At 70.4% G+C, this 56,416-nt stretch carries 49 protein-coding genes and 2 tRNA genes (1 of these 51 cut by a window edge); 14 read left to right on the forward strand and 37 right to left on the reverse strand.

The annotated features are described in order from the left end of the window. Positions 1-103: 103 nt before the first annotated feature. Positions 104-361, reverse strand: a complete 258-nt coding sequence (locus tag B351_RS0103710; RefSeq protein ID WP_019397708.1) for a hypothetical protein — start codon at positions 359-361, stop codon at positions 104-106. Between the two features lie 179 nt (positions 362-540). Between B351_RS0103710 and parE the strand changes: the two genes are divergently transcribed. After that, positions 541-2,430, forward strand: coding sequence for a DNA topoisomerase IV subunit B (gene parE / locus B351_RS0103715; RefSeq protein WP_019397709.1), 1,890 nt, complete (start codon positions 541-543; stop codon positions 2,428-2,430). A 168-nt stretch (positions 2,431-2,598) separates the two neighbouring features. Here the strand turns inward: parE and B351_RS0103720 are convergent, their stop codons facing one another. The 8 genes from B351_RS0103720 to araD1 all read right to left on the reverse strand — a co-directional run bounded on the left by B351_RS0103720 (position 2,599) and on the right by araD1 (position 13,917). After that, entirely contained in the window at positions 2,599-4,713 is a 2,115-nt protein-coding gene (locus tag B351_RS0103720; protein WP_083852387.1) for a glycoside hydrolase 43 family protein, read from the reverse strand. Positions 4,714-4,753: 40 nt separating this feature from the next. After that, positions 4,754-6,724, reverse strand: coding sequence for a glycoside hydrolase family 97 protein (locus tag B351_RS0103725; protein ID WP_026010322.1), 1,971 nt, complete (start codon positions 6,722-6,724; stop codon positions 4,754-4,756). Continuing rightward, positions 6,717-7,739 carry a galactofuranose ABC transporter, permease protein YjfF gene (yjfF, locus tag B351_RS0103730; protein WP_019397712.1) on the reverse strand — a complete coding sequence of 341 codons (1,023 nt, stop codon included), beginning with the start codon at positions 7,737-7,739 and terminating at the stop codon, positions 6,717-6,719. The genes B351_RS0103725 and yjfF overlap by 8 nt, the downstream gene beginning before the upstream one ends. Next, positions 7,736-8,824 (reverse strand): ABC transporter permease subunit, encoded by a 1,089-nt coding sequence (locus tag B351_RS0103735; RefSeq protein WP_019397713.1) that lies wholly within the window; start codon positions 8,822-8,824, stop codon positions 7,736-7,738. Before B351_RS0103735 ends, yjfF begins: the two co-directional genes overlap by 4 nt. Further along, the gene (locus B351_RS0103740) at positions 8,821-10,374 is read right to left on the reverse strand and encodes a sugar ABC transporter ATP-binding protein (RefSeq protein WP_019397714.1); all 1,554 of its coding nucleotides are present in this window, start codon (positions 10,372-10,374) and stop codon (positions 8,821-8,823) included. The genes B351_RS0103735 and B351_RS0103740 overlap by 4 nt, the downstream gene beginning before the upstream one ends. After that, positions 10,374-11,354 (reverse strand): ABC transporter substrate-binding protein, encoded by a 981-nt coding sequence (locus B351_RS0103745; RefSeq protein ID WP_019397715.1) that lies wholly within the window; start codon positions 11,352-11,354, stop codon positions 10,374-10,376. Before B351_RS0103745 ends, B351_RS0103740 begins: the two co-directional genes overlap by 1 nt. A gap of 96 nt (positions 11,355-11,450) precedes the next feature. After that, complete coding sequence (locus tag B351_RS0103750) at positions 11,451-12,890, reverse strand: aldehyde dehydrogenase family protein (protein WP_019397716.1); 1,440 nt, start codon at positions 12,888-12,890, stop codon at positions 11,451-11,453. A 25-nt stretch (positions 12,891-12,915) separates the two neighbouring features. Then, complete coding sequence (gene araD1 / locus B351_RS0103755) at positions 12,916-13,917, reverse strand: AraD1 family protein (RefSeq protein ID WP_019397717.1); 1,002 nt, start codon at positions 13,915-13,917, stop codon at positions 12,916-12,918. A gap of 163 nt (positions 13,918-14,080) precedes the next feature. Between araD1 and B351_RS0103760 the strand changes: the two genes are divergently transcribed. Further along, positions 14,081-15,031 (forward strand): LysR family transcriptional regulator, encoded by a 951-nt coding sequence (locus B351_RS0103760; protein ID WP_019397718.1) that lies wholly within the window; start codon positions 14,081-14,083, stop codon positions 15,029-15,031. Positions 15,032-15,072: 41 nt separating this feature from the next. Here the strand turns inward: B351_RS0103760 and B351_RS0103765 are convergent, their stop codons facing one another. Beyond that, entirely contained in the window at positions 15,073-16,014 is a 942-nt protein-coding gene (locus B351_RS0103765; protein ID WP_019397719.1) for a Gfo/Idh/MocA family protein, read from the reverse strand. A gap of 50 nt (positions 16,015-16,064) precedes the next feature. Then, a complete protein-coding gene (locus B351_RS0103770; RefSeq protein WP_019397720.1) occupies positions 16,065-17,123 on the reverse strand; it encodes an aldose epimerase family protein in 1,059 nt (352 codons plus the stop codon). Between the two features lie 340 nt (positions 17,124-17,463). On the opposite strand from B351_RS0103770, the gene B351_RS0103775 reads away from it, so the two are divergent. Continuing rightward, on the forward strand, positions 17,464-19,020 hold the full coding sequence (locus B351_RS0103775; protein ID WP_019397721.1) for an alpha-N-arabinofuranosidase: 1,557 nt from the start codon (positions 17,464-17,466) through the stop codon (positions 19,018-19,020). A 402-nt stretch (positions 19,021-19,422) separates the two neighbouring features. On the opposite strand, the gene B351_RS0103780 is transcribed toward B351_RS0103775, so the two are convergent. From B351_RS0103780 to B351_RS0103800, 5 genes are all read right to left on the reverse strand, one after another. Then, the gene (locus B351_RS0103780) at positions 19,423-19,800 is read right to left on the reverse strand and encodes an iron chaperone (RefSeq protein WP_019397722.1); all 378 of its coding nucleotides are present in this window, start codon (positions 19,798-19,800) and stop codon (positions 19,423-19,425) included. A 78-nt stretch (positions 19,801-19,878) separates the two neighbouring features. Beyond that, positions 19,879-20,157, reverse strand: coding sequence for a hypothetical protein (locus tag B351_RS0103785; protein WP_019397723.1), 279 nt, complete (start codon positions 20,155-20,157; stop codon positions 19,879-19,881). Between the two features lie 22 nt (positions 20,158-20,179). Then, on the reverse strand, positions 20,180-20,500 hold the full coding sequence (locus B351_RS0103790) for a DUF1330 domain-containing protein (RefSeq protein ID WP_019397724.1): 321 nt from the start codon (positions 20,498-20,500) through the stop codon (positions 20,180-20,182). A 178-nt stretch (positions 20,501-20,678) separates the two neighbouring features. After that, on the reverse strand, positions 20,679-20,957 hold the full coding sequence (locus B351_RS0103795) for a hypothetical protein (protein ID WP_019397725.1): 279 nt from the start codon (positions 20,955-20,957) through the stop codon (positions 20,679-20,681). 92 nt (positions 20,958-21,049) lie between these two features. After that, positions 21,050-21,484, reverse strand: a complete 435-nt coding sequence (locus tag B351_RS0103800; RefSeq protein WP_158621845.1) for a DUF1801 domain-containing protein — start codon at positions 21,482-21,484, stop codon at positions 21,050-21,052. A 341-nt stretch (positions 21,485-21,825) separates the two neighbouring features. Here B351_RS0103800 and B351_RS0103805 point away from each other — a divergent pair, with 341 nt between their 5' ends. Next, a complete protein-coding gene (locus tag B351_RS0103805; protein WP_019397727.1) occupies positions 21,826-23,550 on the forward strand; it encodes an IlvD/Edd family dehydratase in 1,725 nt (574 codons plus the stop codon). A 109-nt stretch (positions 23,551-23,659) separates the two neighbouring features. Further along, on the forward strand, positions 23,660-26,101 hold the full coding sequence (locus tag B351_RS16170) for a glycoside hydrolase family 127 protein (RefSeq protein WP_019397728.1): 2,442 nt from the start codon (positions 23,660-23,662) through the stop codon (positions 26,099-26,101). A gap of 243 nt (positions 26,102-26,344) precedes the next feature. On the opposite strand, the gene B351_RS0103815 is transcribed toward B351_RS16170, so the two are convergent. Next, positions 26,345-26,419, reverse strand: a tRNA-Val gene (locus B351_RS0103815). Positions 26,420-26,504: 85 nt separating this feature from the next. After that, complete coding sequence (gene uvrB, locus B351_RS0103820; RefSeq protein WP_019397729.1) at positions 26,505-28,532, reverse strand: excinuclease ABC subunit UvrB; 2,028 nt, start codon at positions 28,530-28,532, stop codon at positions 26,505-26,507. Between the two features lie 514 nt (positions 28,533-29,046). Between uvrB and B351_RS0103825 the strand changes: the two genes are divergently transcribed. Both B351_RS0103825 and B351_RS0103830 read left to right on the forward strand, forming a co-directional pair. Beyond that, positions 29,047-29,592, forward strand: coding sequence for a GspH/FimT family pseudopilin (locus tag B351_RS0103825; protein WP_019397730.1), 546 nt, complete (start codon positions 29,047-29,049; stop codon positions 29,590-29,592). Between the two features lie 123 nt (positions 29,593-29,715). Further along, positions 29,716-29,792, forward strand: a tRNA-Asn gene (locus B351_RS0103830). A 415-nt stretch (positions 29,793-30,207) separates the two neighbouring features. Here the strand turns inward: B351_RS0103830 and B351_RS0103835 are convergent. Genes B351_RS0103835 through B351_RS0103860 form a run of 6 tightly spaced genes read right to left on the reverse strand, consistent with a single transcriptional unit; the run spans position 30,208 to position 37,257 of the window. After that, positions 30,208-30,636: a type IV pilin protein gene (locus tag B351_RS0103835; RefSeq protein ID WP_156810408.1), complete on the reverse strand. Its 429-nt coding sequence runs from the start codon at positions 30,634-30,636 to the stop codon at positions 30,208-30,210. Then, positions 30,626-34,501 carry a pilus assembly protein gene (locus tag B351_RS0103840; RefSeq protein ID WP_026010325.1) on the reverse strand — a complete coding sequence of 1,292 codons (3,876 nt, stop codon included), beginning with the start codon at positions 34,499-34,501 and terminating at the stop codon, positions 30,626-30,628. Before B351_RS0103840 ends, B351_RS0103835 begins: the two co-directional genes overlap by 11 nt. A 44-nt stretch (positions 34,502-34,545) precedes the next feature. Further along, entirely contained in the window at positions 34,546-35,175 is a 630-nt protein-coding gene (locus B351_RS0103845) for a PilX N-terminal domain-containing pilus assembly protein (RefSeq protein ID WP_026010326.1), read from the reverse strand. Next, positions 35,172-36,167, reverse strand: coding sequence for a PilW family protein (locus B351_RS0103850; RefSeq protein ID WP_019397734.1), 996 nt, complete (start codon positions 36,165-36,167; stop codon positions 35,172-35,174). Before B351_RS0103850 ends, B351_RS0103845 begins: the two co-directional genes overlap by 4 nt. After that, positions 36,164-36,730: a type IV pilus modification protein PilV gene (pilV, locus tag B351_RS0103855; RefSeq protein WP_019397735.1), complete on the reverse strand. Its 567-nt coding sequence runs from the start codon at positions 36,728-36,730 to the stop codon at positions 36,164-36,166. Before pilV ends, B351_RS0103850 begins: the two co-directional genes overlap by 4 nt. Further along, positions 36,727-37,257 carry a GspH/FimT family pseudopilin gene (locus tag B351_RS0103860; RefSeq protein ID WP_019397736.1) on the reverse strand — a complete coding sequence of 177 codons (531 nt, stop codon included), beginning with the start codon at positions 37,255-37,257 and terminating at the stop codon, positions 36,727-36,729. The genes pilV and B351_RS0103860 overlap by 4 nt, the downstream gene beginning before the upstream one ends. Before the next feature lie 182 nt (positions 37,258-37,439). Here B351_RS0103860 and B351_RS0103865 point away from each other — a divergent pair, with 182 nt between their 5' ends. Further along, positions 37,440-38,513 (forward strand): sensor histidine kinase, encoded by a 1,074-nt coding sequence (locus tag B351_RS0103865; RefSeq protein WP_019397737.1) that lies wholly within the window; start codon positions 37,440-37,442, stop codon positions 38,511-38,513. Here B351_RS0103865 and ppnN read toward each other — a convergent pair. The 5 genes from ppnN to grxD all read right to left on the reverse strand — a co-directional run bounded on the left by ppnN (position 38,495) and on the right by grxD (position 45,050). After that, on the reverse strand, positions 38,495-39,877 hold the full coding sequence (gene ppnN, locus B351_RS0103870) for a nucleotide 5'-monophosphate nucleosidase PpnN (protein ID WP_019397738.1): 1,383 nt from the start codon (positions 39,875-39,877) through the stop codon (positions 38,495-38,497). The genes B351_RS0103865 and ppnN overlap by 19 nt on opposite strands. A gap of 125 nt (positions 39,878-40,002) precedes the next feature. Beyond that, positions 40,003-43,158, reverse strand: a complete 3,156-nt coding sequence (locus B351_RS0103875; protein WP_232207886.1) for a carboxypeptidase regulatory-like domain-containing protein — start codon at positions 43,156-43,158, stop codon at positions 40,003-40,005. Positions 43,159-43,378: 220 nt separating this feature from the next. Next, positions 43,379-43,978 carry a YhgN family NAAT transporter gene (locus B351_RS0103880; protein ID WP_019397740.1) on the reverse strand — a complete coding sequence of 200 codons (600 nt, stop codon included), beginning with the start codon at positions 43,976-43,978 and terminating at the stop codon, positions 43,379-43,381. After that, complete coding sequence (locus tag B351_RS0103885; RefSeq protein WP_026010329.1) at positions 43,975-44,733, reverse strand: SDR family NAD(P)-dependent oxidoreductase; 759 nt, start codon at positions 44,731-44,733, stop codon at positions 43,975-43,977. Before B351_RS0103885 ends, B351_RS0103880 begins: the two co-directional genes overlap by 4 nt. Beyond that, on the reverse strand, positions 44,730-45,050 hold the full coding sequence (gene grxD, locus B351_RS0103890) for a Grx4 family monothiol glutaredoxin (RefSeq protein WP_019397742.1): 321 nt from the start codon (positions 45,048-45,050) through the stop codon (positions 44,730-44,732). The genes B351_RS0103885 and grxD overlap by 4 nt, the downstream gene beginning before the upstream one ends. A gap of 109 nt (positions 45,051-45,159) precedes the next feature. Between grxD and B351_RS0103895 the strand changes: the two genes are divergently transcribed. Continuing rightward, positions 45,160-45,735, forward strand: a complete 576-nt coding sequence (locus B351_RS0103895; RefSeq protein ID WP_019397743.1) for a superoxide dismutase — start codon at positions 45,160-45,162, stop codon at positions 45,733-45,735. 16 nt (positions 45,736-45,751) lie between these two features. Here the strand turns inward: B351_RS0103895 and B351_RS0103900 are convergent, their stop codons facing one another. Further along, positions 45,752-46,903, reverse strand: coding sequence for a 5-(carboxyamino)imidazole ribonucleotide synthase (locus tag B351_RS0103900; protein ID WP_039730836.1), 1,152 nt, complete (start codon positions 46,901-46,903; stop codon positions 45,752-45,754). A gap of 10 nt (positions 46,904-46,913) precedes the next feature. Beyond that, positions 46,914-47,438: a 5-(carboxyamino)imidazole ribonucleotide mutase gene (purE, locus tag B351_RS0103905; RefSeq protein WP_019397745.1), complete on the reverse strand. Its 525-nt coding sequence runs from the start codon at positions 47,436-47,438 to the stop codon at positions 46,914-46,916. A gap of 57 nt (positions 47,439-47,495) precedes the next feature. Here purE and B351_RS0103910 point away from each other — a divergent pair, with 57 nt between their 5' ends. The 4 genes from B351_RS0103910 (at position 47,496) to B351_RS0103925 (ending at position 50,156) form a co-directional block, all read left to right on the forward strand. After that, entirely contained in the window at positions 47,496-47,765 is a 270-nt protein-coding gene (locus B351_RS0103910; protein WP_019397746.1) for a Trm112 family protein, read from the forward strand. Next, positions 47,762-48,634 (forward strand): carboxylating nicotinate-nucleotide diphosphorylase, encoded by an 873-nt coding sequence (nadC, locus tag B351_RS0103915; RefSeq protein WP_019397747.1) that lies wholly within the window; start codon positions 47,762-47,764, stop codon positions 48,632-48,634. The genes B351_RS0103910 and nadC overlap by 4 nt, the downstream gene beginning before the upstream one ends. A 62-nt stretch (positions 48,635-48,696) precedes the next feature. Then, complete coding sequence (locus B351_RS0103920) at positions 48,697-49,764, forward strand: DUF2272 domain-containing protein (RefSeq protein ID WP_019397748.1); 1,068 nt, start codon at positions 48,697-48,699, stop codon at positions 49,762-49,764. A gap of 38 nt (positions 49,765-49,802) precedes the next feature. Next, a complete protein-coding gene (locus tag B351_RS0103925) occupies positions 49,803-50,156 on the forward strand; it encodes a DUF3301 domain-containing protein (RefSeq protein ID WP_019397749.1) in 354 nt (117 codons plus the stop codon). Positions 50,157-50,195: 39 nt separating this feature from the next. Here the strand turns inward: B351_RS0103925 and B351_RS0103930 are convergent, their stop codons facing one another. From B351_RS0103930 to B351_RS0103955, 6 genes are all read right to left on the reverse strand, one after another. Then, a complete protein-coding gene (locus B351_RS0103930) occupies positions 50,196-50,636 on the reverse strand; it encodes a ClpXP protease specificity-enhancing factor (protein WP_026010332.1) in 441 nt (146 codons plus the stop codon). Between the two features lie 48 nt (positions 50,637-50,684). Further along, complete coding sequence (locus B351_RS0103935; protein ID WP_026010333.1) at positions 50,685-51,320, reverse strand: glutathione S-transferase N-terminal domain-containing protein; 636 nt, start codon at positions 51,318-51,320, stop codon at positions 50,685-50,687. 153 nt (positions 51,321-51,473) lie between these two features. Continuing rightward, on the reverse strand, positions 51,474-52,217 hold the full coding sequence (locus tag B351_RS0103940) for a cytochrome c1 (protein ID WP_019397752.1): 744 nt from the start codon (positions 52,215-52,217) through the stop codon (positions 51,474-51,476). Beyond that, the gene (locus tag B351_RS0103945) at positions 52,210-53,469 is read right to left on the reverse strand and encodes a cytochrome bc complex cytochrome b subunit (RefSeq protein ID WP_019397753.1); all 1,260 of its coding nucleotides are present in this window, start codon (positions 53,467-53,469) and stop codon (positions 52,210-52,212) included. Before B351_RS0103945 ends, B351_RS0103940 begins: the two co-directional genes overlap by 8 nt. Before the next feature lie 3 nt (positions 53,470-53,472). Further along, positions 53,473-54,090, reverse strand: coding sequence for a ubiquinol-cytochrome c reductase iron-sulfur subunit (gene petA / locus B351_RS0103950; RefSeq protein WP_019397754.1), 618 nt, complete (start codon positions 54,088-54,090; stop codon positions 53,473-53,475). Positions 54,091-54,245: 155 nt separating this feature from the next. Continuing rightward, positions 54,246-55,151: a lytic transglycosylase domain-containing protein gene (locus tag B351_RS0103955; RefSeq protein ID WP_026010334.1), complete on the reverse strand. Its 906-nt coding sequence runs from the start codon at positions 55,149-55,151 to the stop codon at positions 54,246-54,248. A 124-nt stretch (positions 55,152-55,275) separates the two neighbouring features. Here B351_RS0103955 and miaB point away from each other — a divergent pair, with 124 nt between their 5' ends. Continuing rightward, positions 55,276-56,416, forward strand: the 5' portion of a protein-coding gene (miaB, locus tag B351_RS0103960; RefSeq protein ID WP_156810410.1) for a tRNA (N6-isopentenyl adenosine(37)-C2)-methylthiotransferase MiaB. 305 nt of this gene lie beyond the right edge of the window; the window shows 1,141 of its 1,446 coding nt (coding positions 1-1,141); the start codon lies at positions 55,276-55,278; the stop codon falls past the right edge of the window.

A 56,416-nucleotide genomic window follows, 5' to 3' on the forward strand; every position in this document is an offset into this window, starting at 1 on the left:
CCCGAGCCCAAGCCGGCGGCTACCCGCCGGCGCGCCCGGAGCCGACGAAAAAGCCCGCCGGACAAGGGCCGGCGGGCCTGGAACAGGTCCTGAACGGGCGCCTTCAGCGCCGTTCGCGCTGCTCTTCTTCCTCTTCGCGCTGCGGGCGCGACTTGTTGCGCGGGTCCTGGCCGGACCGGGCCGCCTCGCGGCGGCGGGCGCGTTCGTCGGCCTCGGCATTGTCCCTGGCCTCCTGGGCCTTGTGCTCGGCCAGCGCACCCTGGCGGCCCTCGGCCTTGCGCTCCTGGGCCAGCGCCGGGACGGCGATGGCCGCGACCGCCACCGCGGCGGCCACTGCGCTCCAGATCAGGCGTCGGTTCATGGCGTTCCTCCGCTTGGGGGGGCATTGCGCCGGCCACGGGGGGCGGCCGGCCGCGGCTCGTGCCGCGGCCCCGGTTATACGTCCGCGCGCCCTGCGCCGGCCTGAACGGGCTGGCGGGCGTGCAAAAACGGCAGACAGGCCGCACACTTGCGCGTCTTTACCGCGTCACCGAAGGTTCCATGAGCAGCCGTTACAACGCCGCCGACATCGAAGTCCTGTCCGGCCTGGACCCGGTCAAGCGCCGGCCCGGCATGTATACCGACACCTCGCGCCCCAACCACCTGGCGCAGGAGGTGATCGACAACGCGGTGGACGAGGCGCTGGCCGGGCATGCGCGCTCGGTCGAGGTCACCCTGTACCGCGACGGCAGCTGCGAGGTGGCCGACGACGGCCGCGGCATGCCGGTGGACATCCACCCCGAGGAGAAGATCCCGGGCGTGGAGCTGATCCTCACCCGCCTGCACGCGGGCGGCAAGTTCAGCAACAAGAACTACACCTTCTCCGGCGGCCTGCACGGCGTGGGCGTGAGCGTGGTCAACGCCCTGTCCACCCTGGTCGAGGTGCACATCAAGCGCGACGGCGCCGAGCACCGCATCACCTTCCGCGACGGCAACCGCGCCACCCCGCTGGAGGTGGTCGGCACCGTCGGCAAGAAGAACACCGGCACCCGCGTGCGCTTCTGGCCGGACCCGAAGTACTTCGACAGCCCGAAGATCAACGTCCGCGCCCTGCGCCACCTGCTGCGCGCCAAGGCCGTGCTGTGCCCCGGCCTGACCGTGACCCTGTTCGACGAGGCCTCCGGCGAGCGCGACACCTGGCACTACGAGGACGGCCTGCGCGACTACCTCAAGGGCGAACTGGCCGGCCGCGAGCTGCTGCCGCCGGAGCTGTTCACCGGCTCGCTGAAGAAGGAGACCGAGGTGGTGGACTGGGCCGTGGCCTGGGTCCCGGAGGGCGAGCTGGTCCAGGAGAGCTACGTCAACCTGATCCCCACCGCCCAGCACGGCACCCACGTCAACGGCCTGCGCTCGGGCCTGACCGACGCGCTGCGCGAGTTCTGCGACTTCCGCAACCTGCTGCCGCGCGGGGTCAAGCTGGCGCCGGAGGACGTGTGGGACCGCGTCGCCTTCGTGCTGTCGCTGAAGATGACCGACCCGCAGTTCAGCGGCCAGACCAAGGAGCGCCTGTCCTCGCGCCAGGCCGCCGGCTTCATCGAAGGCGCGGCGCACGACGCCTTCAGCCTGTGGCTGAACCAGAACGTGGACATGGGCGAGCGCATCGCCCAGATCGCGATCGAGCGCGCCAGCGCGCGCCTGAAGACCGAGAAGCAGGTCGTCCGCAAGAAGGTCACCCAGGGCCCGGCCCTGCCCGGCAAGCTGGCCGATTGCATCAGCCAGGACCTGTCGCGCACCGAGCTGTTCCTGGTGGAAGGCGACTCGGCCGGCGGCAGTGCCAAGCAGGCGCGCGACAAGGACTTCCAGGCCATCCTCCCGCTGCGCGGCAAGATCCTCAACACCTGGGAGGTGTCCAGCAACACCGTTCTGGCCTCCGAGGAAGTGCACAACCTGGCCGTCGCCATCGGCTGCGATCCGGGCAAGGACGACCTGTCGGGCCTGCGCTACGGCAAGATCGTGATCCTGGCCGACGCCGACTCCGACGGCCTGCACATCGCCACCCTGCTGTCGGCGCTGTTCCTGCGCCACTTCCCGGCCCTGGTCGCCGCCGGCCACGTGTTCGTGGCCATGCCGCCACTGTTCCGCGTGGACGTGGGCAAGCAGGTGTTCTACGCCCTGGACGAGGAAGAGAAGCGCCTGCTGCTGGAGAAGATCGCCCGCGAGAAGATCAAGGGCCAGGTCAGCGTGACCCGCTTCAAGGGCCTGGGCGAGATGAACCCGCAGCAGCTGCGCGAGTCCACCATCCACCCCGACACCCGCCGCCTGGTGCAGCTGACCGTCGACGACGGTGAACAGACCCGCGCGCTGATGGACATGCTGCTGGCCAAGAAGCGGGCAAGCGATCGCAAGGCGTGGCTGGAGACGAAGGGCGATCTGGCCTCGTTAGAGGTCTAAAAGCCTCGCACGTCCAGACTGCTGGGCCGTGGCGACGGCCCCGACGTCGTCGCATTTCAACGGCGCAGGGGCGCGGCTTCGCTGGAGGTCTGAAGGGCTCGGGATCGGGGATCCGGGATTCGGAGTTCGCGGAACGTGGCGCGGGCAGGGCCAGGGCCGCTGCCTTGGCTAGTCCTCCGCCAGCTTCCACGCCAGCACCGTGCCGTCGCGACGGTCGGGTCGCGTGCCGGGGCGGTCGGCGGCATAGGGCTCGCCGCTGCCGGGCAGGATGCCCAGGTAGCGGTGGGTCTTCATCGACAGCAGCATGAACTGGCCGCGCAGCAGGTCCTGCCACATGAAGCGGCTGTCCACCGGATGCTCGGGCAACAGGCGCACGTCGGCGGACAGGCCGATGCCGACCACGGTCAGGAAGCCGCTGCCATCCATCGCTTCCAGCGCCACCTGGCCATTGCCGCGGTCATGCACGCGGAAACGGGCAGACGGCGACCGCGCCCTCCCGTCGTCGGCCGCCACCGGTTGCACCACGCCCAGCGGATGGACTGCGGCCACGCTGCCATCGCCCAGGTTCTCCAGCCTCACCACCTTGCCCAGCGGGATGTTGCGCGAGCGGTCGGCCAGCGGCTCGTGCAGGTCGAAACGGTCGAAGTCCGCATATCCGCCTTCGCGCCCGGCGCTGTTGTACGCGAACAGCGCGTAGCGCGAGCCCTGGAAGGTCTTGAGCTGGTACGGCAGCCGCACCGGCTCGCCGATGTCGTGGAAGCGGCGCCCGTCCGCACTCCAGGAGAACCAGGCCAGGTCCTCGTCGTGGTCGCCGCGCACGCGCAGGTGCACGCGGGCCCGGGGCAGTGGCACCTCGACCCGGCGGTCCTGCGCCTGCGAATACCAACGCAGCACGCGGCGTCCGTCCTCCTGCACCACCGCCAGCCACGCCGCCGGCATGTTCAGCAGGCCCAGCCCGGCCACGTCGCCCGGCTGCAACCCGGATGCATCCAGCACCACGGTGGCCGTGGCCTCCGGGCCCACCACGCGCTGGGTCAGGCTGTTGCGCGCATGCAGGAAGCCTTCGGCCGGCAGCGCGTGCAGGCGCAGGTGGCCCGGGCGCTCGCGCAGCGACCACTTGCCGTCCAGCGGCTGGTGGTTCCACTGCCACACCGGCTGCAGCCGCGGCGCGGAGAAGGCGTCGCTGCGCACGTACGGCGCATGCGGCCGGATGCGTGGGTCCACCACCGGCTTGGTCCAGGTACGCGGCGTGCGCCCCAGGTTGCCCGGCAGGCCGAAGTACGGCCAGCCATCGTGCCAGGTGACCGGCGACAGGAAGGTGGTGCGGCCGACGGACTTGAGGTCCATCATCGAGAAGCCCCACCACCTGCCGTCCGGCGCCTGCACGATGCCGCCCTGGTGCAGCGGCACGGCGCCCAGCGCGTTGTCCGCGGGCTTGTGCGAAGAGAACGACGCACCGTCGGCCGGAACCGGCGAGCGCTGGCCCACGCTGTCCTCCCACCAGCCGCGCTGGAAGCCCATGCTCTCGCTGGCGCTGATCGCCACCGTCTCCCATGGACCATCGAGGCGGTCGGCGCGCGCGGCCTGCATGCGCCCGACCGGGGCGTAGTTGGCGCTGATGATGTAGTAGCGCCCGTCGATCTTGTAGAAGTGGTGGCCCTCGCCCATGCCATTGCCGGCCGGGATGATGACCCGCTCGCTGCCCTCGACCACGCCGGACAGGTCCGGCTTGAGCTCCACCAGCCGCACCTCGTTGTAGTTGAACACCGCCCACACCCGGCCGTCGTCGTCGAACAGCACCGACAGGTCATGCAGGTTGCGGTCGATCACCGTGTGGTCCCACGGCCCCGCCGGGTCGCTGGCGGTGAACACGTGCAGGCCGCGCTCGTTGATGTTGGCGAAGACATGGAAGCGGCCATCGTGGTAACGCAGCACCGGCGCCCAGATGCCCTGGCCGTACAGGTCCTTGCCGTCCTCCAGCCGGTACTCGGGTCCGGGCGGGAACTCCGTGAGCGCGTACGAGACGAATTCCCAGTTCACCAGGTCGCGCGAGCGCAGCAGCGGCAGGCCAGGCACCGCGTGCATGGTGGTGCCGGTCATGTAGAACCAGTCGTCCACCCGGACCAGGTCCGGGTCGGAGAACTCGTCGTAGAAGATCGGGTTGGTGTAGGTGTCGTTGCCGTTGTCGGCGGTCCAGCTGGCTGGCGCAGCGACCGCGGACACGCCGCCCGCCAGCAGCAACATCAGCAGGCACGCCAGCCCGAATGGTCGCGCGAACACCATCACTTGCCTCCCCGCGCGGCGCGCCCTGGGCGCCGTCGCATCAATCCAGCTGCAGCACGAAGCCGCCGGCGGCCGGCAGCTCCAGTTCCAGCGGCCGGCCGGGCGCCAGCTCCACCTGCCGTTCCGCGAAGCCCGGCGCGTCGCCGCCATCGGTGAGCAGCTGGCCGCGCAGCACGCCACCGCCCAGCTTGCCGGCGTCCAACACGATCCTGCGCGGTCCCGGCCCGGCATTGATCCCGGCCACGTAGCGGCGCCCGCCGCCTTCGCGCACGAACACCGCGCACCGGCCCGGGTAGCCATCGATGAAGCGGCTGTCGTCCCATGCCTCCGGCAGGCCGGCAAGGAAGTGGCGCACGTACTCCGGCACCTGCGCCATGCCCTCGGCGGTCTCGGCGTAGTGCTGGATGCCGGAGACGAACAGCACCGACTGCGCCAGCTCGAACGCCGCGCTGGTGCGGCGCTGGACGCGGTCGTTGAGCTTGACCATGGCCAGCGGGGTGAAGTCCATCGGGTCGAACACGTTGCGGGTGAACGGCAGGGTCGCCGCGTGCACCGGGACGCGGTCGGCATTGGCCTGCTCGAAGGTGGCGAACTCCAGCCCGCGCACCGCTTCCATGGTCTGCAGGTGCGGCCAGGTGCGCTGCCAGCCGCGCGGCAGGGTCGAGCCGTGGAAGTTCATCTGGAAGCCGTACGGAGCCGAGTCGGCCAGCAGGTCCAGGTAGTAGGCGATCATCGACGAGCCGTCGCCGCCGAAGAAATCCACCTTCAGCCCGGCCACGCCCATGGCCTTGAGCTTGTCGAACTCGCGCACCCGGCTGGCATGGTCCAGCAGGCGGCTGCGCGGGGTCTGCGGCGCCTCGTTCCAGTCGCCGGCCGAGTTGTACCAGACCAGCACCGACACGCCCTTGCCGCGCGCGTAGTCCACCAGCTCGCGCATCTTCGCCTCGCCGATCTGCACGTCCCACAGCGCGTCCACAAGGGTGTAGCGCCAGCCCATGCGCGCGGCGTAGTCGACGAACTGCTTCTGCACCTCGAACACGGTGTGGTCGTCGCCCAGCAGCGGCCAGCTCCACGAGGCCTTGCCCGGCACCGAGGGCGCGGCCACCGCCGGCGGGTCGGCCAGGTCGGTGCCGAGGGTGGAATCGGCCACGGTGGCCAGGTCGCCCACCGCGACGATGCGCCACGGCGAACGCCACGGGAACCCCTCGATCCACGGCAACGCCGCCCCGCCCGGCAGGGCTTCGCGTGCGTCGGGGAAGCCGAGCAGGTACTCGCCCGGAACCGCGCCATCGAGCAGGCGGCTGCCGGCATCGCCGCGGCGCAGGCTGCCCTCGCTGAGCAGGATCCAGTCCTGCCCGCTGCGGAACAGCGCCGGGAACACCCAGCCATGCCCCAGCGGCGAAGGCGTGCCCACCGCAACGTCCTGCAGGTAGTACTCCTCGTAGGAGGGATTGGTGCGGCCGAAGCCGGTCTTGGGCTCGGCCAGCGGCTGCAGCCAGGCATGGGCATCGACCGGCAGGCGGAACGTGGCCGCATCGCGCTTCCAGGTATCCAGCCCCGGTACCGGGCGCTGCAGCTCGTAGCGGAACGCGGCGCCATCGTTGGACAGCTGCCAGGCCACGGCCAGCTCGTGGCCCCGCCCATCCTCCCAGCGGAACACGCGGCGGTTGGCGCGGTAATGGTTGTGGCGGCGCTTTCCGGACAGCAGCTCGTAGTCGTCGGCCACCGCCTGCACCGGATCGGCACCGGCGAAGGCCAGCCCGCGCGACAGGTCCACGCCCTCGCCCACCATGCCCAGCGGCGACGGCGCGATCACCTCGCGGCCTTCGCGCAGCAGCCGCCAGGTGGGGCGGCCGGCCTCGTCCAGCGCCATCTCCACGCGCAGCCTGCCGTCCGGACTTGCGACCTCGCCCAGCGCCGGCGTGGCCGCCTGCAGCGGCAGCCAGGCGCCCGCCAATGCCAGTGCCGCCAGCACGCGCGCGGCGCGCGCACGGAGCCACTTGTCAGCCATGACCGCCTCCACTCGCTTGACCGCCCCGCGCCAGCAGGCGCTGCAACAGGCAGAACGCCAGCAGCAGCACGCCGATGGCAATGCGCGTCCACCACGAGCTGAGGGTGCCGTCGAACACGATCAGGGTCTGGATCAGGCCCAGCACCAGCACCCCGAACAGCGAACCCAGCACGTAGCCGCTACCGCCCGCGAGCAGGGTGCCGCCGATCACCACCGCGGCGATCGCATCCAGCTCCAGGCCCATGCCGTGCAGGCTGTAGCCGCTGAGCATGTAGAACGTGTAGACCACGCCGGCCAGCGCCGAGCAGAAGCCGCTGAGAGCGTAGACCTTGATCAGGGTCGCGTCCACCGGCAGGCCCATCAGCTCCGCCGACTGCGCGCTGCCGCCAATGGCGTACACCGTGCGCCCGAAGCGGGTGGAACCGGCCAGCACCACGCCGGCCGCCACCACCGCCAGCGCCACCAGCGCCGCCACCGAGAGCGAGGCACCGCCGCCCAGCGGCACCCGGGTGCTGGCCACGGCCACGTGGAAGGCATGGTTGATGCCAATCGAATCCACGCTGACCAGGGTCGCCGCGCCGCGCGCCAGGAACATGCCGGCCAGGGTCACCACGAACGGCTGCAGCCGGTAGCGTTCGATCAGCACGCCCATCAGCGCGCCAAAGCCGGTGCCGATCAGCAGCACCAGCGGGATTGCCGCCAGCGGATGCCAGCCGTGTTTCTCCACCAGGCTGGCCAGCAGCACCGTGGTGAAGGCCACCACCGCGCCCACCGACAGGTCGATGCCGCCGGTGAGGATCACGAAGGTCATGCCGACCGCGACGATCAGCAGGAAGGCGTTGTCGATCAGCAGGTTCAGGAACACCTGCGGCGACAGGAAGCCTTCATAGAGGATGCCGCCGGCGGCGGACATGGCCACGAACAGGGCCAGGGTCACCGCCAGCGACAGCAGGCCGGGCTCGCGCAGCCGGCGCAGCAGGTTGCCGGCCCCCGGGGCGCGCATCGCGATGCTCATGCGCGTGCCTCCCTGCGGCTGAACAGCGTCCTGGCCTTGGCCCGGAACTGCGGCGACTGCAGCAGCAGCACCGCGGTCACCAGCAGCGCCTTGACCACCAGGTTGACCTGCGGCGGCACGCCGATGGCGTAGATGGTGGTGGTCAGGGTCTGGATGATCAGCGCGCCCAGCAGGCTGCCGGCCAGGCTGAAGCGGCCACCGGACAGGGCGCTGCCGCCCAGGGCCACGGCCAGGATCGCGTCCAGCTCCAGCAGCTGGCCGGCGTTGTTGGCATCGGCGCTGGCCACGTTGGAGCTGACCAGCAGCCCGGCCAGGCCGGCGCTGAAGCTGCAGAACACGTACAGCGACAGGGCGATGGCGCGGGCGCGGATGCCGGCCACGTGGGCCGCGGCCGGGTTGTGGCCGATGGCGCGCACGAACAGCCCCAGCGCGGTGCGGTCCAGCAGCAGCTTCAGGCCCACGAACACCGCCGCCAGCACGAACAGCGAGAACGGCAGGCCGAACAGGAAGCCGTTGCCGAGGAAGGCGTAGGGCGCGTAGTAGATGGTGAGGATCTGCCCATCGCCGATCAGCTGGGCCACCCCGCGCCCGGCCACCATCAGGATCAGGGTGGCGATGATCGGCTGCATCCCGACCCTGACCACCAGCACGCCATTCCACAGCCCGCACAGCGCGGCCACCGCCAGCGCCGCGGCGATCGCGCCGAACAGCGGTGCCAGGCCCCCGCTGCCGCCGGCCTGCATGCGGGCGATGGTCCAGGCCGCGACCGTGGCGCTGATCGCCAGCACCGCGCCCACCGAGATGTCCAGGCCACGCACCGCGATCACCAGGGTCATGCCCAGCGAAACCAGCGCAAGTGGAGCCGCCCGGTTGGCGATGTCGACGAGGTTTCCGTACAGGTGCCCGTCACGCCACTGCAGCGCCAGGAAACCGGGGTTGAACAGCGCGTTGCCCAGCAGCAGCAGGACCAGGGCCAGCGCCGGCCACAGCAGCGGATGCGCCATCAGGCGCTCGCGCAGGCCCGGCCGCGCGGACTGCGGCCGCGGCTGTGCCGGTTGCACCAGGGGAGCCTGTTCCTCGCTCATGCGTGCCCCGCGATCAGGTCCAGGACCCGGCTGCCATCGCTGCCGCCGTCCAGCTCGCCGGCCTTGCGCCGCTCGCGCAGCACCGCGATGCGGTCGCTGAGCCGGGTCAGCTCCTCGATCTCGGCGGAAATGAACAGCACCGCCATGCCCTGCCGCGCCAGTTTCACCACCTCGGCCATGATCTCCTGCTTGGCGGCGATGTCGATGCCGCGGGTCGGTTCGTCAAGGATCAGCAGCGAGGGCTGCGTGGCCAGCCAGCGCGCCAGCACCACCTTCTGCTGGTTGCCGCCGGACAGCGCGCCCACCGGCGTCTCGATGTCGGCGGTCTTGATCCCGAGCAGGCGCACGAATTCGCGCGCCATCTCCTCCTGCCTGGCCTGCGGCAGCGCGCGCCACCAGCCGCGCCGCGCCTGCAGCGCCAGCACGATGTTCTCGCGCACCGACAGCCCGGCGACGATGCCTTCGGTCTTGCGTTCCTCCGGGCACAGCGCCAGCCCGCGCGCCACCGCCTCGGCCGGATGCCGCAGCTGCACCGCCTGGCCGCCGATGCGCAATTCGCCCGCGTCGGCGCGGTCCAGGCCGAACAGCAGCCGCGCCAGTTCGGTGCGGCCGGAACCCAGCAGCCCGCCCAGGCCCAGCACCTCGCCGGTGCGCAGCTGCAGGTCCACCGGATGCAGCGCGCCGCGCCGGGCCAGGCCGCGCGCCTCGGCCACCACCTCGCCCGCCGCAACGCTTTCCCCCGGCTCGCGCCCCCCGGCCAGCGCCACCTCGCGCCCGACCATGGCCGCCACCAGCGCGCCCTGCGGCAGCTCCGATGCGGCGTATTCGCCCACCAGGGTGCCGTTGCGCAGCACGGTGATGCGGTCGGAGACCGCATACACCTGGTCCAGGAAATGGGTGACGAACAGGATCGCCATGCCGCGGTCGCGCAGCCGGCGCATCACCGCGAACAGCGCCTGCACCTCGTCCTCGTCCAGGCTGGAGGTGGGCTCGTCCAGCACCAGCACCTTCGCCTGCACGCCCAGCGCGCGGGCGATGGCCACCATCTGCTGCACCGCCACCGGGTAGCTGCCCAGGCTGCGGTCCACGTCGATGTCCAGGCCCAGGTGCGCCAGCAGTTCGCGCGCGCCGGCGCGCACCTTCGGCCAGTCGATCAGGCCGCTCCAGCGCCGCTTCGGGTAGCGCCCGGCGAACAGGTTCTCGGCCACCGACAGGTTCGGGCACAGGTTCACTTCCTGGTAGACCGTGCTGATGCCCAGCGACTGCGCTTCCAGCGGCGTGCCCGGGGCGACCTCGCGGCCGTCCAGCTCGATGCGACCGGCGTCGGGACGCTCGACCCCGGTGACCAGCTTGATCAGGGTGGACTTGCCGGCGCCGTTCTGGCCCATCAGCGCGTGGATCTCGCCGGCACGCAGCACCAGCCCGGCGTCGTCCAGCGCCAGGGTGGCGCCGAAGCGCTTGCGCAGGCCCGAGGCCTGCAGCACGACCGGCGCGGCCGCGCTCCCGCCGCGGCCGCCATCGCCCTGCGCGTGCCCTTGCGCCGGCGCCATCAGTACTTCCGGTTGGGCAGTTCGGCGGCGGCCTGGTCCATGGTGTACACGCCCTCCTCCACCACCACGCGCTTGGGCACCTGCCGCCCGGCGTGCACGTCGCGGATCAGCTGCGCCAGCTGCGGGCCCAGCAGCGGGTTGCACTCCACGGTGGCGTTGAGCTTGCCGGCCTTCATCGCCTCGAACGCGCCGCGCACGCCGTCGATGGAGACGATGCGGATGTCCTGGCCCGGCTTCAGCCCGGCCTCCTCGATCGCCTGGATCGCGCCGATGGCCATGTCGTCGTTGTGCGCGAACAGCACGTCGATGCGGCCACCCTCGGCCTTGAGGAAGGCCTCCATCACTTCCTTGCCCTTGGCGCGGGTGAAGTCGCCGCTCTGCGAGCGCACGATCTGGAAGCGCGGATCGGTGGCGATCACTTCCTTGAAGCCGCGCATGCGGTCGTTGGCCGGGGCCGAACCCACGGTGCCCTGCAGCTCGACCACGCGGATCGGCCCTTCCTTGTCCTTGCTGTCCTCGATCAGCCAGCGCGCGGCCCGGCGGCCTTCCTCGACGAAGTCCGAGCCGATCAGGGTCACGTACAGCGAGTCGTCGGACACGTCCACCGCGCGGTCGGTCAGCACCACCGGGATGCCGGCGGCCTTGGCCTCGCGCAGCACCGTCTCCCAGCCGGACTCGACCACCGGCGAGAACGCGATCACGTCCACGCGCTGGGCGATGAACGAGCGGATCGCCTTGATCTGGTTTTCCTGCTTCTGCTGCGCGTCGGAGAAGCGCAGGCGGAACTCGGGCGCGGCCAGCGCCTCCTTCACCGAGCGGGTGTTGGCGGTGCGCCACTCGCTCTCGGCGCCGACCTGGCTGAAGCCCACGGTGATCGGCTTGCCCTCGCCGCCTTCGCCGCCGCTGCCCTCGCCGCCGCCGGAACAGCCGGCCAGCGCCATGGCGCCCAGCGCCAGCATCCCGAACACGAACTTCCTCATCGCTCCCTCCCGATCGATTCGTTGTTGTGCCGCGTGCCGCGACCTCGCCGCGGCTGGCCGTGCGCGCCCTCCAGCGCGCGCGGCCGCGGTTGGCCCTCAGGCCGATGTATAGGCGGTCTTGACCGTGGTGTAGAACTCCACCGCGTAGCGCCCCTGCTCGCGCGGTCCGTAACTGGAAGCCTTCCGTCCCCCGAAGGGTACGTGCGGATCGACCCCGGCGGTAGGGAGGTTGACCATCACCATGCCCGCCTGGGCGTGCCGCTTGAAATGGGTGGCGTGCCGGAGCGAGGTGGTGCAGATGCCCGCGCACAGTCCGAACTCGGTGTCGTTGGCCAGGGCCAGGGCGTGCTCGTAGTCGGCCGCGCGCAGCAGCGCGGCCACCGGGCCGAAGATCTCCTCGCGCGAGATGCGGTCGCTGGCGCGCGCGGCGAACAGGGTCGGCGCCAGGAAGTGGCCGCGGGTGGGACAATCCACCCGACCACCGCCGGCCAGCAGCTCGGCCCCGTCCTCGTGCCCGGCGCGGATGTAGCCCAGGTCGGTGTCCAGCTGCGCCTGGCTGGCGACCGGGCCGATGTGCACCTGCGGGTCCAGCGGATCGCCGACCCGCAGCTGGGCCATGCGCGCCTGCATCTTCACCACGAACCGGTCGTACACCGCCGCCTCGACGATCAGCCGGCTGGAGGCGGTGCAGCGCTGCCCGGTGGAGAAGAACGCGCCGTTGACCGCGCATTCCACCGCCTGGTCCAGGTCGGCGTCGGCCAGCACCACCAGCGGGTTCTTGCCGCCCATCTCCATCTGCACCTTCAGTGCCCGCCCGGCCGCCTGCTCCAGCAGGGCGCGGCCGGTGGGCACCGAGCCGGTGAAGGTCAGCGCGTCCAGCTTCGGGTGCGCGACCAGGGCCTGGCCCACGGTGCGGCCGCTGCCCAGGACCATGTTGAACACGCCCTCCGGCAGGCCGGCACGCGACAGGATCTCCGCCAGGGCCCAGGCGCAGCCGGGCACGATCTCGGCCGGCTTGAACACCACGGTGTTGCCGAACGCCAGCGCCGGGGCGATCTTCCAGGCCGGGATCGCCAGCGGGAAATTCCATGGCGCGATGATGCCGACCACGCCCACCGGCTCGCGGGTGATCTCCACGTCCACGCCCGGGCGGGTGGAGGCCAGCTTCTCGCCGGGGATGCGCAGCGCCTCGCCGGCGAAGAACTTGAAAATCTGCCCGGCGCGCGCGGCCTCGCCGATGCTCTCGGCCAGGGTCTTGCCTTCCTCGCGCGCCAGCAGCCGGCCCAGTTCCTCCTTGCGGGCGAGGATCTCGCTGCCGACGAAGTCCAGCACCTCGGCGCGCTGCTGCGGGGTGGCCAGCGACCAGGCCGGCAGCGCCGCGGCCGCCGCGTCCACCGCCTGGCCGACCGCGGCGGCATCGAGCACGCCGTAGTGGCCGACCGGGGCGTCGAGGTTGGCCGGGTTCTCGTCGACGTGGCTGCCCCCGCCTTCCACCCACTGGCCGGCGATGTAGCTGGAATAACGCGGTTCGTTCACGTACTGCTCCTGTTGCCGGCCGCGCTCACAGCGCGCGCACGCCGCCGGGGGCGAAGCCGGCCGGCACCACCTGCAGCGGGTTGGCCAGCGGCGCGCCCAGTTCTGCGATCTCGATCTCGAACACGTCGCCCGGCTGCGCGCGCACGCCGTCGGCGAAGCTCAGGGTGGCGGTGCCGAAGAAGTGCAGGTGCACGTCGCCCGGGCGCCGGTGCGCGGCGTACTTGAAGTGGTGGTACTCCAGGTTCTCCAGCGAGTGGCACATGTTGGCCTCGCCGGTGAGGAAGGGCTTCTCCCACACCACCGCGCCGTCGCGGCGCAGGCGGCTGGTGCCGCGCAGGTCCGCCGGCAGCGGGCCGGTGCGCAGTTCCGGGCCAACCGCGCAGGTGCGCAGCTTGGAATGGGCCAGGTACAGGTAGTTCTGGCGTTCGGTGACGTGGTCGGAGAACTCGTTGCCCAGGGCATAGCCCAGCCGGTGCGGGGTGCCATCCGGGCCGATCACGTACAGCCCCACCAGCTCCGGCTCCTCGCCACCGTCCAGGGCGAAGTCCGGCGAGCGCAGCGGCGCGCCCGGCGGCACCACGATCTGGCCGTCGCCCTTGTAGAACCACTCCGGCTGCGCGCCCGCCGTGCCCGGGGCCGGCATGCCACCCTCCACGCCCCACTGGAACATGCGCATGGAGTCGGTCAGCGTGCCTTCCTCGGCCTGCTGCTGCAGCTTCTGGTGCATGGCGTCGCGCGCGGCGGCGCTGCCCAGGTGGGTCAGGCCGGTGCCGGTGACCAGGCAATGCGCCGGATCGGGATGGTGCAGCGGGCTCAGCACCCGCCCCTCGCGCAGCAGCGGCGCGTAGGCGAGCGTGGTGGCGCCGGCGCGGGCGGCGGCCTCGTCGTCCAGGCTGCGGCCGGCGGCGATGGCGGCATTGGCCAGCGCCCAGGTCGAGTCGACGCCGTCCAGCAGGCGCACCACCTCGCCCTCGATCACGCCGACGCGGATGTCACCGCCATCGTCCCGCAGCTGGATCAGTCGCATCGGCCGCCCTCGTCATGGGATGGGAAGGGAAGGCATGCCGCTTCCGGGAGAGACGGAAGCCACCGCGCATGCCTCGGCCGATTCTGCCGGCTGGACGAATATGCATCCAATGCAAATTCGTGCATAACATATATAAACATTCGTATCGACTGGAGTGTCATACGTGCCGCAGAACGTGCCGTGGTTCGTCCGCGCCCGCCTCAAGACCCGGCAGCTGATGCTGCTGATCGCGATCGACGAGGAAGGCAACATCCACCGCGCGGCCGAAACCCTGGCCATGTCGCAGCCGGCCGCCTCCAAGCTGCTGAAGGACCTGGAGGACATGCTGGGGGTGGCGCTGTTCGAGCGGCTGCCGCGCGGGATGCGCCCGACCTGGTACGGCGAGACCATGATCCGCCACGCCCGCATCGCCCTGGCCAGCCTGGGCGAGGCCGGCGCGGAGATCGAGGCGCTCAGGGGCGGCTGGGCCGGCAGCGTGGCGATCGGCGCGATCGCCGGGCCGGCGATGAGCCTGCTGCCCACCGCGCTGGCACGGGTGGCGCGCACCGCCCCGGACCTGCGGGTGTCGCTGCTGGTGGAAAGCTCGGACGTGCTGCTGGAGCGGCTGCAACAGAACCGCCTGGACTTCCTGGTCGCGCGCCTGTTCGAGCAGCACGACAAGACCCACCTGCAGTACCAGGCCCTGGCCGAGGAGGAGATCTGCGCGATCGTGCGCCCCGGCCACCCGATCCTCGGGAGGAAGCGCCTGGACCTGGCCGGCCTGGCCCAGGCCAGCTGGATCGTGCCGCCGGAAGGCAGCGTGCTGCGCCACCGCTTCGAGCTGATGTTCCGCAGCGCCGGACTGCAGCCGCCGCAGCACGTGCTGGCGACCACCGCCCTGGTGTTCATCACCAAGATGCTGCAGGAAAGCGACTACCTGGCCGTGGTCCCGGTGGACGTGGCGCGGCATTACGCCGCCTACGGCATGGTCAAGATCCTGCCGGTGGAGCTGTCCTGCCACATGGACTCCTTCGGCATCATCACCCGCACCGACTGGCTGCTCTCGCCCGGCGCGCGCACGGTGCTGCAGGCGCTGCAGGAAACCGCGGCCGAGGTCTACGGCACCGCTGCGTAGCCCGTACAGGGCCGGAGGCCGCGCCCGGGTGCGGGAACGACTCAATCGTGGAACGGCTCGACCACCACGCGCCGGCCAAGCATGAAGGCATCGGCCACGTGGCGCAGCGGCGCCAGGTCCACGTCCGATTCGCCGGCACGGACCAGCCTGGCGAAGTGGCGGTACAGCTCCGGGTACTCCTGCTCCGGCTCGGCATGGACCACCTGGCCATTGACCGCCAACCGCGCGCCGCCATGCGACAGCAGCATGGTCCCCGCCCCGGTCTCCGCCTCGATGTCCCAGCTCTGCGGCCCGGTCTGGCGCCAGTCGAACTCGGCGCGCAGGTCCAGGCCCTGGGTATCGCTGAAGCGGATGCTGGCGGCGATCGGCGCGGCGCGGTTCTGCGGGAACTCCAGCGTCGCCTCGGTGGCGAATACCGGCCGCGGCAGGATCCGGGTGACGATCGACAGCGCATTGATGCCCGGGTCGAACACGCCCAGGCCGCCGGCCTCCCAGATCCAGGCCTGGCCCGGGTGCCAGTGGCGCACGTCCTCCTTCCAGGTCACCCGCATCGAGCGCACCGTGGTGCCGGCCAGGAACGCGCGCGCCGCCTCCACCGCCGGCGCGTGCCGCGAGTGCCAGCTGGCAAACAGGGTCACGCCCTTGGCGCGCGCCTGCGCCGCCAGGTCCTCCACCTCCGACAGCGTGGCCCCCGGCGGCTTCTCCAGGAACACGTGCTTGCCCGCCTCCAGCGCCTTCACCGCGGCCGCGTAGCGGTACTGCGGCGGCATGCACAGCGAGACCGCGTCGATCTCCGGAACCGCCGCCAGCATTTCCTCGATCGAGCCGAAGTTGGCGATCCCGTCCACCCGGCCGTTGCGGCTGGCCGCGGCCACCAGGCGGTAGTCGGCATTGGCCGCGACCGCGGGCAGGTGCTGGTCGCGCACGATCTTGCCGACACCGACGATGGCGAGGTTGATGCTTGGCACGGGCGTGTCCTCCATGGCTGTGGCGCGCGGCAGGGCCGCGCATGCGTTCGGGTGCGTGGCGCGGCTCAAGCCTGCGCCAGCGCTGCTTCCACCGCGCCCCAGGCGCAGCCGCGTCCGGCGTTGGCGAAGCGGTATTCGATCACGCGCCGGAAGCGCGTGCCCGGGCGCAGGATCGCGTCCGGGAACTGCGGCCGGTTCGGCGCGTCGGGATAGCCCTGCGGCTCCAGGCACAGGCCGCGGCCGAGCCCCGGATGCTGCCGGTCCAGGCCGTGGCCGTCGTACAGCTGCAGTGCCGGCGCGTCGCAGTCGATGCGCAGGGCGATGCCGCTGTGCGGCGAGTAGAGCGTGGCGCAGGTGGTCGCACCCTCCTCCAGCACCAGGCAGTGGTCGTAACCGCCGGCCACCTCCAGCTGCGGATGGCCGCTGGCGGCCGCGGCCTCGAGCGTGCGCGCGGCACGGAAATCGAACGGCGTGCCGGCGGCCGCGGCCACCTGGCCGAGCGGGATCAGCTCGCCGTCCACCGGCAGGAAGCCGCGGGTTGGCGCCTGCAGCCACTGCGCCGCGGCCGGCACCGCCGGATCGCCGGCCAGGTTCCAGTACGGATGGTGGGTGGGATTGAACGGCGTGGGCGCGTCGCACTCCGCTTCCAGCTCCAGGCGCAGGCGCGCGCCGTGGAGGCTGTAGACCGCGCGCATGTCGAGGTTGCCCGGATAGCCCTCCTCGCCGTCCGGCGAGTGGTAGCGCAGCTCCAGCCGGCCGGGATCGTGCGCGGCGACCCGCCAAAGCCGCCGGCCAAAGCCCAGGTGCCCGCCGTGCAAGTGGTTGCGTCCCTCGTTGGCGCTGACCCGGCAGGCCTGGCCATCGACCGTGAACGCGGCGCCGCCAATGCGGTTGCCGAAGCGCCCGACCACGATGCCCAGGTAGGCCGGATCGGCGAAGTACGCACGCGCGTCCGGCAGCCCCAGCACCAGCGCCACCGGGCCGCACTCACCGGGGAATTCCAGCCGCGCCAGGATCCCGCCCAGGTCCAGCACCTCGGCGCGCAGCCCGTTGCCATCGCCCAGCACGTGCGCGTGCACGGCCCTGCCGTCGTCCAGTTCGCCAAAGGGCCGCCTGTGCGCCATCCGCCTTCCCAGTCCGCGCCGGCCGCTGCCGGCGGCGGGCAGGATAGCGACCGCACCGGGCGTCGACCAATCCCGCCCCGGGCATGCCAACCGCGCGAAAAGGAATACCCCTTGCCCCTCCAGGGGGCCTGGCGCGGGATACGCGAACGGGTATGGCTGCGCCCGACAAAGTAATTGGCAGGTTATCGGGGCCCTGACTATGCTCGACCGGCCTGCGCCCGCCGCCACCGGCGCCGGGCGCATCACCCGGACGTCGTGCCGATCCGTCGCGGCTGCCCGCAGCCTCGCCGTCCCGGTGCGCGTCCAACCCAACCGTCCACCGAGAAAGCGAGGCAAGACGATGCTCAACAACCCGTTGCCCCGGCTGGCGCTGGCCACCGCGCTGCTGTTCGCAGGCACCGCCAGCGCGCAGGCGCCGGTCCAGGCCAGCGCCACCCTGCGCGCCGACCAGCCCGGCGAGACCGTCAGCCGCTACATCTTCGGCCAGTTCGCCGAGCACCTGGGCTACGGCATCTACGGCGGCATCTGGGTCGGCGAGGACTCGGAGATCCCCAACACCCGCGGCTACCGCAACGACGTGCTGGCCGCGCTGAAGCAGCTGCAGGTGCCGGTGGTGCGCTGGCCCGGCGGCTGCTTCGCCGACGAGTACTACTGGCGCGACGGCATCGGCCCGCGCGAGAAGCGGCGGGTCAAGATCAACACCCACTGGGGTGGCGTGGAAGAACCCAACAGCTTCGGCACCCATGAGTTCATGGACTTCGCCGAGCTGCTGGGCACCGACGCCTACGTCTCCGGCAACACCGGCAGCGGCTCGCCGCGCGAGATGGCCGAGTGGGTCGAGTACATGACCTACGAGAAGGGCTCCTCGCTGGCCGAGGAGCGCCGCGCCAACGGCCGCGACAAGCCGTGGAAGGTGCCCTTCTTCGGCATCGGCAACGAGATGTGGGGCTGCGGCGGCAACATGACGCCCGAGCACGCCGCCAACCTGCACCGCCAGTTCCAGACCTTCGTCAAGGTGCCCGCCGGCCAGACCGTCACCAAGGTCGCCGCCGGCGCCAATGGCGACGATTACAACTGGACCGAGGTGATGATGAAGATCGCCGGCAAGCACATGGATGCCTTGTCGGTGCATTACTACACCGTGCCCGGCGGCTGGCCGCCGCGCGCCTCCAGCTTCGAGTTCGACGAGGCCGCCTGGTTCCAGACCCTGGAAAGCGCGCTGAAGGTCGACGAGCTGCTGCGCAGGCACATCGAGGTGATGGACAAGTACGACCCGGAGAACAAGGTCGCCCTGTACCTCGACGAGTGGGGCACCTGGTACGAGGCCTACCCCGGCACCAACCCGGGCTTCCTGCAGCAGCAGAACACCCTGCGCGACGCCCTGGTGGCCGCGATCCACTTCGACGCGATGAGCAAGCACGCGCGCCGGGTGAAGATGGGCAACATCGCGCAGATGGTGAACGTGCTGCAGGCGATGATCCTCACCGAGGGCGGGAAGATGGTGCTCACGCCCACCTACCACGTCTTCGAGATGTACAAGCCCTGGCAGGACGCGACCTACCTGCCGCTGGAGCTGAAGGCGCCGCAGTACCGCCACGGCAACAGCGCCATCCCCGGCGTGCACGGCTCGGCGGTGCGCGCGAAGGACGGGCACGTGTACGTGGCCCTCAGCAACCTCGACCCCAACCGGCCGGCGAACATTTCCGCCAGCGTCAGCGGCCTGCAGGCGCGCGCCGTCAGCGGCCGCGTGCTGACCGCCGACGCGATCACCGCGCACAACACCTTCGACCGCCCCGAGGTGGTGAAGCCCGCCGCCTTCAATGGCGCCAGCCTCAACGGCAACACCCTCAAGGTCGAACTGCCGGCCAAGTCGGTGGTGGTGCTCCGGCTGGAGTGAGATCCGCCGTCAACGCGTGACCCGCGAAGGGCGCCGCAAGGCGCCCTTCTTCTTGCCCCCTGCCATCGCGAGAGGTTCGGGAGACGCGCTCCAGGATGGCGGGCCGGTGGCGACGGCCCTGGCCTCGTCGCGCCCCGGGATCGCAGGTACCCGGCCGCATCCGGGTACCGCAACGCCGGAAACCGGAAGCGTTTCGCTGTTCCGGGCTACGGCCAGGTGTTCTTCCGCAGCAGCTGGACCAGGTTGCCGCAGGTGTCGTCGAGCACGGGATGGTCACCGGGCCCATCGCCACCGGCGGCTGGGTGAAGCGCACGCCGGCGGCCAGCAGGCGCTCGTACTCGGCCTGGACGTCGTCGACGATGAAGGCAGCCACGACTTGCCTGTCAACGCCGGTACCGGCGCCTATTTCCAGCCCACCCCGTGCTCCACCACCTCGCGCACCCGGAATCCGGCGATGCGGCGGATCAAGTCCAGCGGCAGCGGCGCATCGAGCGGGAACTGGATGGTGTTGCCGGACGTCGCGGAGCCGCCCAGCTCGGCGGCGAAGTGCGCCACCGCGCCGACCGCAGGGTGCAAGCTGACGTGCCGCTTGTGGACCGAATAGACGTAAAGCACGGTGCCAAGGCTGAAAGCCGGCTTGCCCCACTTCAGCGACTCCCGTGCCTGCGGTGCCGCCTCGCGCAGGCACTGGCGCATCTCGCGCAGCCGCGCCTGCGCATTCCCCGGCGCGGCCGCGGCGATGTACCCCTCGACGGTCGTCGGCTTGCCCGGCTTTTCCATGCTGCCTCCTCCGGCGTGCAGGCTTGCGGAAGGCTCCACCGCCCCGCCCGATGCGGCCCTCGCCGGATCGCGCGGGGCCTACGCCAGCAGCAGTGCAGCGGCGAACGGCGCAAGGCATGCCAGGCCGATCGCGAAGGCCACGATACTCCGCCAGTCCCTCGCCGCGCGATTCCGGGCCATCCGGATGCCGCCGGAGACGACCAGCACCGACAACACCACCAGCCCGCCCACCAAGGTCCAGGTGGCCGCCTGCCACGCCCGCGGGTCCTGCGGGAAGGTGAACAGCACGGCTGCCGCGCCCACCACGACCGCGGCCGCCAACAGGGTCAGCACGTCCGCCGCCAGGAAGCTGCGCATTGCCACCAGGGCGGCCCCGGCCTTACCCAAGGAGATCCACGCCCCTGTGCCCCTCCGGCACGCCCTGGACCAGGAGGACATCCCCCTCCGTGTTCTTCGTGCGCAAGGGACGGATGGCCTGGTACGCCTCCGACTCGTACCAGCTCCTGGCCAGTTCCATGGAAGGGAACTCGATGATGACCAGGTCCCCCGACCATGACCCCTCGAGCGGCTGGTAGGGACCTCCATGCACGCGGTACTTGCCGGAGAAAGGAGCCAGCGTGTCGTCGATGCGTTGCAGGTATTCCTTGATCTCGTCGCAGAACCGGGTCTCGCGTATTACCGCAACAGCATAGGCAGTCATCGATTACTCCATGGCAGCAACGCTATTCCTGCGCGCTCCGGCGGCTTGGGCCGCAGGACATGGCCCACGCCTCCGGCAGGGCGCGACGGGTCGCCGGCATTGTAGACAACCGCCGTCCGTGCCCGGCCACTGCAGGGCGCGGGAACAGGACGGCTGCAATCGGCTCCACCCGCGGCAGTCAGCCCCCGTCGCCCGGATACTCCACGGACGAACGCGGCGCGTCCGCCAGCTGCTCGTCCAGCGACTGCCGGTAGCGGATGCAGCCGCGCAGGAACACGGGCCACTCCGGCACCACCGGCCTGGCGGTGGACTGCTCCGGCAACAGGCTCCAAAGGTCCGGGTGGTACCAGCACAGCGCATGCCCGGAGCTGTCGCGATGGGCGCGGATCGCGTTGCGCAGCCTCACCACCTCCGCGACCAGCTGCTCGCGGCTCATGCCATCCAGGTCGGAATCCATGGCGCACCTCCAGCGTGGAAAGCCGGACCAGCGTGCACCTTTCCCTGCCGGCGCGCGAGGCGCGCCTGCGGACCACGCCGCCGCGACCCACCCTATCCCGCGTACGCCGCCCACTGCGCCACGATCCGGCGGAAGTCCTCCTCGGCCGTGGCGAAGTCCGCCTCGCTGGCGAACGCCACCAGCGCCCGGTCGACCGAAGGCCAGGCCAGCAGCCCGCGCGGGTCGTCCACCGCCTCGCGCACCGTGCTGCCGGCCTGCACCTTCGCGCCGCAGTGGAACACCACCTGCAGCAGGTCCGGGCGCCGGCAGTTGATCGTGGCGAACCAGCCATGGCGGTGGAAGCTCGGCGAGTTCCACTTGATGCCCTCGCCGATCGCCGGATCGGCCGCGAGGATGGCCGCCCGGATCCGCTGCAGCAGCGGCGCCAGCGGATGCGAGAGCCGCGCGACCAGCGCGTCCACGCCCGGCGTGTCGTCTTGCTCCCGCCGCGCCGCGCCACCCGTGCCCTGCTTCCTTGCTGCCGCCATGCATGCGCTCCCTGTTGGCGTCCCGCGATGCGGGACGGAAGGAATGGATATGCCCCGGGGTCCTGCCCGCATGGGCGAGGGTATTCCGCGCGCCGGCGCGGCGCATCCGCCGTGCACCACCCGCGACCCCGTTCCGGCAGGGGATACCACGCGAGGATCCGGCCCAGCCGGGCTAGCCCAGGCGCGGACCATTCCGCATTGCAATCCTCATATCCCAACCGGCGGAATTGTTATTTTTCGGGCATGTCCCGGCCCGGTAGCATCCGTGCGCAACAGGTGGGCCGCGCGGGAGTCCCTCCCCGCCTGCCCGCCCTCTCCTCCTGGGCAGGGATCCCGAGCGCATGAGCGACTCCAGCAAAAAGCCCTTACGCAGCCAGCAGTGGTTCGGCCGCGAGGGCAAGCAGGGCTTCTACTACCGCAGCTGGCTCAAGGGCCTGGGCCTGCCACACGACATGTTCGACGGCCGCCCGGTGATCGGCATCTGCAACACCTGGTCGGAGCTGACGCCCTGCAACAGCTCCTTCCGCGAGCTGGCCGAGCACGTCAAGCGCGGGGTGTACGAGGCCGGTGGCTTCCCGCTGGAGTTCCCGGTGATGTCCCTGGGCGAGACCCAGGTGCGGCCCACGGCCATGCTGTTCCGCAACCTCGCCTCGATGGACGTGGAGGAATCCATCCGCGCCAACCCGATCGATGGCGTGGTGCTGCTGATGGGCTGCGACAAGACCACGCCCTCGCTGCTGATGGGCGCGGCCAGCGTGGACCTGCCGACCATCGGCGTGTCCGGCGGCCCCTCGCTGTCGGGCAACTGGCGCGGCAAGCCGGTGGGCTCGGGCACCGGGGTGATCGAGATGTCGGAGATGGTCCGCGCCGGCACCCTGACCCAGGCCGAGTTCAACGAGGCCGAGGCCTGCATGCAGCGCTCCAGGGGCAGCTGCATGACCATGGGCACGGCCTCGACCATGGCCTCGATGGTGGAGGCACTGGGCATGTCGCTGCCGGAGAACGCGGCAATCCCGGCCGTCGACTCGCGCCGCTTCCGCCTGGCCCACCTTTCCGGCCGCCGCATCGTGGAGATGGTGCGCGAGGACCTGCGCATGTCGAGGATCCTCACGCGCAAGGCCTTCGCCAACGCGATCCGCGCCAACGCCGCGATCGGCGGCTCGACCAACGCGGTGATCCACCTGCTGGCCCTGGCCGGCCGCCTGGGCGTGGAACTGAGCCTGGAGGACTGGGACGAGATCGGCTCGCGCCTGCCCTGCCTGGTCAACCTCAAGCCGTCGGGCGAGTACCTGATGGAGGACTTCTACTACGCCGGCGGCCTGCCGGCGGTGCTGCGCGAGATCGCGCAGTACCTGGACCTGGACGCACTGACGGTCAACGGCCGCACCCTCGGCGAGAACATCGCCGACGCGCCGTGCTGGAACCGCGAGGTGATCCGCCCGCTCGACCAGCCGCTGCGCGCCGAGGCCGGCATCGCCGTGCTGCGCGGCAACCTGGCCCCGGACGGCGCGGTGATCAAGCCCTCGGCCGCCTCGCCGCACCTGCTGAGGCACCGCGGCCGCGCGGTGGTGTTCGAGGACATCGAGGACTTCAAGGCGCGGATCGACGACGAAGCGCTGGACATCGACGAGACCTGCGTGATGGTGCTGAAGAACTGCGGTCCGCGCGGCTACCCGGGCATGGCCGAGGTCGGCAACATGCCGCTGCCGCCCAAGCTGCTGCGCCGTGGCATCACCGACATCGTGCGCATCTCCGATGCGCGCATGAGCGGCACCGCCTACGGTACGGTGGTGCTGCACGTCTCGCCGGAAGCCGCCGCCGGCGGCCCGCTGGCGCTGGTGCGCGAGGGCGATTTCATCGAGCTGGACGTGGAGGCCCGCCGCCTGCACCTGGACGTGGACGCGGCCGAGCTGGAGCGCCGCCGCGCCGAGTGGACCCCGCCGCCGCCACCGGCCCGTGGCTGGGCCAGGCTGTACGTGGACCACGTGCAGCAGGCGCACCTGGGTGCCGACCTGGACTTCCTGGTCGGCGGCAGTGGCGACACCGTCGCCCGCGACTCGCACTGAGCGCCGCCATGCCGCGCGGTGTGTTCCTCCCTTCCGGAAGCCCCGCCGCCACCGCCACCCCGGCGGTTTCCCCTTGCGACGGGGTCTTTTTCTCCTGGCAGACGCCGCCATGGCCGCGCCCGGCCCGCGCCTGAGCCGGCGCGGCTTCGTCGCCGCCCTGGGCGGCGCCGCGGCCAGCCTGCCCCTGCTGCCGGCGTTGGCCCTGCCGCCGCCGCTGCCCTGGCAGCGCGGGCCGGTGCGCTTCTTCCCGCTGTCCGACGTGCGCCTGGGCGAAGGCCTGTTCGCCCGCTCCAGCGCGCTCAACCTGCGCTATCTGGCCGCGCTGGACATGGACCGGCTGCTGGCACCATTCCGGCTCGAGGCCGGCCTGCCCTCGCCCGCGTCCAGGTACCCGAACTGGGAATCCATGGGCCTGGATGGCCATACCGCCGGCCATTACCTCTCGGCGCTGGCGCAGCAGGCCGCGCAGGGCAGCGCGGAGATGCGCCGGCGGCTGGACTACATGGTCGCGGCCCTGGCCGAGGTCCAGACCGCCAACGGCGACGGCTACGTCGGCGGCGTGCCCAACGGCCGCGTGCTGTGGGAGCGCATCGCCAGCGGCGATTTCCAGGCCGAGTCGTTCGCGCTGGAAGGCGCCTGGGTGCCGTTCTACAACCTGCACAAGACCTTCGCCGGGCTGCGCGATGCCTGGGTGCTGGCCGGCAACGGGCAGGCGCGCGAGGTGCTGGTGCGCTTCGCCGACTGGGCCGGGGCGCTGGTGGCCAACCTCGACGACGACCAGCTGCAGCGCGTGCTCGATACCGAGCATGGCGGCATGAACGAGGTGCTGGCCGACGTCTATGCCATCACCGGCGAACGCCGCTACCTGGCGCTGGCGCGGCGCTTCTCGCACCGCGCCATCCTCGAGCCCCTGCTGCGGCGCGAGGACCGGCTGGACGGGCTGCACGCCAACACCCAGATCCCCAAGGTGATCGGCTTCGCCCGCATCGGCGAGCTGGACGGCGACGCGGCCTGGATCGAGGCGGCGCAGTTCTTCTGGGAGCGGGTGGCGCTGCACCGGAGCATCGCCTTTGGCGGCAACAGCGTGCGCGAGCACTTCAACCCGGCCGGCGACTTCAGCGGCATGGTGGCCTCGCGCGAGGGCCCGGAGACCTGCAACAGCTACAACATGCTGCGCCTGACCCTGCTGCTGGAGCGGCTGCGCCCGGACCCGCGGCATGCGGATTTCTACGAACGGGTGCTGTTCAACCACATCCTCTCCACCCAGCATCCCGACCACGGCGGGCTGGTGTACTTCACCCCGATCCGGCCGCGGCACTACCGCGTGTATTCGCAGCCGCAGCAGTGCTTCTGGTGCTGCGTGGGCAGCGGCATGGAGAACCACGGCCGCCACGGTGCCTTCGTGTACTCCTACGATGCCGATGTGCTGCGGGTGAACCTGTACCTGGACTCGGAACTGCGCTGGGCCGAATCCGGCCTGGTGCTGCGCCAGCGCACGCGCTTCCCCGAGGAGCCGCGCAGCGTGCTGGAACTGGCGCTGGATACGCCGCACAGCTTCGCCCTGGAGTTGCGCCATCCGCACTGGCTGGCGGGCCCGCTGCGGGTGAGGATCAATGGCCGGTCCTGGCCGGTGGAATCCAGGCCCTCGTCCCATGCGCGGATCGAGCGGCGGTGGCAGGACGGCGACCGCATCGAGCTCGAGCTGCCCATGGCCACCCGCATCGAGGCCCTGCCCGACGGCTCGGACTGGGTGGCGGTGATGCACGGCCCGCTGATGCTGGCCGCGCGCACCGGCGGGGAGGATCTGGAAGGCCTGATCGCCGACGACGGCCGCGGCAGCCATATCGCCCCCGGCCCCTACCTGCCGCTGGACCAGGCGCCGATGCTGGTGGGCGAGCGCGAGGCGCTGGCCGCGGGCATCCGCCCGGTGCCGGGGCAGCCGCTGGTGTTCAGCGCCGACGCCCTGGTGCGGCCGATGTCGTTCCGCGGCCTGCGCCTGGAGCCGCTGTACCGCGTCCACGACGCCCGCTACATGGCCTACTGGCGCACCACCACCCCGGAACGGTATCCGGCCGTGGTCGCCGCGATCGAGGCGGCCGAACGCCAGCGCCAGGCCCTGGAAGCCCGCACCCTGGACCAGGTCCAGCCCGGCGAACAGCAGCCCGAGGTCGACCACGCCTACCAGGGCCGCGACAGCAGGACCGGGAACATGCTCGGCCGGCCCTGGCGCGATGCCGGCGACCGCTTCTCCTACTTGCTGCGAGCCCGCCGTCCGGTTCCCGAAAGCACCCCACCGACCCTGCAGCTGACGGTGTTCGGCGGCCAGTGGAATGCCGGCATGGACGTGCTGGTCGACGGCCGCAAGCTCGGCAGCATCGTGCTCGACGGCAAGGGCAAGGACGACCTGGTGGTCGAGGAGTTCACGCTGCCTGCCGGGACAGCGGCCGCGCTGCGCGGCGATGGGACGCGGGTGGAGTTCGTCGCCCATGGCGGGAAGCGCACGCCGTGGGTGTTCGAGGTGCGGGTGGTGGAAGGCGCGGCCGACAGGTGAGCGGCCCGGGCCAGCGGGCGTAGCCGGGGGTAGCGAAGCGCCCGGGATATCGCCACGCCGGAGGCGATCCGCACACCCGGAGTCTCCGCGTGCAGCCGGTGCAGCTGCGCAGGCTGGCGTGGCTGCTGGACGCCCTCGCCCGCTGAGCCGCGTGCGCGTGGCGCGGTGCCGGCCGCGGATACGAAAAAGCCCCGCGGCGGGCGGGGCTTTCGGGCCAAGGCATTTTTTCCACCTGCCTGGAGGTGGTGGGCGGTACAGGGTTCGAACCTGTGACCCCTACCATGTCAAGGTAGTGCTCTACCGCTGAGCTAACCGCCCGTTTGCCGCTGCCGGACGGCGTCGCCGTCTGCAGGGGCGCGCATTCTACCCTGCCCCGGGCCGAATCCACAACAGGGGGCGGGCCTCAGCCGGCCAGGGCCGCTTCCTTGAGCTTGCGGATCTCGTCGCGCAGGCGCGCGGCGTCCTCGAACTCCAGGTCGCGGGCGTGCTGGTACATGCGCTGCTCCAGCTCGTTGATCCTGGCCAGGGCCTTGGCCGGGTCCAGGGTGGAGTAGTCGGTGGCCGGCTCGGCCACCTGGCGCGCCTTGCCGCGGCCCTTGCCCTTGGACTTGGCCTCGCCGGGCTCGGGGCGCGCGCCCTCCATGACGTCCATGATCTGGCGCACCACCTGGCGCGGGACGATGCCGTGCTCGGCGTTGTACTGCTCCTGCTTCTCGCGGCGGCGGTTGGTCTCGTCGATCGCCGCCTGCATCGAGCGGGTGATGGTGTCCGCATACAGGATCGCCCTGCCGCGCAGGTTGCGCGCGGCGCGGCCAATGGTCTGGATCAGCGAGCCGGACGAACGCAGGAAACCCTCCTTGTCCGCGTCGAGGATCGCCACCAGCGAGACCTCGGGCATGTCCAGGCCCTCGCGCAGCAGGTTGATGCCCACCAGCACGTCGAACTTGCCCAGGCGCAGGTCGCGGATGATCTCCACGCGCTCGACCGTGTCCACGTCCGAGTGCAGGTAGCGCACCTTGATATCGTGCTCGGCCAGGTAGTCGGTGAGGTTCTCGGCCATGCGCTTGGTCAGGGTGGTGACCAGCACGCGGTCGCCCATGGCCACGCACTTGTTGATCTCGCCCATCAGGTCGTCGACCTGGGTGGCGACCGGGCGGATCTCCACCTGCGGGTCGACCAGGCCGGTCGGGCGCACCACCAGTTCGACCACCTGGTCGCCGGCCTCGCGCATCTCGTACGGGCCAGGCGTGGCCGAGACGTAGATCGAGCGCGGCGCACGCGCCTCCCACTCCTCGAACTTCAGCGGGCGGTTGTCCAGCGCCGAGGGCAGGCGGAAGCCGAACTCCACCAGGGTTTCCTTGCGCGAGCGGTCGCCCTTGTACATGGCGCCGATCTGCGGGATGGTCACGTGCGACTCGTCCACCACCAGCAGCGCGTCGGCCGGCAGGTAGTCGAACAGGGTCGGCGGCGGCTCGCCAGGCGCCTTGCCGGTCAGGTGCCGGGAGTAGTTCTCGATGCCCGAGCAGTAGCCGACCTCGGCCATCATCTCCAGGTCGAACTGGGTGCGCTGGGCCAGGCGCTGGGCCTCGACCAGCTTGTTCTGCGCGTACAGCTGCTCCAGCCGCTCCTTCAGCTCGAGCTTGATGGTCTCGATCGCGTTGAGCACCCGCTCGCGGGTGGTGGCGTAGTGGGTCTTCGGGTAGATGGTGTAGCGCGGGATGCGGCGCAGGATCTCGCCGGTGAGCGGGTCGAACAGGGAGATGTTCTCGATCTCGCCGTCGAACAGCTCGATGCGCACCGCCTCGGCGTCGCTTTCGGCCGGGTGCACGTCCACCACCTCGCCGCGCACGCGGAAGGTGCCGCGCTGCAGCTCGTACTCGTTGCGGGTGTACTGCAGCTGGGTCAGGTGGCGCAGCAGCTCGCGCTGGTCGATGCGCTCGCCGCGCGACAGGATCAGGCGCAGCGACAGGTAGTCCTCCGGCGCGCCCAGGCCGTAGATCGCCGAGACCGTGGCCACCACCAGCACGTCGCGCCGCGACAGCAGCGCCTTGGTCGCGGCCAGGCGCATCTGCTCGATGTGGTCGTTGATCGAGCTGTCCTTCTCGATGAAGGTGTCGGTCGAGGGGACGTAGGCCTCGGGCTGGTAGTAGTCGTAGTAGCTGACGAAGTACTCGACCGCGTTGTTCGGGAAGAACGCCTTGAACTCGCCGTACAGCTGCGCGGCCAGGGTCTTGTTGTGGGCCATCACCAGGGTCGGCTTCTGCACCTGCTGGACCACGTTGGCGATGGTGTAGGTCTTGCCCGAGCCGGTGACACCCAGCAACACCTGCTTCGCCAGGCCGGCCTCGAAGCCTTCGACGAGCTTCTCGATGGCATACGGCTGGTCGCCCGCCGGGGCGTACGGGGAGACCAGTTCGAATCGTTCGCTCATGCGCCAGGCAGCGTCCTCGGAAGACCATCCAGTATAGGAGCGCGGTTGTCCGCGGCGCGTGGAACGCAGTGGCGCGGCCACGAAGTGTGCTGCAGGCACAGCGCCGCGCCCCTGCCCGCGCGGCCTGCCGTCCCGTCCTCCCCGGGCCGTGGCGCCCAGCCGTTCGAGGTGGGCGGTGGTCACGCCCACGCCGCGGCGGGCCGGCCGGCAGGACGCCGGCGGCCGCGCGCCCTGGAGGGGGTACGCCTGCCGGGGCGCGCCGCACCGCTTCGCCGCGTGACCGCAGCCCCCCGTGACCATGCGCCGGGACCGGTGCGCGGCACCGGCTGGCAAGTGACGGCTCGGCCTGGATCGGCCGGTGCACTTCCGGGGGCGCCATGGCGACCTGCGCCCATGTGGCGGCACCGCCCGCGATCTCCAGCCAAAGTCCTACACGGGATTCCGGCCACGCCTGATTCCGCGCCACCTGCGGCCGCGCCATGCTGGGTCGCCCGGGCGAAATGGATTTCCGCTTATGCGCAAGGATGCGCCGGGCGCCCCAGCCGGCTTCACCCTGGTGGAACTGATGACCACGCTGGCCGTGGCGGCCATCCTTGCCGGGCTCGCCGTCCCGGGCATGCAGCGCTTCCTGGAATGGCAGCGCGCGACCGGCGCCATGCACGCGCTGACCACCCAGCTGGCGCTGGCGCGCAACGCCGCCGTGAGCGCGCGGACGCCGGTCACGCTATGCCCCACCCGCGGCGGCGGCCGCTGCGCGGAAAGCACGGACTGGAGCACGGGCTGGCTGCTGTACCGTGACCCGGCGCGCCTGCCGCAGCCGCGGGTGCCGGACGACGTGCTGCGCGACGAGCACGCCCCTGTGCACGGCTCGATCCGGGTCTTCTCCACCCAGGGCCGGGTACGGGTGCGCTACCAGCCGGACGGCCTGGCGCCGGGGACCAACGTCACCTTCCGGATCTGCAGCGGCGCGCGCCTGCATGCGGAGGTGGTGGTCAACAACGGCGGCCGCACGCGCTGGACGCAGGCCCCGGCGGATACGCCCTGCGAGCCGCCGGGCTAGCGCCATCCCGCGCGGCACAAGGCTTCCGGCGCGCGGAGGCGGGCGCGGCGCGATCGCGCGCGCAATTCCGGCCACGTACCCCCTTGCCGCGCCGGAAACCATCTGTCTACAATACGCGCCCCCGCCCGAATAGCTCAGCCGGTTAGAGCACTTGACTGTTAATCAGGGGGTCGTTGGTTCGAGTCCAACTTCGGGCGCCAGTATTCAAGCACCTAGGGCCGCGAAAGCGGCCCTTTTTGCTATTGCGGAAACCGGCGGAAGTGGCGATCGCCCGGCTGCTGGCCGTGAGTCCAGGTCGTTCTGCGTGCGCCCCGTGCGTGCACCCCGCCCCCTCCTCCCAGCGGCCCCGCTTGCCGCAGGATCAATCGCGCGGCCTGCCGCCACCGGGCGCGCCGAGCGCGGACACCCCTGGCCTGCGGGCATTGCCGCCATCCCCCGCACATCGCGCCGCGCCGCCCCGGCTTAACCCGGCAGGGCTTCCGCCGCCGCAGCCGGCCACCGGATGCACGAAGGGGGCCGCATTGCTGCGGCCCCCGCGCATGGGCATCCGTGGCTACCGCTGCGGGTCGTGGGCCGGGGGATGCAGCGGGCCGGGCACGCCGCATCCGGGGCCGGTCACCAGCATTCGCCGACGCCGGAGGTGCCGCTGACGCTGCGCTTGCCCTGGGCGTTGATCGACAGGGTCCCGCACTTGGGATCCTTCTGCCGGCTGGTCGGGGTGGCCGACAGGGTGTAGGCCTTGGCGGTCACGCCGGTGAGCGACACCTGGTAGAACGGCTCCACGTCCGGGCCGCACTGCGCCGGGTCGGGCGCGCTGGCGTAGCTCAGGTTGGTCGTGTAGTAGCGCTCCAGGAACTGGGCGCGCTCCTGCAGGCAGGCGGCCGCGGCGGCGCGGCGGGCACGCACGACGTGGCCCTGGTACATGGTGTTGGCGATCGCGGCCAGCACCGCGATGATCGCCACCACGATCATCAGCTCGATCAGGGTGAAGCCCCGCGCCCGGCGCGTTCCGGCGGCCCGCATGCGGTTCCGGTCAGTTGCCATTGATCAGTTCCCTCCAGGAGACACGTCGCACCAACGCCTGCGAGCCGCTGGTCATGATCTTCGAATAGCTGCCGTCGTCCAGGCTCGTGTACATGTACGAGCCGAGGAAGATCGGGTTGTTCGGGCCGCTGTCGTAGGCCACGCCCGAGTACGGGGTGTCGGTGTTGCCGCCGTAGTAGTCGCCGCTGTCGCCGACGGTCCCGTTCCCGTTCATGTCAAAGAACGCGCTGCCGAGCCGGCCGCCGGTGAACGGGTCGATCGCCATCGTGTAGCCGCGACCCGTGGGCGAACACGGATCCGTGGAATCGGGATACCGCGTCGTGCCGATAAGCGCCATGCCCTGGAAGAAATTGGGCACCACCATGCGTTCGCCCTTCGGCGTACCGCCGGCAGCCTCGGCGGGGGACTGGAGGTCGATGTACCAGCCATTCGTCCCGGGCGCACCCACCTTCTCGATCACCCGACCGACGCTGTCCTGGTGGGTGATGCGGGACTGCGAAAGCGTAGCCCTGGTCACCGCGGCATCCCGGTCGATGATGCCGTACCAGCTCTGCACGACCTGGTTGGCGGTACTGCTCGTATCGGCCGTACTGAGATAGCGTCCCGTGCCGAAGAACACCCAGGTTTCAGGCGGGTTGTAGGGATTCTTCGCGACCAGGGGCGCGGCGGTGATGGGCTGGCCGGCCTGGGTCGTGAACAGCCGCGTGACCGTGTTGTTGTCGAGGTCGAACTTCCACAGGTTGCCGTTCATGTCCCCGGCATACACGGTGTCGAAGTTGCCGTCAGGCTTGCTGGGAATAACAGTGCCATGGTCGTCCCAGACGTTCACGCCGGAAAGACCGTTGTCCCCGTCTGCCCCGGTGCTCTTCGTGTTCGCATTCGCTCCGGTCACGGCGTTGAGCATGATGAGCACGGACTCACCACTGCTGCTGTTGGGGCCGTTACCGATGAACACTCGCCAGTCGTTGTCCGCGACCTTGGCGATGATCGGCCGGCCGAGGGCATTGCCGAGCAGCGATCCAATTGCCGGATCCGACGCGGTCTTCTCCCAGAGCAGGCTGGGCGAAGCCGGATCCGTCACGTCCAGCGCGAAAATGCTCTTGCCGCCACGCCCCATCGTGCCGACGAGGATTGTCTTCCAGGTGCCGTTGTGCTTGACGTCGGCCACGGTAAGTTCGCCGTCCACCGAGTACGCGTGATCGTACTCCGGGTGCCAGTACGGGTATTTATTGGTGGACGGGTCGTTCTGGGTGAGCACGCCCATTGCCTCTGTCGGCATGAATGCAAAGAGTTCCTTGCCACACTCGGCGTTGGCGCCCGTGCACGAATCCGGCGCCTTGAACGCATGCAACATTCCGTCGTTCGCCCCGACATAGACCACCGGGGTACGCGAAGACTGCTGCGAGACGAAAGTCGCGTAGCTCGCGTCTCCCGCGTACAGGTTCGCGTTGGGGCGTCCCACGTAGACAGGGGTGGAGTTGATGATGTCGCCGAGCATGCCACGGCGGTCGCGGAAGGTCCTCAGGCTCCCATTCACCGTCGACTGCCGCTCGTGGGTGCGATCGCCGAGGATGTACTTGAGCTGGTTGTCGTTCAGCGTCGAGAACGCCCCCGGCTTGGCCAGCGTCGGGCTGGTCAGCGTGTTGCCGGTCCAGTTGGTAATGAAGTTGGCCAGGGTGCCATTGTTGTTGTAGAGGATCTGCCGCTGGGTGTAGTTCAGCGTGGTGGCGTTGGCATTGACCTTCAGGTCGCCCGCCGCCTGGCCGAGCCAGTCCGACGCGTCCCAGATGTCTGTCAGGTTACCCGTTGCCGTATCGACGTCGCTGGCCGTCAGCCGCCCAGCCCAGCCATTGGAGATGTACTTGGCCTGGTAGGTACGCGCCCCGACTTCCAGCTTGGTCGTGTTGCTTGCGAAGGAGCTGGCGGAGCCACTCGCGTCATCGACGATCTTTCGGAACGCCGCGCGCAGGCTTTCCACCATCTTGTCGGCCTCGCTGGCGACATAGAAATTGTCGGGGCGCGGATAATCGGTCACGGTCGACGTGACCCCGCCGTTAGCGCCAGCCGTGAGGTACTCACCCGAGGTATGCCAGCTCCCGGCTGGCAGGTTGTCCGTCAAAGGACGGAAGCCACTGGGGACCCGAAAACCACCGTACTTGGCCGCCAGCCAATACTGATTGCCGGTCTTGGGCTCGAGCCTTTGATTCTCACGCACGTCCACCCAATAGGTAGAAAGGGTCTGCATGCCCTTGGTGTTCGGCTTGGCCGCATCGTCCGGACGAAGGTCGTTCGTATGGGCGTAGTACGCCAGACCGGCGATGTACGCGGAATTGCCGCGCCCCGAAAATTCCGCGGATGCCGCCTTGTTTATCCCCTCGAGCTGAAACACCCTGTTGGTGTACTGCTGCGCCAGAGTCTTGTCGTCAGGGGGAAGGTCATGGTCCGCGTGCGTGTAAACGTCGCCGATGCCGAGGGCCGCGTTCACCTGGCAGGAGTACCGTATCGGATCGTCCCAATTGGTGATGACCGGGAAACCATCAGCCTTGTTGTAATCAAGATTATTCGTGTAATCCGCAAGGTTGCCCTGCCCCCTGAAGTACCGCAGGGCGGCGTAATAAAGCTCACTGACCGGGTCATTGCCCTTCGGGTTCTGCCCTGTCATCTGGCCGAACTTGTTCAGGTAATTGATCACGCCGCTGTCCGCGACACCAAAGCCCGTACCGTTCGCATCATCCGGATCCGGATTGCGCACGAGCACGCCCGTGGACGAGTTCCACTCGCTGTTCACGTTCGCGAGTCGCCCCAGCTCGGGATAGTTGGTGTACGGGCCGACGAACTTCTGGCGCGCGCGCATCACGCCACCGTTCCGCTGGTTGCCGGTCTCATTGAGAAAACCAAAGATGCTGTAGCGGATACGTTCCGCATACTCCTGGATCAAGCCCTCCGGCTTCCAGCCTTGGGCATACTGCTTGCAGTTCGACTCGACCCCGACCGATGCGTCGCACACCTTGACTCGCACGCTGACTTCGTAAACTGTCCCCGCATCACTGGGAACAGCGGCCACGTCCACAACCTTCCGCTCCCATCTTGGATTCCTCCGCGTGCCGTTGTTCTGGCAACCCTGCTGACCCTCCCTGCAACTTTCCCAGTGGCTCTGCTCGGCCACGCCCTTCGTCAGGAGATGAATGGCCGGGTTGTATGCAGTTGGCGTGTTATCAAGATTCCCCGAGGAGCTGAACCTCATCTTGTTGCCGAGGCCCTCAATACGGACAGTCAGATTGTCCCACTGCGCAGCCGTCACGTTCGCCACCAACGTCGCATTGTTCCCGCTCGCTGGCAGCCTGCGATTCGGATAAAGCCCATATCCTGGCGCATGACGCGCCTTCTCCAGCCAAGTTTCACCGGGCTCGTCCTTGACCCGATAACCTCCGGTCAATGCCAACCTGAAAGGATCGATTGTCTGGGTGGCCGCCCAGTTCATGTAGTTCCCGCTCCATTGCCCGGCAGTCGGGCAATTGAAAGAGCTCGCCAGCCCAACCGGATAGAAGTGCCGTTCCGATTCGGTAGCACTGTAATGGTAGGCGTAGCACTTGTCCGGATCGAAGTAGCCCGAATAGCGACGCGTGGCGTCGTAGTTCCCGATATTTGCCTGGCTGTGAATCGTCGGATACTCCACCGACGGGACCAGCACCAGGTTACCCGGCACGCTGCTACCCACCGTAAGCGGCTTGTTTTCGATATTGACGCCGGATACGGACGATATCGAGCAGAACACCGCCATCAAGCCGATGGCGAATGCTGCGAATCGGCTTGCGCTCCCATGGCCAGACGCTGCCGCCATACGACGATGGTGGAGATTCTTCATGGCAATACTCCCTGCACCTCTGCGCAGCTGGCTCATCGAATTCATCACTTGGCCACCACGTTGGCTTGCAGCACGACCACGGCGCGATCCCCGTTCGTGGAGGGGTTGTGGCTGCGGGCAAAGATCCTGTACATGGCCTCCTGCACCACCGATCCGCCACCACCGCCGTACTGCATCGATCCGGCGCTGGAACCGAGGCCCAGTTCGTCATGGCTGTCACGCAAGCCCATGTACTGCACGTAGTACTGGGGCGCGCCGGCCGATTTGTTCCCGGTGCCTAGCTGGTCGGTCGCATTGAACCAGCAGTCGCTGGTCAGGCTGCTTCCTGTGCAGGTCGTTCCGCCGGTATACGCGGTCGCCGGCATCCCGCACTTGGAATCGTCGATCCCGGTGATGCCGCCCTTGGCCGGGTCGTTGCCGCACTTGATGCCGATCACCCAGCCGTTGCCATTGGCCACGACGGCGGCGCGGACCTTCTCTTCCGCCTCGCGCAGCGCCGACTCGGCCTGCTGGAAGGCCAGGCTGCGGTCGAACATGTTGGCACTCATGCGCTCTTCCAGCAGGGTGCCGCGGAGCACGGCCAGACCCAGGAGGGTCATGACCAGCAGCAGGACGAGCACGACGACCAGCGAAGCGCCACGCTGGCGCGAGGGGAAGGCAAGGGGCTGTTTCATAGCACGCGGTTCCGCAGGGCGACGACGTTCTCGACGACGCGGGTGAGGTGCTGGCCACCGGTGCCCGTGCGCTCGGTTTCGCGCAGGACCAGGGTCATCCGCACGGCGCGCACGTTGCGCCAGTCGGCGGCGGTGGTCAGGACGGAGGCGCTCACGTACCCGGCATCGGTCAGGTAGTGGAACTGCAGGTTGGCCACGCCCTGCACCACTTCCTCGGCGGCGGCCCCGTTGACCTGGCGGTACAGGGAGTAGCCGTTGTCGGGGTTGCCGTCGGGGTCGCGCAGGAACCAGCGCACGCCCTGCAGGGAGATGACCGAGGAGAGCTTGGGGAAGGCGTAGGCGGTGGCCGCGCCGGCGCAGGTGCCGGTGTTCGGCATCGGGAAGTAATCGCACGAGTTCGTGCCGGCGCCGGAGGCGAAGCTGAGGGAGCCGCCGGCCGTGCTGTCGCCATTGGCGCGGAACACGGCCAGCACGCGCATGTCGCAGATCATCACCGGGTCGCCGCTCTTGAACAGCGGGGTCGCCGGGGCGACGGTCACGCTGGTGGCGCCGGAGGCCAGGTCCGCGGTCAGGCCGCGGAGGTCGTCGCCGGGGCGCAGGATCTGGATCACGTCCGTGCCCGAGACGTGGGTCGGGCCGCCGTCCTCGAAGCCGTACAGCGGGTAGTCCACGGCCAGGTACCAGTCGGCGCCGTCCGGGGTGGCCGTGGCGGCGGCGGTGGTGATGTTGGCGGGCGCCAGGGTGGCGTCGCAGGGATTGGCGCCGGCCTCGCGGATGTCGCGCGAGAGCAGCTCGAACGCCACCTGCGCGCTCTCCTGGATGCGCGCCAGGTTCTGGGTGCTGCGGTAGGTCGCCTTGTTGGAGATGAACACGCCGATGGCCGCGCCGACCACCAGCAGGCCCAGCACCAGGGCGATCATCAGTTCGATCAGGCTCACGCCGGCCTGGCGGGCGCGCGCGGCGCCGCGGGGGATGCGGTTGACGGGTTTCATAGGGCGCTCACCGTGACGACCTGGCGGGTGGAACTGCCTTCGCCGGTCTCGCTTGCCTGGCCGCTCGCGTTGGCGGTACTGCCGCGGCTGTCGTCCCACTGGATGGTGACGGTGCAGGTGCCGCCGCCGACGGCATTGCCCGCGCAGGCAACGTTGGCGCAGGTGGTGGTGTCCCCGGCCTGGCCCATGCTGGTCTTGAGCGCGACCAGCCAGACGTTGAGCTCGCCCTGGGCGGACTGCTGGCCGGCCGGCAGCGAGGCGTCCGGGTTGGCCGGGGTGCACTGCATGCCGCTGGTGTTGTAGTAGCCGGCGATGGCGTTGGTGCGGTTGGCGCGCAGCACGTCGAGGATGGCGTAGGTCTGCATCACCGCCTGGGTGCGCTCCAGCGAGCTCTGGCCGTTGCGCAGGGCGGTGGCCTGCATCGCGGCGATGCCCAGCAGGCCGATCCCGAGGATCAGCACCGAGATCATCACCTCCAGCAGGCTCACGCCCGCCTGGCGGCGCCAGCGCGGGCCCGGCCGGCGCCCGGCACGCGTGCCGGCGGCGGTCTGGATCCGGATCATGGGCAGGCTCCCTGCGTGGTATGCGCCGCGGCAGTCACGTTCAGGCGGCTGCCGCCGGCCAGTTCCACCCGGCGCAGGTTCTCGCGCGGGCGGTTGGTCGGCATGCACACGGTGAAGGTGGTCGACAGCAGGCCGCCGCTGGAATTGCGGGCCAGGCCGTCGGGACGGAAGTCCACGCTGTTGACCCCGCTGGGGGTCTTGATCTTCAGCTGGCTCTTGACCGCGGTCGTGCGCAGCAGCTCCGGGGTCGCGCCGGAGGCCTGCACCACCCAGCCGGTCCATTCGCCGTTGCCGGTGGCACAGGTCGCGCCGTCGCTGCTGCGGCACAGGCGCACGGTGCGGTTGCGGCGCAGCGCCTCGGTGCGCGCCAGCTGGAGGTCGGCCACCAGCTCGTTGGCCTGGCTGGTCAGGCGGTTGCCGTTCATCACCACGGCGAAGTTGGGCACGGCCAGCGCGGCCACGATGGCCAGCACCGCCAGGGTGACCATCAGTTCGATCAGCGAGAAGCCCCCCGGCCGCGCACGCAAGCGGGTTCCGCGCCGCCGGACCAATCGCCCATGCGAAGGATGCATGCCCGATTTCCCCAAGTTGGATGCAAACGCAACTTAGCGGAGCATGCCCGCAGCCTCTAGCCGCAACCGACGAGCGGCCCGAACCCGGGAACCAGCGGCGGCTCCCGCCGCCGCCCGTGGCAAGGCATCATGCCCGCATGCCCGCACCGTCCGGCCGCCCTGCCCCGCAACCCGATCCGCCGCTGGACGCGCTATGGCGCGCCCCGGCGATCGTCTGGGCGGTGGTCGCCGGCATGGGCGTGGCCGCCCTGCTGGCCATCGCCCAGCCGCCGCTGACCGACCGCTGGGTGTACTTCGGCCTGGCCTGCCTGATGGTGCAGTGGACCCTGCTGCTGGCCTTGGCCGCGCTATACCTGGTGCGTGGCCTGCTGGCCCGGCTGCGGCCGCTGCACGTGGCCGGGATCGCCCTGCTGCTGCTGGTGCTGTCCAGCTGGCTGGTGCACGCCATCGCCCAGGCGCTGGTGGCGCTGGTGGTGCCTAGTCCGGTGCCGCCGGGCTGGAGCCTGCCGCGCATGGCCGGCCTGACCCTGTGCGTGGGCCTGCTGGGCCTGGCCGTGTTCTACCACCATTGGCGCGCCACCCAGCTGGCGGTGCAGGCCAAGCAGGCGCAGCTGGAGGCGTTGCAGGCGCGGATCCGGCCGCACTTCCTGTTCAACACCCTCAACACCGGCGTGGCCCTGGTGCGCGAGCGCCCGGGCGAGGCCGAGCGCCTACTGCTGGACCTGTCCGACCTGTTCCGCGCCGCCCTGGCCGGGCCACCGACGATCCCGCTGGAGGACGAACTGGCGCTGGCCCGCCGCTACCTGGAGATCGAGCAGCTGCGCTTCGGCCCGCGCCTGCAGGTGAAGTGGGAGGTGCCGGCGGTGCTGCCGGCGGTGCCGGTGCCGACCCTGTCGGTGCAGCCGCTGGTGGAGAACGCGATCCGCCACGGCATCGAGCGCTCGCCCCGCGGCGGCGAGGTGCGGATCGTGGTGGTCTCCACCGGTTCGGGCGTGCGGGTCACGGTCAGCAACAGCCTGCCGTCCGCGGCCGGGCCGGCCACCCACGGCCACCAGGTGGGGCTGAGCTCGGTGCGCGCGCGGGTGCAGGCGCTGACCGGCGACCGCGGCGGGGTGGAGACCCACGCCAGCGGCGGCCGCCACGTGGCGGTGCTGTACCTGCCCGCGCCCGGACCCGGGGCAGACGACCCGGCTCAGGCCACCACGCGGTAGCAGGGCCGGTACTCGCCGGCGATCTTCATCCGGCGCTGCTCGACGAAGGCGCGCAGCAGCCCGTCCAGGGCCTGCATCATGTCCGGCGCGCCGTGGATCTCGAACGGGCCGTGCTGCTCGATCCGGCGCATGCCCTCTTCCTTGACGTTGCCGGCGACGATGCCGGAGAAGGCGCGGCGCAGGTCCGCGGCCAGCGCCGAGGCCGGGCGCCCGTGGTGCAGGTCCAGCGCGGCCATGGCCTCGTGGGTGGGCACGAACGGGCGCTGGAACTCCAGCGGGATCGACAGGCCCCAGTTGAAGTAGAACGAGTCCTTGTGGGCGATGCGCGCCTCGCGCACCTGGCGGATGCCGGCGAACATCTTCTTCGCCACCTCCGGCGCGTCGCCGATCACGATCTCGTAGCGCGAGGTGGCCGCCTCGCCCAGGGTCAGGCGGATGAAGCGGTCGATCTGCTCGAAGTACGGCGCGGCGATGGTCGGGCCGGTGAAGATCAGCGGGAACGGCACGTGCGCGTTCTCCTCGCGCAGCAGGATGCCCAGCAGGTACAGGATTTCCTCGGCCGTGCCCACGCCGCCGGGGAACACGATGATGCCGTGGGCCATGCGCACGAACGCCTCGAGCCGCTTCTCGATGTCCGGCATGATCACCAGCTCGTTGACGATCGGGTTCGGCGACTCGGCGGCGATGATCCCCGGCTCGGTGATGCCGATGTAGCGGGTGTGGGTCTTGCGCTGCTTGGCGTGGGCGATGGTGGCGCCCTTCATCGGGCCCTTCATCGCGCCCGGGCCGCAGCCGGTGCAGATGTCCAGGCCGCGCAGGCCCAGCTCGTAGCCGACCTGCTTGGTGTACAGGTACTCGTCGCGCGAGATCGAGTGGCCGCCCCAGCACACCACCAGGTTGGGCTCGGCCGGGCGCAGCACGCGGGCGTTGCGCAGCAGGCCGAACACGGCGTCGGTGATGCCCTCGGAGCTCTCCAGCTCGGTCGCGTACTCCGGGCCCAGCTCGATCGCGGTCCAGGCCAGGTCGCGGACCACCGCGAACAGCAGTTCGGCCACGCCGCGGATGATCTGGCCGTCGACGAAGGCCATCGCCGGCGCGTTCTGCAGGTCGATGCGGACGCCGCGGTCCTGCTGGGTGACCTGGATGTCGAAGTGCGGGTACAGGTCGCGCGCGGCGCGCGGGTCGTCGCTGGCGCTGCCGCTGGTCAGCACCGCCAGGGCGCAGCGCCGCAGCAGCTCGTGCATGCCGCCGCTGGAGGCGTCGCGCAACCGCGCCACCTCGGTCCGCGACAGCACGTCCAGCCCGCCGCGCGGGTAGATCCTGGCGTCCTGGACCGGGAGGGTGCTGGTGGCGGGCTCGTTCATCGGGGTCCTGCGAGTGTGGCAAACCGGTCGGCGACTCTAGCGCAGCCCCGGGCGCCGCACCACCGCGCAAAAGGAAACGGCCGGGTTGCCCCGGCCGTTTCCGTGTCACCTTGAAGCAGCAGCCATCAGAACTGGTACTTCAGGGTCAGCATGGCGCCCCAGCGGGACACCGCGCGGCTCGGCAGGCCCTTGCCATCGTACGGCACCAGCGAAGCGGTGTTCAGGCCGTAGATGTACTTGCCGTCGTCGGTGATGCCGTTGACGTAGGCCAGGCGGCGGGTGCTGTAACCGTTGTCGATGTAGTTGGTCACGCCCCAGTCCTTGTTGAGCAGGTTCAGGAAGTTGTAGATGTCCAGGCGGACGATCGACTTGTGCTCCCTGAAGAAGCCCGGCAGCTCCTGCTGGATCGACACGTCCAGCTGGTTCACCCAGGGCATCCGCGCGCCGTTGCGCTCCGCGATCTCGCCGCGGTGCTTGGACAGGTAGCGGTCACCGTCGATGAACTTGTGGAAGGCCTCGATCTGCTCGGCGGTGGCGTTGCCGTAGCTGACGTACGGGTCGTTCTCGCGCAGCGGGATGTAGGCCAGGTCGTAGTTGGAGTCGCCGTCGCCGTTCACGTCGGTGCCGTAGGTCCAGCTGTACGGCATGCCGTCGTGGCCGTTGTAGAACGCGGTGATGCTGGTCTTGTAGTCACCGAAGAACGCGTGCTCCCAGCCCACGGCCAGCTTGACCTGGGTGGCGATGGTGCGGTCGGCGGTGCTGGAGACCACGTTCTCGTGGTCCACGCGGGCGACGTAGCTGTAGCCCGACGAGGCCTGCGAGCTGTTGCCCGGGTTCACTTCCTCGGCCTTGGTGAAGGTCGTGCTCAGGTTGGCGTACCAGCCGTCGCTGAACTTCTTGTCCAGGGCGAAGGTGATGGCGCGCGAGCCGCCCTTGTCGGTGTTGGTCAGCAGGGTCGAGTTGGTGGTGAACGCGCGGTTGCTGCCGTGGTTCTTGCCGCTGGCCGAGCTGCTGGTGGTGAAGCCGTTCACCCAGTACGAGGCGCGGCCGTCCGGCAGGGTGCCGTTCGGGGTGCCGATGTTCGGCGCCAGGTACAGGATCGCGTCCTTGTTCTTGATCCACTGCAGCTCGACGGTGGCGACCAGGTCCCACCACGGCAGGGCGGCGTCGAAGCCCAGGTTGGCCTTCCACGCGGTCGGCAGCTTGAAGTCCGGATCAAGCGTGTCGACGGCCATCTGCGGCGCCGAGCCGTTGCCCGGGACGTTCTGGTTGTACGGATCCGGGCTGAACGGGGCGGTGGCCGGGTTGGAGGTGTTGTACGCGTAGACGGTCAGGCCGTTGTTCTGGTACGGGTTGTTCAGCCACACCGCCGGCGGCTTGGTCTGGAACAGGCCGAAGCCACCGCGCACCTGCATGAACTGCTCCTCGTTCAGCAGGTAATTGAAGGCCACGCGCGGCTGCACGACCTTGTTCCTGGAACCCAGGCGGTGGTTGTTGCGGTAGCCGAAGGCTTCCTCGAAGGCCGCGTTGTACAGCGGGGCGTGGTCTTCCTTCGGGATGTCGACGCGGACGCCGTAGGTCAGCGACAGCTTGTCGGTGGCCTGCCAGGTGTCCTGCACGAACGGGCTGAAGGTGCTGATGGTCACCGCGCCCGGGACGTCCTCCAGGCCGTAGCCCGGGGCCGGGGTGCGCAGGTCGTAGCGCGAGTAGTTGCAGGGGGTGCTGCCGTCGGCGCAGGCCAGGAAGTTGGCCAGCGTGAACTGGTACACGCCGTGCAGGTCGCGGCCGAACATGTTGTAGACGTCGTTCTCGACGTACTCGAAGCCGCCCTTGACGACGTGGTCGCCCAGGTACCAGTTGCCGAACAGCGAGGCGGTCAGCTTCTTGGTCGAGATCGCGTTCTCGTGGCGGTACTTGTCCTCGCCCAGGAAGATCGCCGGGCCGCTGGTGGCGGTGCCGGTGTAGACCTCCACGTGCGGCTGGTTGGTGAACGCGGCCGCCTCCTGGTCGAACTTCTGGTAGCTGATCTTGGCTTCGGTGCTGAAGTTCTCGGACCAGTCGCTGAACAGCTGCAGCGAGGTGTTCTCGGTCAGGCTGTCGTAGTTGTACCAGTGGCTGGACAGGACCACGCGGTTGCCCGACTGGTTGTACGGGTTCGGCTTGACCTCCTCGGTGCGCTGGTAGGTCAGGCTGGCGCGGTGGTAGTCGTTGATGTTCCAGTCCAGCTTGGCCAGGAAGCGCTCGTTCTCCAGGTCCATCGCGCCGATGTACGCGCCCGGGAACAGGCCCAGGCGGGTGGCGGCGTCGATCACGTCGTTGACCTGCTGCTGGGTCACGGCGCCGGTGCTCAGGCCGTCGGAGTCGGTGCCGCCGATCGCGGTCACTTCCTGCTTCTCGGCCGACACGAAGAAGAACAGCTTGTCCTTGACGATCGGGCCGCCCAGGGTGAAGCCCTTGGTGCTGTCCTTGTCGAAGCCGGTGTAGCGCTTGCCGTCGCGCTTGCCGATCATGCTGTCGGCATCCTTGAACGCGTAGTAGGCCGAGCCGTGCAGCTCGTTGGTGCCCGACTTGGTGACCGCGTTGATCTGCGCGCCGATGGTGCTGAAGGCCACGTCGTAGTCGGTGACGGCGATGTCGAACGCGGCGATGGTGTCGATCGAGATCGGCGAGCCGGTGTACGGCATGCCGTTGGCGTTCAGGCCGAAGGGGTCGCCCTGGGAGATGCCATCGACCTGGATCTCGTTGAAGCGGTTGTTCACGCCGGCGGCGGAGATGGCGCCGGTGCCGGCGTCGACCGACAGGCGCGGGTCGAGGCGGGCGAAGTCGTCCAGCGAGCGGTTGCCGGCGGCGGCGGTCTCGAGCTGGCGGCCGCTGATGGAGGTGCTGACGCCCTTGTTGTCCGGGTTGAAGGTGTCCAGCAGGCGCGAACCGGTCACCTGCACGGCGGCGATCTCGGTCACGTTGCCCAGGGCGGCGTTGACGGTGCCGACCTTGTTCAGCTCCAGGTACACGCCTTCCTCGGTCGTGGTGCCCTGGGCCGAAGTGATGGTGACGGTGTACGGGCCACCCGGGCGGAGGCCGCGCGCGGTGTAGCGGCCGTTGGCGTCGGTGGTGGCGCGGCTGACCGTGCCGGACTCGACGTGGACGATCGTCACCTCGGCGCCGGCGACCGGCTGGCCGCTGGTGGAGGTAACAGTACCGGCGACACCAGAGGAAGTGCTCTGGGCGAACGCAGGAGCAACAGCGAGGGCGGCGACCAGTCCAAGGGCGAGCTTGGACATCCGGGGTCGACGGTGGTCGGTCATGGCTAAAGGCCTCGGGAGGGTGGCGGAAAAAGTTTCAGCCCGAACAAGGGCTAATAGGATCAATGGCTTCCCCGCGCGCGGCGCTGCGCGCGGTTAACACTAGGTTAACATGGTAGATGCGTACTGTGACGGTTTCATTACAAATTTTTACTGCGTCGCAGCATGGTTTGCGACGAAACCGCCGCCCGGCGACCGATCAAGCGGCCGCCACCTGGGCCAGGTAGACGGCCACGCCGTCCAGCAGCATCTGCACCGAAATGGCCACCAGCAGCATGCCCATCAGGCGCTCGACCGCGGTCAGCGCGCGCCGGCCGAGCAGCCGGTAGAGGAACGGCGAGGCCAGCAGGATCGCGGCGGTCGCGGCCCAGGCCAGGAACAGCGCCAGGCTCCACTCCCACAGCCGGTCCGGCTCGCGGCTGCCCATCAGCATCACCGCGGCCATGCCCGAGGGGCCGGCCACCAGCGGGATCGCCAGCGGCACGATGAACGGCTCGCCGTCCGGGATCTCGCCCATCAGCCCTTCCGGGCGCGGGAAGATCATGCGGATGCCGATCAGGAACAGGACGATGCCGCCGGCGATGGAGACCGACTCCTGGCGCAGGTGCATCAGCTCCAGGGCGTACTTGCCGCACCACAGGAACAGCATCAGCACGGCCAGCGCGATCAGCAGCTCGCGCACCAGCACCTTGCGCTGGCGCTGCGGCGCCAGCGGCTTGAGCACGCTGAGGAACACCGGGACGTTGCCCAGCGGATCCAGGATCAGGAACAGCAGCAGGGCCGCGGACATGATGGTCATGCCGGCACCCCCTCCAGCCCGGCCAGCACCCGGCCGCGGTAGTCCTTGCCTGCGGCCGAGAGCAGCATGACGCAGCGCTCGGCATAGGCCTGCGGATCGCGCAGGTCGGCGGCCAGGTCGTCGGCGTAGGCGCGGGCGCGCAACGGGGTGCGCATCGGCCCCGGCTGCAGGCCGCAGACGCGCACCGGGTCGTTGGCCAGCTCGGCGGCCAGCATGCGCAGCAGCGCGTGCAGCCCGTGCTGGGCCACGCCGTAGCCGCCCCAGTACGCCTGCCCCACCCGCGCCGGGTCGTCCACCGCCAGCACCACCGCCGGGTCCGGCGCCTGGCGCAGCAGCGGCAGGCAGGCCTGCAGCAGCCACCACGGCGCGGTCAGGTTGACGTGGATGGCGCGGGCGAACTGGGCCGGGTCCTGGTGTTCCAGCGGCGTCAGGCCGCGGAACTCGGCGGCGCAGTGCAGGATGCCATCCAGCCGGCCCAGCTCGGCCTCGATGCGCCCGGCCAGCTCGGCGTAGTCGTCCGGCGTGGCGCCCTCCAGGTCCAGCGGGTACAGCAGCGGCTCCGGGCCCGCCGCGGCGACGGCGTCGTACACGCGGTTGAGCCGCGGCAGCTTGCGGCCCAGCAGGACCACGGTGGCGCCGGCTTCGGCGCAGGCACGGGAAGCCACGCTGCCCAGCCCGCCATGGGCACCGGCCACGAGCACGACACGACCTGCCAGCGGCCTTGGCGCCGCCACGGGAAGACCAACCAGGCTCATTGCGTCTGCGCTTCGCTGACCATCCGCTGCAGCTCGCCGGACTCCAGCAGCTCCAGGGTGATGTCGCAGCCGCCGATCAGCTCGCCGTGCAGGAACAGCTGCGGGAAGGTCGGCCAGTTGGAATAGCGCGGCAGGTTGGCGCGGATCTCCGGCTCCTCCAGCACGTTGACCGTGTGCAGGTCCTTGGCCCCGGCGGCCTGCAGGGCCTGCACCGCGCGGGCCGAGTACCCGCACATCGGGAACGCCGGAGTGCCCTTCATGAACAGCACGATTGGCCGGCTCTCGACCTCGGCCTGGATGCGATCCATCACCGCCATTGCGAGTCTCCTGACGCCGGGGCCTGGACGGCCGTCGGCTACACTGAAGTTGCAATTGTAATCCCAGCGCGGCCGCCCCGACGCCGCGCCTCCCCCGGAAAGTCCCCCGATGCCGTTCGAGTTGCCCGACCTGCCCTACGCGCGCACCGCGCTGGAGCCCCATGTTTCCGCCGCCGCGCTGGAAGCGCACCGTGGCGTGCACCGCGAGCATGTGGAGGCGCTCAACCGCCTGCTGCCTGGCTCCGGGCTGGAGGCGCTGGCGCTGCCGGAGCTGCTGCGCCGGGCCCAGGGCCGGCTGGCGGAGGCCGCCGCCGAGGCCTGGAACCACGCTTTCTACTGGAGCTGCATGTCGCCACGCGGCGGCGGCGAACCGCGCGGCGCGCTGGCCGACCTGCTGGCACGCCGCTACGGCAACCTCGCCGGCTTCCGCGCCGAGTTCGAGCGCATGGCCCTGGCCCAGCCCGGGCCCGGCTGGGCCTGGCTGGTGCAGCGCCCCGACGGCAGCCCCGGCATCCTGGTCACCCGCGGCGCCAGCACCCCGGCCACCGGCAGCGACACCCCGCTGCTGGCCTGCGACCTGTGGGAACACGCCTGGTGGATGGACCACCAGGACGACCGCGCCGCCTACCTGGCCGGCTTCTGGAAGGTGGTGGACTGGGAGGCCGTGGCCCGCCGCCTGCGCTGACCGGCCACGGCGCGGCTCAGCCGCGCAGCAGGGCCACGACCGGCACGACCTGCGCCTGCTGCTCCAGCGCCGCGCCGGCGGCCTCCAGCGCATCGGCCAGCGCGTGCGGCGTGTCGGCGCGGAAGGTGGCATGGCCGACCTTGCGCCCTGCGCGCGGCTCCTTGCCGTAGTCGTGCCAGTGGCCGCCGGCCTGGCCGAGCACGCCGGCCGCGTCCGGCATCGCGCCGATCCAGTTGAGCATGCAGGCATGGCCGCGCATCGCGGTGCTGCCCAGCGGCAGGCCCAGCACGGCGCGCAGGTGGTTCTCGAACTGCGAGGTCTCCGCGCCCTCGATCGTCCAGTGCCCGGAGTTGTGCACGCGCGGCGCCATTTCGTTGGCCAGCAGCTGGTCGCCGCGGCGGAACAGCTCCAGCGCGAACACGCCGACGTAGCCCAGCTTCTCCGCCAGCAGGCGGGCGTAGCGAAGCGCGGTGTCCTGCACCCGGGCCGGCACCGGCGCCGGCGCCAGGCTGGCCGAGAGCACGCCGTCGACATGCCAGTTGGCGGTCAGCGGCCAGGCGCGGAATTCGCCGTCGCGGCCGCGCACGGCAACCACGCTGACCTCGCCGTCGAACGGCACGAAGGCCTCGAGGATCAAGCCTACCCGCGCCGCCTGCGCGCCCAGCGCCTCCCAGGCGGCATCGGCGTCGGCGTGGCTGCGGATGCGGAACTGGCCCTTGCCGTCGTAGCCCAGGCGGCGGGTCTTGAGGATGCACGGCACGCCGACCTCGTCCAGCGCGCGCTCCAGCCCTTCGCGGCTGTCGACCGCGGCGAACGCCGGCACCGGGATGCCCAGTTCGCGGAACAGGGTCTTCTCGGCCAGGCGGTCCTGGGCCACGGCCAGCGCATCCGGCGCCGGGAACACCGGCACCTTGCCGGCCAGGGCACGGGCACTGTCGGCCGGCACGTTCTCGAAATCGAAGGTGACCACGTCGACCTCGCCGGCCAGCGCCTGCAGCGCGGCGGCATCGTCGAACGCGGCGTTGAGCAGCGGCGCGCACTCGCCGGCGCAGGCGTCGGCGGCCGGGTCCAGCACCTTGAACTGCAGCCCCAGCGGCAGGCCGGCCAGCGCCATCATCCGCGCCAGCTGCCCGCCCCCGAGGATCCCCACGCGTTGGCGACGGCTCATGCGCGGCGACTCACTGCCGCGGGTCGTCATTGGCCATGACGTCCTCGGTCTGGCGCTGGCGGAAAGCTTCCAGCGCGCGGGCGATGTCCGGATGGTCGGCGGCCAGCATCGCCGCGGCGAACAGGCCGGCATTGGCGGCGCCGGCGTTGCCGATGGCGAAGGTCGCGACCGGGATGCCGGCCGGCATCTGCACGATCGACAGCAGCGAATCCAGGCCGTTGAGCGCGCGGCTCTGCACCGGCACGCCCAGCACCGGCACCGGGGTCTTGGAGGCGAGCATGCCCGGCAGGTGGGCCGCACCACCGGCGCCGGCGATGATCGCGCGCAGGCCGCGCGCCTGGGCGCTGGCGGCGTACTCGAACAGCACGTCGGGGGTGCGATGCGCGGACACGACGCGGACTTCGTGCGGAACCCCGAGGGCCTCGAGCTTCTGCACGGCGTGCTGCATCGTCTCCCAGTCGGAGCGGGAACCCATCACGACGCCGACCAGGGGCGCGGCGGCGGTGGGCGCGGGCGGATTGGGCTGGGCTGGCATGGCCGTCCTCGGTGGCAAGGCCGTATTCTAGCCGCCTCCGCTCCCCGACCGAATGCCATGGACCGCAAGCTGCTCGACCTGCTCTGTTCGCCCGACACCCGCCAGCCGCTGGCCCTGCTGGAGTCGCGCGGGCTGGAAGCGCTCAACCGCGCCATCGCCGCCGGCCAGGTGAGCCGCGCCGACGGCACGCCGCAGCGCGAACCGCTGCGCGAGGCCCTGGTCACCCGCGACCGCCGCCACGTCTACCGGATCGAGGACGGCATCCCGGTGCTGCTGGTCGAGGAAGCCCTGGCCACGGCCCAGGTGGCCGACTTCCCGCCGGCATGAGCCGGCCGGACCTGCTCCCGCCCCCGGAAGCGGTGGTGCTGGAGGACGTGCGCCGCGCCCTGGCCGAGGACATCGGCGACGGCGACGCCACCGCCGCCCTGCTGCCGGACCAGCCCGAGCGGGCCTACCTGCTGTGCAAGGAAGACGCGGTCGTCGCCGGCCGCCCCTGGTTCGAGGCCACGCACCGCGTGCTCGACCCGCAGGTCCGCATCGAATGGCACGTGGCCGAGGGCCAGCGCGTGGCCGCCGGCACCGTGCTGGCCGTCCTGCATGGCCGCACCCGGGCGCTGGTGAGCGCCGAGCGTACCTCGCTCAACTTCATGCAGACCCTCAGCGGCACCGCCACGGTGACGGCCCGTTACGTCGAGGCCGTGCGCGGCACCGGCACCACCATCCTCGATACCCGCAAGACCCTGCCCGGCCTGCGCCAGGCGCAGAAGTACGCGGTGCGCGCCGGCGGCGGCGGCAACCACCGCATGGGCCTGTACGACGCGGTGATGCTCAAGGAGAACCACGTGCGCGTGGCCGGTTCGGTCGGCGCCGCGATCCAGGCCGCGCGGGCGGCGCGGCCCGACCTGCCGCTGATCGTCGAGGTCGAAACCCTGGACGAGCTGCGCGAGGCGCTGGAAGCCGGCTGCGACCGCATCCTGGTCGACGACTTCGACGCCGCCACCCGCCGCGAGGCGGTGCGCATCGCCCGCTCGGCGCCGTTCGCCGGCCGCATCCCGCTGGAGGTCTCCGGCAGCGTCGGCCTGGAAGGCCTGCGCGCGATCGCCGAGGACGGCGTGGACTTCATTTCCATCGGCGCCCTGACCAAGCACGTGCGCGCGATCGACCTGTCGCTCAAGCTCGGCCCGCCGCCCGCCTGAGCCGCGGTCACGCCGCGCCCACCGCCAGCGGCTAACCTCGGGGCCACGGGAAAGGAGTCCGCATGCGCCCCAACCTCCCCTGCCTGATCCTGCTCGCCCTGGCCGGGCTGCTCCTGGCCCCGGCGCCGGCCCGCGCCGCGGTCGAGGCCTGCGACCTGCCACCGCGCTATGGCGTCGAGCGCACCGCTGCGGCGGTGGCCCGGGTCGCCTGCCAAGAGTACCGGCTGTGGTACCGGCCCTTCATCGACAGCGAGGGCCGGGTGATCGCGCTGGCCCTGGGCGAAGGCGACCGCACCCGGCTCGCGGACGATGCCACCCCGGCCTGGCAGCAGGTCGCGCGCTACTGGCGCGAGAGCGGCACCCTGGCGCAGATGGGCGCGCTCCCCGGCGCCCCCAGCTGCTTCCTGCCGCCGGGCGACCGCCACTACGACAGCGACTGCCGCGCCTTCCTGCTCGACCACCCCTGGTCGGCGGCGTTCGTCTCCTGGGTCGTGCGCCGCGCCGGGGTGCCGAACTTCGCTGCCTCGCCGCGGCACATGGACTACATCGCCCAGGCCTACCGCGATCCGGAGCACAGCCCGTACCGCTACGCCGATCCGTTCGCGGACAAGCCCGCGCCGGGCGACCTGCTGTGCTTCCTGCGCGGGAACGACGAGGGCCGGGGCGCCGCGGGACTGCGCGCCGGCCTGTCCGGCAGCGGGCCACTGCCGCGGCAGTCGCACTGCGAGGTGGTGGTCGCGGCCAATCCCGGCGGCGACCGCACCCTCTATTCGATCGGCGGCAACGTGCTCAATTCCGTGGTGATGCGCCAGCTGCCGCTGGATCGCACCGGACGCCTGGAGCGCAGCGTCGCCGGCCTTGTCGGCGCCGGCCAGACCGCCGGCGCCGACTACGACGGCACCATGCCCGCGGCCGCCTGCGGCCCCGCCCGCCCGGAGGCCTGCAGCCTCAACCGGCGCGACTGGGCGGTGCTGCTGAAACTGCGGACGCAGGCGGAACTGGATGCGCTGTGGTCCGGCGCCCCGCCGGTGCCGGCAACGCCCGCACCGGCACCGGCGGCTGGACCGGAACCCGTTGCCGCGCCCGCATCCGGATCCACGCCACCGGACGCCACCGCGGACGGCGACTGACCGGTGCGCACGCGGCGGCGCTGGGCTAGAGTCCGCGCATGCCCAGCCTGATCCTGCTGATGATTGCCGGCGCCGCGATGGTCGCGTTCTGGAACGCGGCGCGCGCGGCGGCCGAACGCGCCGAGGCCCTCGGCCGCGATGCCTGCGCCGCCGCCGGCGTGCAATGGCTGGACCACAGCGTGCACGCCGCCGGCCTGCGCCTGTACCGGCGCGAGGACGGCTGGCTTGGCCTGGAGCGCACCTTCCGCTTCGACTATTCGCACGACGGCACCGACCGCCACAGCGGACGGCTGGTGCTGCGCGGCGGGCGCCTGGTGTCGTTCACCGGGCCCTCGTCCGGGGCCACGGTCGTTCCCCTGCCTGCGCGCGGCCGCGCCGGCCTGCAGGACTGAAACGGCCGCGCCGGCCAAGGGCCGGCGCGTGCATCGGGCTTACTTGACCACCCGCAGGTGCGGGCGCTTGCCGGCCGGCGGCGGTTCCGGCGCCGGGGGCGTGTCGTCCGGGCCGTCGTGCTCGTCGCTCGCCGCATCGGGTGGCAGGCCGGTGTCCTCGGGCAGGACCATGCCCTGCCCGGTCTCGCGCGCGTACACCGCCAGCACCGCGCTGACCGGCACGCTGACCGGCTGGCTGACGCCACCGAAGCGCGCGGTGAAGCCGATCCAGGCGTTGTCGATGTGCAGGCCGACCACGGCGCGGTCGGCGATGTTGAGCACCACCTTGCCGTCGCGCACCGCACCCGGCGGCACCTGGACCCCCGGCACCGACGCATCCACCAGGATGTGCGGGGTCATGCCGTTGTCGTTGATCCACTCGGTGAGCGCCCGCAGCAGGTACGGACGGTAGGAGGTCATGCGGGGGACGTCGTCGCTCATGCGGACAGTCTACGCGACCGCGGCGGCCGGGGGCCGCCGCGGCGCCGTTCAGACCGGAAGGTCGCGCAGCTTCCGTTCCTGCTCGGTGAGGCTGCGGGCGAAACCGGGGTTGCGGAAGATGCGGTTGCCGTAGTCCTCGATGGCCTTGCCGTCCTTCGGCAGCGGCACGTCCAGCGCCGGCAGGCGCCAGATGATCGGGGCCATGGCGCAGTCGGCCAGGCTCATCTCGGGGTTGAGGAAGAACTTGCTGGCCTTGAACAGCGGCAGCGACTCGGTCAGCAGCTCGCGCAGGCGCTTGCGGCCGGCCTCGGCCTGCTGCTTGTTGCCCAGCTGGATGGCCTGCACCTGCGGCACCCAGTCGTGCTCGATGCGCAGCATCGCCAGGCGCAGGCGCGCGCGCGACAGCGGGTCCACCGGCATCAGCGGCGGGTGCGGGTAGCGCTCGTCCAGGTATTCGCTGACCACCGAGGCGGCGTACAGCACCAGCTCGCGCTCCACCAGGGTGGGCACCGAGTGGTAGGGGTTGAGGTGGATCAGGTCCTCGGGCGGGTTCTGGGCATCCACCGCCACCAGGTCGTAGGTCACGCCCTTGGCCGCCAGGACCAGGCGTACTCGATGACACAGGACGTCATCGACGGAGGAAAACAAAGTCAGGGTATTGCGCATGCGCACGCTCGCTGCCATCTGGGCCTCCGACGACCGGGCTCCGCCGGTCGCACCAACGCCGGCGGCCCCTCGCCGCCGGTCGTGATAATCCCCCGAGTGTGCCGTTCCGGCGCCAAAAAGCGCAAGGCCGGGGGAGACCCGGCCTTGGCTGCGAACCCTGGAGGGGGGACCTCAATGCACGTCCCGCCAGTATTCCTGCTTGAGCAGGTAGGCCAGGAACGAGAGCGCCACCAGGAACAGGATCACCCAGATGCCGATGGCCTGGCGCTTGAGCGCAGCCGGCTCGCCGGCGTACTCCAGGAAGTTGGTGATGTCGCGCACCGCCTGGTCGAACTCCTGGGTGCTCACCTTGCCCGGGGAGGTCACCACCAGCCGCTCCGGATGGCGCTCGCCCGCCTCGTCCGGCTCGCCGTACTCGGCGTGCTGCAGGCCCTGCAGCTCCCACAGCGGGTTGGGCATGGAGACGTTCGGGAACAGCTTGTTGTTCCAGCCCAGCGGGCGGGTCTCGTCCAGGTAGAAGGACTTGAGGTAGGTGTACAGCCAGTCGCTGCCGCGCACGCGCGAGATCAGGCTCAGGTCCGGCGGCATCTTGCCGAACCACTTCTCGGCGTCCGCCGGGGCCAGCGCGACGTGGATCTGCTCGCCGTACTTGGCGCCGGTGAAGTTGAGGTTCTGCATCACCTCTTCTTCGGTCAGGCCGAGGTCCTCGCCCATGCGCGAGTAGCGCAGGTACTTCAGCGAGTGGCAGCCGGAGCAGTAGTTCATGTACAGCGCCGCGCCGCGCTGCAGCGAGGCGCGGTCGGACAGGTCGTTGCCGGCCTGCTGCAGCTGGCCGCCGGAGGCGGCCAGCGCGGAGGCCGAGGACAGCAGCCCGATCGCGGCCGAAGCCAGGAGTGCAATCCACTTCTTAGTCATGCGTCGTCACCCGTTCCGGCACCGGCTTGGTCTTGTCGATCTTGGTCCAGATCGGCATGGTCAGGAAGAACAGGAAGTAGTAGGCGGTCAGGAAGCGGCCGACGATGGTCTCGACCGGATCCGTGCCCGGGCCGGCGCCGATCTTGCCCAGCCACACGAAGCTGAAGGCGAAGCCCAGCAGCAGCGCCCAGGACAGCACGCCGCGGTAGCGGTAGGACTTGGCCTTGGAGCGGTCCAGCCACGGCACCGCGAACAGGATCGCGATCGCGCCGAACATCACCAGCACGCCGCCGAGCTTGTCCGGGACCACGCGCAGCATCGCGTAGAAGGGCGTGTAGTACCACACCGGCTTGATGTGTTCCGGGGTGACCAGCCTGTTGGCCTCGGTGAAGTTGTCGTGCTCGAGGAACCAGCCGCCAAACGCCGGGGCGAAGAAGATGATGAAGGCCGCCACCAGCAGCATCAGGCACACGTAGAAGGTGTCCTTCACCGTGTAGTACGGGTGGAACGGCACGCCGTCGGCCGGCGCGGTGGGCGACCAGCGGTTGCCCTTCGGGCCCTTCTTGATCTCCACGCCGTCGGGGTTGTTGGAACCGACCTCGTGCAGCGCGCCCAGGTGCAGCACGACCAGCAGCAGCAGCACCAGCGGCAGCGCGATCACGTGCAGGGCGAAGAAGCGGTTGAGGGTGGCGTCGGAGGGCAGGTAGTCGCCCATGATCCACTCGGTCAGGCCGTTGCCGATCACCGGGATCGCGCCGAACAGCGAGATGATCACCTTGGCGCCCCAGAACGACATCTGGCCCCACGGCAGCACGTAGCCCATGAAGGCCTCGGCCATCAGCACCAGGTAGATCAGCATGCCGAGGATCCACACCAGCTCGCGCGGCTTCTGGTACGAGCCGTACATCAGGCCGCGGAACATGTGCAGGTAGACGACGATGAAGAACAGCGAGGCGCCGGTGCTGTGCATGTACCGGATCAGCCAGCCCCACTCGACGTCGCGCATGATGTACTCGACCGAGGCGAAGGCTTCCGCCGCGCTGGTCTTGAAGTGCATCGTCAGGAAGATGCCGGTCACGATCTGGTTGACCAGCACCACCAGCGACAGCACGCCGAAGATGTACCAGATGTTGAAGTTCTTCGGCGCGTAGTACTCGGACATGTGCTTCCGGTACATCGGCGCCAGGGCCGGCGCGCGCGCGTTGACCCAGTCCATCACGCCGGTGGCGGCGCGGGTGAAGATGTTGGCCATGGCTTATGCCCCCTGCGGATCGACGCCGATGACGATGGTGTTGTCGTCGGCGTAGTGGTGCGGCGGCACGACCAGGTTGGTCGGCGCCGGCACGCCCTGGAACACGCGCCCGGCCATGTCGAAGCGGGACTTGTGGCACGGGCAGAAGTAGCCGCCCTTCCACTCCGGGTCGTACGGCTCGGGCTTGATCTCGGCGGCCATCTCCGGCGAGCAGCCCAGGTGGGTGCACAGGCCCACCAGCACCGAGATCTCGGGCTTGAGCGAGCGCAGCACCGGGTTGGCCTGGCGCACGTACTCCGGCTGCTGGTCCGGATTCTCCGACTGCGGGTCGCGCAGGCGGCCGTCCAGCGTAGGCAGTGCGTCGAGCACGGCCTTGGAACGCTTGACGATCCAGATCGGCTGGCCGCGCCACTCCAGGATCAGCCGCTGGCCCTCCTGCAGGGCACTGATGTCGGCGGTCACCGGGGCGCCGGCCAGCTTGGCCCGGGCGCTCGGGTTCCACGACTTGATGAACGGCACTGCGGCGAAACCGGCGCCCACGGCCCCCACCACGGCGGTGGTGGCGGTCAGGAACCGGCGTCGGCCCGTGTTCACGGGCGCTTGGACCTCATCGTTGGCCATCCGGCACTCCGAAAATCTTCAGCTGGTAGCGTTGGCTGCCCGCGACCATGGCTGGTCGCAAAAGACAGGGAAGTGTAACGGAACGCTTAATGGGCCGACAATGGCGGCCTGTCCCTCGCATGCTGCGTCCCGGTCGCATGCCCGTCCCCGCGGCCTCAGCGCGCCGCCAGCACGCCGCGGTATCGCTCGGCCAGCACGCCCACGCGCTGCACGTAGCGCTGGGTCTCGCTGTACGGCGGCACCCCGTTGTAGCGGTCCACCGCGCCCTCGCCGGCGTTGTACCCGGCCGCGGCCAGGGTCAGGTCGCCGTTGTAGCGCTTCAGCAGCCAGGCCAGGTACTGGGTCCCGCCGCGGATGTTCTGGCGCGCGTCGAAGCTGTCGCTGACCCCGAAGCGCTGGGCGGTGGCCGGCATCAGCTGCATCAGTCCCTGGGCACCGGCGTGCGACAGCGCCATCGGGTTGAAGGCCGATTCGGCGTGGATCACCGCCCGCACCACCGCTTCCTCCACCCCGAACTCGCGCGCGGCCGCGGCGATCTCGTCGCGGTAGGCGTCGGTGTTCAGGCGCACGGTGGCGAAGCTCACCCCCGGCTGGACCGCGCAGGCGTAGCAGGTCTCCATGAAGCTGTAGGCCACCGCGCGCACGCCGCTGGCGCCGGAACCGCGGGCCGGGGGCCGGCTGCTGAAGTGGCGCACCCCGTCCTTGACGTAGGAATAAACCTGGCCGCTGACCCGGCGCCGGGGCGGCGTGGCCGCGGTCGCGGGGCTGGCAGCGGATGCCGGGGTGGTGATGGCCGCCGGGACCAGGGTGGCCGGTGCGGCAGCCGTACTGGCCGTACTGGCCGTACTGGCCGGGGCGGCCGCGGGCGGCGCGGCGGGCCTGGGGCTGCGGCGATCGGGCGTGAAATGGCTGGCCACGGCGCAACGGGCGCCGGGCACGCGCTTGGTCACGTAGCTGGATACACCGTCACTGCCGACGCACCGGTATACGGTGCCCGCGCTGGCCGGAAGCGCAGCCAGCCCGAGCAGCAGCAGGACGGCTGCCTTCCCCAGGTTCCCCATGGGCCGGGAGTATCCCGGCTGCCGGCCGCCTTGCCAAGTCGCGGGCCGGCAAACCGGGGCGCCGGTCCGGCTTCGCGGCTACAATGCCGGCCCCTGCCCGCCTGGATTAACCGCCATGACCGGGATGACCGCCACGCCGGAGCGCGCTCCGGACGCCGCCATCGCGCCCGCCACCACCCCCGCCCCGTCCCTGGTCCCGCTGCCGGGCGCCGCCCCGCGCGCCATTCCCGGCGGGGCCCGCGGCAAGCTCTACATCAAGACCCACGGTTGCCAGATGAACGAGTACGACTCGGCCCGCATGGCCGACGTGCTCGCCGAGCACGAGGGCCTGGAACTGACCGACAACCCGGAGGAGGCCGACGTCGTCCTGGTCAACACCTGCTCGATCCGCGAGAAGGCCCAGGAGAAGGTGTTCAGCCAGCTCGGCCGCTGGAAGGCGCTCAAGGACGGCGGCCGCGACGTGATCATCGGCGTCGGCGGCTGCGTGGCCTCGCAGGAAGGCGAGGCGATCATCCGCCGCGCGCCCTACGTGGACCTGGTGTTCGGTCCGCAGACCCTGCACCGCCTGCCGGAGCTGATCCGCGCCCGGCGCGAGCAGAAGCGCCCGCAGGTCGACATCTCCTTCCCGGAGATCGAGAAGTTCGACCGCCTGCCCGAGCCGCGCGCCGAAGGCCCCAGCGCCTTCGTCTCGATCATGGAGGGCTGCTCCAAGTACTGCAGCTTCTGCGTGGTGCCCTACACCCGCGGCACCGAGGTCAGCCGCCCGTTCGAGGACGTGCTGGTCGAGGTCGCGCAGCTGGCCGCCCAGGGCGTGCGCGAGATCAACCTGCTGGGCCAGAACGTCAACGCCTACCGCGGGCCGATGGGCGAAGGCACGGACGAAGTCGCCGACCTTGGCCTGCTGATCCGCACCATCGCCCAGATCGAGGGCATCGGCCGCATCCGCTTCACCACCTCGCACCCGCTGGAGTTCTCCGACTCGCTGGTGGAGGCCTACCGCGACGTGCCGCAGCTGGCCAATTACCTGCACCTGCCGGTGCAGTCCGGCAGCGACCGCATCCTCAGCGCGATGAAGCGCGGCTACACCGCGCTGGAGTTCAAGCAGAAGATCCGCAAGCTGCGCGCGGTGCGCCCGGACATCTCGATCAGCTCGGACTTCATCGTCGGCTTCCCCGGCGAGACCGACGCGGACTTCGAGAAGACCATGAAGCTGATCGAGGACGTGGGCTTCGACCAGAGCTTCTCCTTCATCTATTCGCGCCGCC

Source organism: Pseudoxanthomonas sp. GW2, from assembly GCF_000283075.1.
Taxonomy (GTDB): Bacteria; Pseudomonadota; Gammaproteobacteria; order Xanthomonadales; family Xanthomonadaceae; genus Pseudoxanthomonas.

Bases quoted from the DNA above. Each gene is read 5' to 3' on its own strand.
- B351_RS0103955 (WP_026010334.1), bottom strand. From the start codon at position 55,151: ATGGGGAACCTGGGGAAGGCAGCCGTCCTGCTGCTGCTCGGGCTGGCT.
- B351_RS0103720 (WP_083852387.1), bottom strand. From the start codon at position 4,713: ATGGTGTTCGCGCGACCATTCGGGCTGGCGTGCCTGCTGATGTTGCTG.
- B351_RS0103845 (WP_026010326.1), bottom strand. From the start codon at position 35,175: ATGAAACAGCCCCTTGCCTTCCCCTCGCGCCAGCGTGGCGCTTCGCTG.
- B351_RS0103825 (WP_019397730.1), top strand. From the start codon at position 29,047: ATGCGCAAGGATGCGCCGGGCGCCCCAGCCGGCTTCACCCTGGTGGAA.
- B351_RS0103780 (WP_019397722.1), bottom strand. From the start codon at position 19,800: ATGGAAAAGCCGGGCAAGCCGACGACCGTCGAGGGGTACATCGCCGCG.
- B351_RS0103910 (WP_019397746.1), top strand. From the start codon at position 47,496: ATGGACCGCAAGCTGCTCGACCTGCTCTGTTCGCCCGACACCCGCCAG.
- B351_RS0103745 (WP_019397715.1), bottom strand. From the start codon at position 11,354: ATGAGGAAGTTCGTGTTCGGGATGCTGGCGCTGGGCGCCATGGCGCTG.
- pilV (WP_019397735.1), bottom strand. From the start codon at position 36,730: ATGATCCGGATCCAGACCGCCGCCGGCACGCGTGCCGGGCGCCGGCCG.
- B351_RS0103765 (WP_019397719.1), bottom strand. From the start codon at position 16,014: ATGGAGGACACGCCCGTGCCAAGCATCAACCTCGCCATCGTCGGTGTC.
- B351_RS0103805 (WP_019397727.1), top strand. From the start codon at position 21,826: ATGAGCGACTCCAGCAAAAAGCCCTTACGCAGCCAGCAGTGGTTCGGC.
- B351_RS0103920 (WP_019397748.1), top strand. From the start codon at position 48,697: ATGCGCCCCAACCTCCCCTGCCTGATCCTGCTCGCCCTGGCCGGGCTG.
- purE (WP_019397745.1), bottom strand. From the start codon at position 47,438: ATGCCAGCCCAGCCCAATCCGCCCGCGCCCACCGCCGCCGCGCCCCTG.
- B351_RS0103880 (WP_019397740.1), bottom strand. From the start codon at position 43,978: ATGACCATCATGTCCGCGGCCCTGCTGCTGTTCCTGATCCTGGATCCG.
- B351_RS0103800 (WP_158621845.1), bottom strand. From the start codon at position 21,484: ATGGCGGCAGCAAGGAAGCAGGGCACGGGTGGCGCGGCGCGGCGGGAG.
- B351_RS0103925 (WP_019397749.1), top strand. From the start codon at position 49,803: ATGCCCAGCCTGATCCTGCTGATGATTGCCGGCGCCGCGATGGTCGCG.
- B351_RS0103785 (WP_019397723.1), bottom strand. From the start codon at position 20,157: ATGCGCAGCTTCCTGGCGGCGGACGTGCTGACCCTGTTGGCGGCCGCG.
- B351_RS0103770 (WP_019397720.1), bottom strand. From the start codon at position 17,123: ATGGCGCACAGGCGGCCCTTTGGCGAACTGGACGACGGCAGGGCCGTG.
- B351_RS0103835 (WP_156810408.1), bottom strand. From the start codon at position 30,636: ATGGCAACTGACCGGAACCGCATGCGGGCCGCCGGAACGCGCCGGGCG.
- B351_RS0103850 (WP_019397734.1), bottom strand. From the start codon at position 36,167: ATGAAACCCGTCAACCGCATCCCCCGCGGCGCCGCGCGCGCCCGCCAG.
- B351_RS0103735 (WP_019397713.1), bottom strand. From the start codon at position 8,824: ATGAGCGAGGAACAGGCTCCCCTGGTGCAACCGGCACAGCCGCGGCCG.
- B351_RS0103940 (WP_019397752.1), bottom strand. From the start codon at position 52,217: ATGACTAAGAAGTGGATTGCACTCCTGGCTTCGGCCGCGATCGGGCTG.
- yjfF (WP_019397712.1), bottom strand. From the start codon at position 7,739: ATGAGCATCGCGATGCGCGCCCCGGGGGCCGGCAACCTGCTGCGCCGG.
- B351_RS0103885 (WP_026010329.1), bottom strand. From the start codon at position 44,733: ATGAGCCTGGTTGGTCTTCCCGTGGCGGCGCCAAGGCCGCTGGCAGGT.
- B351_RS0103930 (WP_026010332.1), bottom strand. From the start codon at position 50,636: ATGAGCGACGACGTCCCCCGCATGACCTCCTACCGTCCGTACCTGCTG.
- grxD (WP_019397742.1), bottom strand. From the start codon at position 45,050: ATGGCGGTGATGGATCGCATCCAGGCCGAGGTCGAGAGCCGGCCAATC.
- ppnN (WP_019397738.1), bottom strand. From the start codon at position 39,877: ATGAACGAGCCCGCCACCAGCACCCTCCCGGTCCAGGACGCCAGGATC.
- B351_RS0103895 (WP_019397743.1), top strand. From the start codon at position 45,160: ATGCCGTTCGAGTTGCCCGACCTGCCCTACGCGCGCACCGCGCTGGAG.
- B351_RS0103900 (WP_039730836.1), bottom strand. From the start codon at position 46,903: ATGAGCCGTCGCCAACGCGTGGGGATCCTCGGGGGCGGGCAGCTGGCG.
- B351_RS0103775 (WP_019397721.1), top strand. From the start codon at position 17,464: ATGCTCAACAACCCGTTGCCCCGGCTGGCGCTGGCCACCGCGCTGCTG.
- B351_RS0103710 (WP_019397708.1), bottom strand. From the start codon at position 361: ATGAACCGACGCCTGATCTGGAGCGCAGTGGCCGCCGCGGTGGCGGTC.
- nadC (WP_019397747.1), top strand. From the start codon at position 47,762: ATGAGCCGGCCGGACCTGCTCCCGCCCCCGGAAGCGGTGGTGCTGGAG.
- araD1 (WP_019397717.1), bottom strand. From the start codon at position 13,917: ATGCGACTGATCCAGCTGCGGGACGATGGCGGTGACATCCGCGTCGGC.
- petA (WP_019397754.1), bottom strand. From the start codon at position 54,090: ATGGCCAACGATGAGGTCCAAGCGCCCGTGAACACGGGCCGACGCCGG.
- B351_RS16170 (WP_019397728.1), top strand. From the start codon at position 23,660: ATGGCCGCGCCCGGCCCGCGCCTGAGCCGGCGCGGCTTCGTCGCCGCC.
- B351_RS0103945 (WP_019397753.1), bottom strand. From the start codon at position 53,469: ATGGCCAACATCTTCACCCGCGCCGCCACCGGCGTGATGGACTGGGTC.
- B351_RS0103795 (WP_019397725.1), bottom strand. From the start codon at position 20,957: ATGGATTCCGACCTGGATGGCATGAGCCGCGAGCAGCTGGTCGCGGAG.
- B351_RS0103935 (WP_026010333.1), bottom strand. From the start codon at position 51,320: ATGGCAGCGAGCGTGCGCATGCGCAATACCCTGACTTTGTTTTCCTCC.
- B351_RS0103840 (WP_026010325.1), bottom strand. From the start codon at position 34,501: ATGAAGAATCTCCACCATCGTCGTATGGCGGCAGCGTCTGGCCATGGG.
- uvrB (WP_019397729.1), bottom strand. From the start codon at position 28,532: ATGAGCGAACGATTCGAACTGGTCTCCCCGTACGCCCCGGCGGGCGAC.
- B351_RS0103790 (WP_019397724.1), bottom strand. From the start codon at position 20,500: ATGACTGCCTATGCTGTTGCGGTAATACGCGAGACCCGGTTCTGCGAC.
- B351_RS0103865 (WP_019397737.1), top strand. From the start codon at position 37,440: ATGCCCGCACCGTCCGGCCGCCCTGCCCCGCAACCCGATCCGCCGCTG.
- parE (WP_019397709.1), top strand. From the start codon at position 541: ATGAGCAGCCGTTACAACGCCGCCGACATCGAAGTCCTGTCCGGCCTG.
- B351_RS0103875 (WP_232207886.1), bottom strand. From the start codon at position 43,158: ATGTCCAAGCTCGCCCTTGGACTGGTCGCCGCCCTCGCTGTTGCTCCT.
- B351_RS0103725 (WP_026010322.1), bottom strand. From the start codon at position 6,724: ATGGCTGACAAGTGGCTCCGTGCGCGCGCCGCGCGCGTGCTGGCGGCA.
- B351_RS0103740 (WP_019397714.1), bottom strand. From the start codon at position 10,374: ATGGCGCCGGCGCAAGGGCACGCGCAGGGCGATGGCGGCCGCGGCGGG.